Consider the following 56,064-nt stretch of genomic DNA (forward strand, 5'->3'; position numbering starts at 1 on the left):
GCTCCTAAAACTTGGGCAACAGCAACTCTATCTTCGTTACGCTTACGAACTGATCCAACAGTCGTCGCAACTGTTAGCGTTAAGGCTGAGACGGTAATCGGAGGCATTGCATCCCAGGATGCCCGTCCAATCTCAGAATAAAGCTCTCTACCTATCAAGGTATTAAAGGTCTTTGTAAAATCGGGTGATAAAGAATTCATGTGTTCACTGACTTAGGCGTAATTGGCCTTGAGGCGGGAATTTCAAATGCAAGGCTATGAGGATGGCCAGCTTCTTTAGAGCTACGGCGCTGGCACAAGTGAAGCCTTCTCCGTTGATTACTGCGGGGCACGAAGTTGCCTATTTTGGACAGCGTGTGGGGGCGATGCGCCCCCTGCCAATCTCGTACCTTTAAGCTCACATCCTGCATGCTCTGTGCCTCGCCGCATCCTGCGCTGATGAACTGATGATAAATCTTTACTAAAAGCAATTTCGCTCCAGTGTCAAGTCCGAGGAGCTCGGATGCGCCCTTTGACGTAGAAACTGAGAAATGGCAATGCAGATTATCAAACTCCTAAGGAATAGCCTTGCGGTTTGTAACTGTCTGATAGTAAAGATAATTAGTTATTTCCTCAGGCGGAGATTGCACATTTCACTCCATTTCCCTCCTAGCGCATTTTAGATCTTGCAGCTCATGGGGGAGTGTGACAAGCGCAATTTGTATCGTGGCGTCATCAGAGTGGCTCTAGCGATGCATGTTCAGTTACGATCCATGCCAGATGGAGCAAATTGAATGATTCTAGGCACCACGTCGAACGCGTGTGATGGGGGGATAGGTGGGGGGCAAATAAAGCTTTGTCGCGTCGAGGCCAGCAAGTGCGGGACTTTTAGTTAATAAAAAGCCGGCTTGTGGCCGGCTTTCGTAAGGCAGGTCGGGCTTACTTTTGATAAGCCGCAGCCGCCTTGGTGATCTCGGCGCGGGCCGCTTCGGCGTTGCCCCAACCTTCGACCTTGACCCATTTGCCTTTCTCGAGATCCTTGTAGTTCTCGAAGAAGTGCTTGATCTGCTCGATCAGCAGCGGGGGCAGGTCGGTGTATTCCTGGACGTCCTTGTAGATGGTGGTCAGCTTGTCGTGCGGGACGGCGATCAGTTTGGCGTCGCCACCGGCTTCGTCGGTCATGTGCAGGACGCCGACCGGGCGAGCGCGGATCACCGAGCCTGGCGCTACCGGATACGGGGTCACGACCAGCACGTCGAGGGGGTCACCGTCGTCGGCCAGGGTGTGCGGGATAAAACCGTAGTTGGCCGGGTAGAACATCGGGGTGGCCATGAAACGGTCGACGAACAGGCAGTCGGTGTCGTGATCGATTTCGTATTTGATCGGCGCGTGGTTGGCCGGGATTTCGATAGCGACGTAGATGTCATTCGGCAGGTCTTTACCGGCCGGAACCTTGCTGTAGCTCATGGGTGACTCCCTGATGTGGGCCAAAAAAGTGGCCGAATTATAGGGGGATTCCCACCTTGTTGCCATTCTGCCATTCCAGCCATTGGTCTTATTCGCCTAGGCAGAGTGAAGTGGCGTTCTTGCGCCAAGTCTAGCTCTATCGTGCTTCCATCCACGCTTGGTGCAGGCGCTCTATTAGTAGTGGGCGCTGCGGTCAACCAAACCGAGCATCGGTTCGCCACGCTGATGCCTGCGCAGGTTGGCGAGCAGCACTGCGAAGGCACTGTGTGGCGAGGTCATTGCGCCTATATGGGGGGTTAGCCAGATACGCGGATGCTGCCAGAAGGCGTGGGAGTGTTCTGGCGGCTCGCTATCGAGCACATCGATGATGGCATGCGCCAGCTGTCCGCTGTCCAGTGCTGCGAGTAGGTGATCTTCCTGAAGGTGTGCGCCACGGCCAAGGTTGATCAACTGTGCACCGCGCGGCAATGCGGCAAAGGTCTGGGCGTTGAGAATGCCTTGGGTTTCGCTGGTCAGCGGTAGCAGACAGACGAGGATGTCGCATTGGGCGAGAAATTCCGGCAACTGTTGTATGCCGTGATAGCTCTGCACACCCTCGAGTTGCTTGGGCGAGCGTGACCAGCCGCTGAGCGGGAAACCGAAGGGGCGCAGGCTGTCGAGCGCAGCGCTGCCCAGATTGCCCAACCCCATGATGCCGATACGCCGTTGCGCCGCGGGCAGCAGAGCGTGTGCTTGCCACTGTTGTTGCTTCTGCTGGTCGAGGTAGAGGGGGATCTGGCGATGCAGAGCCATGACGGCAAAGCACAGATATTCGGTTATACCCTGGGTGATGCCCGGGTCGAGCATGCGCACCAGGTCGATGGAATCGGGCAGCTGCGCCGGGTCGAACTGGTCAACGCCGGCCGAGGTGGCGAACACCACGCTCAGGTTGGGGAAGCGCGTCGCGAGGTCTGCGGGTGGCTGCCAGGCGGCGAAGTAGCGGATGTCACGCGCATCACCTACAGCCGGCCAGAGGCGTACCTCAATGTCGGGGGCGTACTGCTCGAAGAGCGCCTGCCATTGCCGGGCGCGCTCATCATCGGTTTTGAACAGCAGGGCCATGAGTCGTCTCGTTGCAGTCGTGAAGATGTTGTAACCATGCCTGAGCGGCGCGCAACAATCCTCTGAATCCTGCTGCTGAAACAGAAGATTGCGCGCTATTCCGAGTTGTCAGCAGGCTGCTGCGATGGCCTTGCCGAGCGCCTCGGTGTTGCCGGTGCCACCAATATCACGGGTCAGCGGGGCGCGCTCCGGCCCCATGGCCAGGACGTTTTCGATGGCCGCCAGCACGGCAGCACCGGCCTCCGGGTGACCGAGGTGGTCGAGCATCATGGCGCCGCACCAGATCTGTCCGATGGGGTTGGCGATGCCTTTGCCGGCAATGTCCGGTGCCGAACCGTGCACCGGTTCGAACAGGCTCGGGAAGTTGCGCTCGGGGTTGATGTTGGCCGACGGTGCGATGCCTATGGTGCCGGTACAGGCCGGGCCCAGGTCGGAAAGAATGTCGCCGAACAGGTTACTCGCAACGACTACATCGAACCAATCGGGGTGCAGGACGAAGTTCGCGGTGAGGATATCGATGTGGTACTTGTCGACCTTCACCTCGGGGTATTTCTTGCCCATTTCGGCGACACGTTCATCCCAATACGGCATGGTGATGGCGATTCCGTTGGATTTGGTGGCGGAGGTCAGGTGCCTCTTCGGCCGGCTCTGCGCCAGGTTGTAGGCGAACTTGAGAATGCGGTCGACGCCCACCCGGGTCATCACCGTTTCCTGCAGGACGATTTCCCGCTCGGTACCCGGGAACATCTTGCCTCCGACGCTGGAATACTCGCCTTCGGTGTTCTCGCGTACTACCCAGAAATCGATGTCGCCGGGCTTGCGATTGGCCAGGGGCGCTTTCACGCCAGGCATCAGGCGGCAGGGCCGCAGGTTGACGTACTGATCGAACTCGCGGCGGAACTGCAGCAGCGAATCCCAGAGAGAGATGTGATCCGGCACCACGTCTGGCCAGCCGACTGCGCCGAAGTAGATGGCATCGTACTCCTTGAGCAGCTCGAACCAGTTGTCGGGCATCATCTTGCCGTGAGCCAGGTAGTAATCGGCGCTGGCGAAGTCGAACCAGTCCCACTGCAGTTCGATGTTGTGCTTGGCCGTTACCGCGTCGAGTACACGCACGCCCTCTGGCATGACTTCCTTGCCAATGCCGTCGCCGGGGATCACTGCGATCTTGTAATGGGCTTTGCTCATGATGCGACTCCTGGGATTGAAGGTAGACGCCGGCCAGTGTATGCAGTGTTCATGGATTAATAATTGGTCTGCGGCGAAAGCCATTATTAGATTTAGAGAAAGAATCCGTGAGTGCGATCGATGATCTGAGTTTTTTCCAGCAAGTGGCCACCCGCGGCAGCCTCACCGAAGTGGCGCGCCACCTGGGCCTTTCATTGCCAGCCGTGAGCAAGCGTCTGAGTCAGCTAGAGGCGCGACTGGGTGTGCAATTGCTGCAACGCACCACGCGGCGGCTTTCGCTGACTCCCGAGGGGGCGCAGTATCTGGAAGGCGGGCGGCCGATCCTGCGGCAGCTCGAGGAGCTGGAGAGCGCGCTCGACAGTCGCCAGGCGACATTACGCGGTCGGCTGCGGATCAACGCTACCCTGGGATTCGGTAGGCGCCATCTGGCTCCCGTGGTTTCGGAGTTCGCTCGTCTGCATCCCGAGCTGGAAATATTCCTGGAGCTCACCAGTCAGCCCTTGAGCCTGCTGGATGATCAGTTCGACGTCGGCTTGTGCATGGGCGAACCGCCGGATTCGCGCCTGATCGGCGTCAGGCTATTGGAGAATCCGCGCATTCTATGTGCATCACCACGATACCTTGAAGCTATGCCTGAGCCGGCCTGCGTGGCTGATCTGGCGGCGCACAACTGTATCGTTTTACGCCAGTTCGGTAGCGACTATGCAATCTGGCGTTTCCGCAAGAACGGCCAGGAGTTCTCTCACAAGGTCAATGGCACATTATCCAGCAACGACGGTGAGGTGGCCGTCAGCCTGGCGCTGGAAGGTCACGGGCTGATCCTGCGCTCACGCTGGGATGTGCAGGAGCACCTTGAGACCAGACGCCTGCAGGCGCTACTGACAGATCATCAGGCCCCCCATGGCGATATCTACGCGGTCTACCAGCATCGCCGCCATATTCCCCAGCGTATTTCGATATTCGTTCGCTACCTGGCTCATGCGCTAAGCCAGCGACTACCGTTTGCCGCGCTCAGGTGACGGTTTCGAGGCGATCATTCAGAGGTGTTTTGTGCATGATTTGAGGTTATGGGGTTGGTAACTATTCGTGCATTGCCCTGGTGCGTCATGCTCTTGTAACGTCCAGCTGTCCCGCTCGGATAAACAAAAAAAGCAAACCTGGGCAGAGCACGCGGGTGCCGGGTGTCAGTCGAGGGTTTTTGCGCTGCCGAATTAATCTACTTCCAGGATGATTTGCCATGAAAACCTTGTCTGTTGCTGCAGCTTTTGGTTCCGTCCTATCCCTGTTGAGTCTTTCGGTGGCGTGTGCGACATCCGCCATGGCCGACCAGATCACCTTTGTCTCCCAAGGCGGTAGCTATCAGGAGGCGCAGACCAAGGCCATTCTCGACCCTGCCGCGAAAAAGCTGGGCCTGACCATCAAACAGGACAGTGCGCCGGACGCCTGGCCAATGGTCAAGGCCCAGGGCGACGCGAAGAAACCGGTATGGGATGTGATCGATACGCCACCATCAAACTGCTTGCGTGGTGGCAACGAAGGACTGATCGAGCCGCTGGATCTGAGCAAGATGCCCAACGTGAAAAGCATGCCGGAGTCATACCGCACGCCGTACTCGGTGGCCTACGAGTTCTATTCATCGGTGATCGGCTACAACCGGAAAAACCTGAAAAAGATCCCCCAGACCTGGGCCGAATTCTGGGATGTGGAAAACTTCCCCGGCACCCGCGCCCTGCGTAACGATCCCATGAGTACCCTCGAAGCAGCGCTGCTTTCCGACGGTGTACCGCGTGACGAACTCTATCCCCTGGATGTCGATCGCGCCTACAAGCGGCTGGAGCAGATCAAGCCGGACATCGCCGTGTGGTGGAGTTCGGGTGGGCAGTCGGCGCAGTTGCTGGCCGATGGCGAGGTCGACATGCTGATGATCTGGAACGGTCGCGCCAGCGCCGTTCAGCAGAGCAACCCGGATGTCGCCTTCACCTATAACGACGGCCTGCTGCAGAACACGCAGCTGTGTATCCTCAAGAATGCGCCGAACTACGATGCCGCGGTCAGGTTCATCAACGAAGCGCTGTCGCCTGAATTGCAGGCCAACCTGCCGCTGTATATCGACTACGGCCCAGGTAACCCGGCGGCCTTCGAGACTGGCAAGATCACCGAGCAGCGTGCCAAGGAGCTGCCAAGTTCGCCGGATAACGCTGCCAGGCAAGCGTTGATGTCGGAAGAGTGGTGGGCCTCGGCAGCCGGTATCGCGGCCAAGGATCGCTGGCTGAAATTCATTCAGTAAGCGCAGGGCACCTGCATGATCGATTACCTGATCCTAGGTGGCGGCTCGGCGGGTTGTGTGCTCGCTGCCCGCCTTTCCGAAGACCCGGATAAACAGGTCTGTCTGATCGAGGCCGGGCGGGATATTTCCCTGAGCACGATGCCGCCAGCGATTCGCAGTCGTTATCCGGGCCGTGCCTACCTGGACGTCAGCAATATCTGGCAGCGGCTCGGCGCCTGGATGGGGAACCGGGCCGAGGCCGAGCGGCGTTATGAGCAGGGGCGAATTCTTGGTGGCGGCTCGGCGATCAATGCGCTGATGACCAACCGCGGAGCGCCGGCGGACTATGACGAATGGCAGCAACTGGGCGCTGAGGGCTGGAGCTGGGAGAGCTGTCTGCCGTACTTTCGCAAGCTGGAAAACGATCAGGACTTCACCGGGGCCGAGCATGCCGGGCTGCATGGGCATGGCGGCCCGGTGCGTATCCGGCGCACGCCCGACGAACGCCTGTCGCCTTTTGTCCGAGCGGTGATCGACACCCTTGGTCGCCAGGGGCTGGCGCACAAGCCAGACCAGAATGGCCGCTGGGAAGAGGGCGTGTTCGTGGGGGCGATTGGCGTCAGCGAGCAGGGCGAGCGTATTCCAACCTCGGTATGTTATCTGACCGATGAGGTGCGCAAGCGCAGCAATCTGACCATTCGCACGCGCTGCCTGGTGGATCGAGTGTTGTTCGAGTCGGCAAAGGCCATCGGGGCGCGCATTGTGCCTCGGGGCGGCGAAAGCGAATCGCTGATGGCGCGCGAGGTGATCGTCTGTGCTGGCGCCCTGCACAGCCCCGCCGTGTTGATGCGCAGCGGTATCGGCCCGGCTGACGAGCTCATGTCGCTTGGCATTGCGGTGGTGGCCGACAGGCCGGGAGTCGGTGGCAACCTGATGGAGCACCCGTCGATTGCCGTCTCGGCCTTGCTCACCCGGCGGGGCCGCACGCCGTTTCCGGAGGAGCACCACGAGCAGGCGATAGTGCGTTTTTCCTCCGAGATGGCCGGTACGGTGATGGGCGATATGCACGGGGCGATTCTATCGCGTTCCGGGTGGCACTCCATCGGTTACCGGTTGGGGACGATGTTTTTCTGGGTCAACAAGTCCTATTCCCGCGGTCGCCTGCGTCTCGCCTCGAAAGACCCGCAGGTTGAACCGCAGGTGCGCTTCGATATGCTTTCCGACCCCCGTGATCTGCAGCGCCTCAAGCAGGCTTTGCGGTTCGGCGCGACAATTCTCTCGGACGAGCAGATGGCCGCGCAGCGTAGCGTGGTGTTTCCATCCAGCTATTCGCCACGGGTGGCCAGGGTAGCGATGCCGGGTCTTTTCAACGCCTTGCAGCGTGGCGCCCTGAGCCTGTTGCTGGATATTGCCGGGCCGCTGCGCAAGACGCTGGTGCACGGGCTGGTCACCCGGGGCGTGACCCTGGACGAGCTGCTGGCCGACGATGCGGCGTTGACCGACTTCGTGCAGCGCAATGTCGGTGGTACCTGGCATCCATCCGGTACCTGCCGCATGGGGCGTGCAGACGATCCGCTGGCGGTGACCGGGGGTGATGGTCGGGTGATCGATGTCGAAGGTTTGCGGGTCTGCGATGCGTCGCTGATGCCATCGATTCCCTGCGCCAACACCAACGTGCCGACCATTATGATCGCCGAGCGCATCGCTGACTTGATCAGGGCAGAGGTGCCCGTGACGAAGCTTGAGTCAGAAATGCTCGGCGCTTAGAGCCTGTTCATGATCTTTGTGTACTTGGGAACCCGTATCCTTATGGGTCGACGGTAATAAGGCGGAAGCGGCCAGTCGATAACTTGCGTAAAACGGAGGATCAGGCCTTCGGCCCCGGATTACGCCGGGGGCTAATCCAGGCTACGTTCGGGGCACGGCACCCGGTAGGTTGGATCGGGGCGCGTAGCCTAGCCGCAGGCGTAATCCGACATTTGGCCTGACCAGCTGACTCCCGGAACGCTCAGTTTCCCCAGCCAACGATGCCCTTGGTTTCCAGAAATGCTTCAAGCCCCCATTCGGCGTACTCGCGGCCATTGCCCGATTGCTTGTAGCCGCCGAACGGAGCGGCGGCATCCCAGTCGGGATAGTTGATGTAGACGCTGCCGGCGCGCATCTGCAGGGCAACGCTGCGGGCTCGCTGCAGGTCGGACGATTGCACGTAGGCGGCCAGGCCAAAGACGCTGTCATTGGCCATGCTCACTGCCTGCTCCTGATCCTCGTACGGTTGAATCACCAGCACCGGGCCAAAGATTTCTTCACGGGCGATGGTCATGTCCTGCGTGACATCGGCGAAGATCGTCGGCTGCACGTAATAGCCCTCGGGCAGATGCGCGGGGCGACCCAGGCCGCCGCATACCAGTTGTGCGCCTTCGTCGATGCCGGTGGCGATCATCCGTTGAATCGAGTCGAACTGCCGCTGGCTGATCACCGGGCCCAGGGTGGTACCCGCCTCGTCGGGCACGCCGAGGCGATGGTCAAGGGCAGCGCGGCGGGCGATCTCCACGGCCTGCTCGTGCAGGGCGGCGGGCACCAGCATGCGGGTCGGAGCGTTGCATGACTGGCCGCTGTTGCTGAAGCAACTGTTCACGCCCGCGGAGACGGCACTTTGCAGATCCACATCGTCAAGCAGGATGTTCGCTGACTTGCCGCCCAGTTCCTGGTGCACCCTTTTTACCGTGGGCGCCGCCAGCCGGGCGATTTCAATGCCCGCACGGGTCGAGCCGGTGAACGACACCATGTCGACTTGCGGGTGCGCGCAAAGGGTAGCGCCCACGGTCGGGCCATCGCCATTGATCAGGTTGAAGACCCCGGCAGGTACGCCGGCATCGTGCATTACCTCGGCGAACAGCAGGGCATTGAGCGGCGCGATTTCGCTGGGTTTCAATACCATGGTGCAGCCCGCGGCTAGCGCCGGGGCGACCTTGCAGACTACCTGGTTGATCGGCCAGTTCCATGGGGTGATCAGAGCGACTACGCCCACCGGCTCCTGGCTGATCAGCGTGTTGCCGCGAGCTTTCTGGAACTCGAAGCTGTCGAGGGTACGCAGTAGTTGCTCGAGATGGCGCTTGCCGATACCAGCCTGCCAGGCATGGGACAGCGCTTCAGGGGCACCTACCTCGCGGGTGATGATCTTGGCGATCTCGTCGTAGCGCTCCATGAAGGCCAGCAGAACCCGTTGCAACAGTTGCTTGCGTTGTGCCGGCGAACTGCTGGCGAACCCTGGGAAGGCGCGGCGGGCTGCCATGACCGCCGCTTCGACGTCGGTCTCGTTGCCCATGGCGATCTCGGCAAAAGGCTGTTCGGTGGCGGGGTCGATCACCGCCAGCCGTTCGCGGCCAGAGGGCTCCACCCAGTGACCATCGATATAAAACTTCAGGGCGTTTTCCATATAAAGAGCGGCCTCGCGGGGTCGAGTGTCGGTATCAGGTGCGGTGTGATCGAGGCCGTTGGCTTCGCGCGCAGTCGCTGGCAAGAATAGGCAGGCCGGTTTGTCTCGGACAATTTACTAATAGTTGGATTAAGCATAATCTCAAGTCATGTCAAATTTACGCCGAAAACTTCCCAGTTCCAGTTCGCTGTTCGTCTTTGAAGCCGCTGCTCGTTGTGGCAGCTTCACCCGCGCGGCGGACGAACTGTGCGTCAGCCAGCCGGCAGTCAGCCGCATGCTGTCGCGCCTGGAAGAACATCTCGGCGTGCAACTGTTCGAGCGGGTTCGGGGTGGTGCCAGGCTGACCGAAAGCGGCAGCATTCTGTATCGTCGGGTGCAGGAAGGGTTCGGCACCATCGAGTCGGCGATCAGTGAAATCGAAGCCCGTGCCACTGGCATCGAAACCGTTACCCTGTCGGTTTCCACGGCATTCACCACGCACTGGCTGATGCCGAGAATGAGCCGTTTCAATCAGCGATTCCCCATGGTCGACATGCGTTATCAGCTGATGTACGGGAAGATCGGCGGGCCTCTGGTGGATGTCGATCTGGGCATGCGCTACCTCGAGCAAGGGAGCCTTAAGCCCTCTGATACAAGGGTTTTGCCGGAAATTACCCTGCCGGTCTGTAACCCTCACTACCTGAAGGAAATGCGGCCTGCACGGGGTAAAAAACAGCAGCCGACGCTGATCAGCATGGACTCGCAGGATCGTGGTTGGGCGGCGGCTTTTGCGAGCGCCAGTACCCTGGTGTTCTCCGACTACGCGGTGGTGGTACAGGCTGCGCTGCTCGGGCAGGGGATTGCCCTTGGCTGGTTGAACGTGGTGTCCAACGCGCTGTGCAAGGGGGAACTGGTACCCGCGACGGATACCATGCGGGTCGCGTCGAGGCGCTGTTGCCTGGTGGTGCCGAGCAATCGACCGGTGCGCCCGGTGGTGGAAGAAGTACGTGACTGGATCGTCGAGGAAATGCGCGATGACCTGTTGAAGATCGATGCGTTGTATCCCCATCTGGGCTTGGCAGCGACCCTCGAATCGACCCTCTGAGCATAGCTGCTGCTTGGCGAGTAGAAAAACAGTAGGTTATGCCTCAGGTGGGAAGCAAAACAGAATATTTCGTGAGAGGGTGGGTCGATAATGAACCGACCAGACAGTTTCACCTCACGATCTTTCTTGCGGAGCGCCCTATGTCTTTCAAGCAGTTCAAAGCCCTGACGTTCGACGTCGTCGGTACCCTGATCGATTTTGAAGCCGGCATCCTTGCCCATATCCGCGAAGTGTCGGGCGAAGCGGGCAAGGCCCACAGCGACGACGATATTCTCAAAGCCTACCGCGAGGCACGCGCCAAGGATGATTCGGGCTGGTTCCCGGATGACCTGGAGCGCTGCTACTACCTGATGGCGCAGGTGCTGGGGCTGCCGGATAACGATGATTATGCGAAAGGTCTCGCCGCGTCGGTGAAGAACTGGCCGGCATTCCCGGATTCCGTTGAAGCGCTCAAGCGTCTGCGCAAGCACTACAAGCTGGTGGCGATGACCAACGCCCAGCGCTGGGCCCTGGACTGCATGGCCAAGACCCTCGACCAGCCGTTCGACTTCGAATTCACCATCGACGACTCGCGCTACGAGAAGCCCGATCCGCAGTATTTCGCCTTCGTGCGTGGCGCCCTCGCGACCCAGGGCATCCTCTTCGAGGATATCCTGCACACCGCGCAGAGCCAGTACCACGACATCGGCGTGGCCATGCGCCTGGGTTACCAGACCTGCTGGATCGAGCGCCGCCATGCCCAGAAGGGCAGCGGAGGAACGCTGGAGTCCGTGCGCACCGAGCCGCACTACCACTTCACTTCGCTGGCGCAGCTGGCTGACGCTGTCGAGAAAGAGTTGGGCTGAGCGGTCGCGCCGCGAGCAAAGACCGCTATTTCGCCAAGAGGCCGGCATGACTGTTCAGAGCTTATGGGCGGCCACCGCCCAACCTGCACCTGCGCTGCAATCGCTTCAGGGGGATCGGCAGTGCGACGTGGTGATCATCGGTGCCGGCTATACCGGTCTCTCGGCTGCCAGGCACATTGCCCAGAGCGGCCGCGAGCCGCTGATCGTCGAAGCCAACACCCTGGCCTGGGGCGCCAGCGGGCGCAACGGTGGCGTGGTTTCGCCGAAGTTTCGCGTCGGCTTTCCCACCCTGATGGCGCGCTTCGGCCGTGACACGGCCCTGCACCTGTACCGTACCGGTTACGCGGCGGTAGACAGCGTGGCGGAGACGGTGGAAGCCCTTGGCCTGATCCACGCCCAACTCAAGCTGGGTGGGCATATTGCCGCGGCGCACAACGTTCATGCCCTGGGCGGCCTGGAGTCGACCGCCAACTGGATCAAGCACGAAACCGGGGGTGAGTCCTCGGTCATGATTTCTGCCGAGCAGGTGCGCGAACTGACCGGTTCGACGATCTTTGCCGGCGGCCTGCTGACCCCGAAAGCAGGCGGCATTCATCCCATGAACTACGCCCGCGGGATCGCCCAGCACCTGGTCGATTCCAGCGTGAAGATCTTCATCAACACGCCTGCCGAAAAGGTGCAGCGCGAGGGCGACCGGGTCATCGTGCAGACGCCGCAAGGGCGGGTCAGCGCCCGCCAGGTGATCTACGCCACCAACGGCTATTCGGATCAGACCCGCGCGACCGATGCCCTGCATCGTCGGCTGATTCCATTTCGCAGTGCGATCATCGCCTCCGAACCCTTGCCGGCGAACGTGCTGGCGAGCCTCATGCCAGGCGGGCAGGTCTGCGGCGATACCAAACGCATGCTGCGCTGGTTCCGGGTGGTCGGTGATCGGCTGATCTTCGGTGGCCGTGGCGCATTCGGCAAGCACGACTCACGCAGCGCCTTCGATGACCTGCAGCGCAGCATGGGCGTGGTCTTCCCGCTGTTGCGCGATTACCGGGTCGATTATCGCTGGTCCGGCCTGGTTGCCATGACGCTCGACTATCTGCCCCATGCCGGCCAGCTCGACGAGCGCAGCTTCTACGCCATCGGCTACAACGGCGGCGGCGTGGCGATGTCGACCTGGATGGGCAAGCAACTGGCGGCGATGACGGCCGGTGAAAAGGTCGAGCTCGCCCTGCTTGCCGGTCAGGGGTTCAACCCGATCCCGCTGCATGCCTTTCGCGCCCCCGGTGTGCGCCTGGCCGCTGGCTGGCAGCAGTTTCTCGATGTGCTCGGCCGCTAGGCCGACTCCCTTTGCCGAATGAAGTGATGCCATGAGCCCGATCGTGCATTTCACCCAGCCCGAATCCGAGCGTCGTCTGCTCACCGAGACACCTGTTCCCCTGCACGACGATCCGTTCGCCGCGGGGCGCCGGGTGCATTTCCACGAGCCGCGGCAGGGCTATGTCGCTGGCGTGGCGAGCGACCGCGATGCCGAGCGGAGGATCGAGGATTACCCCTGGGTCGAACTGTGCATCGTCGAGGCCGGCACCCTGCATATCGAGGGTGACGGCTATGCGCTGTCGGTATCGGCCGGCGAAGCGCTGGTGATACCGCGCGGCGCGAATCTGGGCTGGACTCACCAGGGTGAGTTGCGGCGAATCTTCGTCGTCTTTACCGGCGCCGCCAGCAGCGGCGACATGCCGGCCCGGGCGGTGAAGATCGATCCGCATGCCGATCTGCAGCCTTGCAACCCGCCCTCCGCCTCGGTGTTGCTGACGCCGGAGCCTGTGGCGCACAGCCATACCCAGTTCGAAAGTGGCGGCTGCCTGCGTATCGGTATCTGGCGTTGCAGCCCTTATGCGCGCCAGCAGGTCGAGCCGGGATACAGCGAACTGATGTACTTCTACCAGGGCCGTGTGCGCTTCGACACGCCCACCGGGGAGCGCTACCGTGTGCATGCCGGTGAAGCCATCCTCATTCCTGCCGGTGCCGCCAATGCCTGGCGCAACGATGTCGCGGTGAAAAAGCTGTTCTGCATCCTGAGCTGAAAAAGGCGCCAGCCGCCGCGGCTGGCGCCTGTCCTTCATACGCCGCCGTCGGTGATGCGGTACCAGGCGATCACGGCCGCGATATACAGACGGCGCATGCCATAGAGCGGAAAGGCCTTGATGCTCGATGGCTGCACCGGCAGCGCCCGGGCATCGCCACTGACCAGATAGCTGGCCAGCGCCTGCCCCATGCGGGTCTGCAGGCCGACGCCGCGTCCCTGGCAACCGATATCGATCAGCAGGCCAGGGGCCGGCTCATGCAGGTGCGGCAGGTAGTCACGCGTGACGGCGACGTGGCCGCACCAGCGGTAGTCGAACGGGATACCGGCGACCTGCGGGAACAGCTTGGCCACCGCCGCCTCGAGATGCGACCAGTGATCCTGGCGGGCAGGGTCGGGCTCCTGGAAGGTGCCACGGCCACCCATCAGCAGGCGCCCGGTATGGTCGAGCCGATAGTAGAGCAGCAGGTTGCGTGCATCGGAACTCACATGGCCCTGCGGCAGTATGCTTTGCCGCAGGGCTTGCGGCAGCGGTTGCGTGGCGACCTGAAAGGAGTTGGCATCGATGATGGTCTTGCGCAGCGCTGGCCAGAGGTCATCGGTATAGCCATTGGTGCAGAGCAGCACCCGCTCGGCGCTGACCTCGCCACCCCCTGCCACCGCGGCCGTCCACTGCGCGCCATGGCGTTTCAGGCCGCTGACGCGCGACTGGGTGAACAGGCGCACGCCGGCGCCGATGGCCACCCGCGCCAGCTCGCGTGCATAGCTCAGCGGCTGGATGCCGCCGCCCCGTGGATCGACCCAGCCGCCCAGGTACTTGCTGGTGCCCAGCAGGCGTTCGGCCTGGCTTCGGTCGAGCAGTTCGGTCGCCACGCCCTGGGCTGCCCAGTCATCGGCACGGCGCTGCGCCAGCCGCATGGCCTGCGCATTGTGTGCGCCCTGGATCCAGCCCTGGCGCACGCGCGGCACGTCCAGCGCGTGCCTGTCGATCAGCGAGAACACCGCATCCGCCGTGCTGCCGGCGAAATCGAGCAACTTCTGCCCTGCTTTTTCGCCGAAGCGGCTCAGCAGTTCGCCGGGGTCGTACTTCAGGCCCGGAATGACCTGGCCGCCATTGCGTCCGGAGCCACCGAAACCTACCTCCTGCGCTTCCAGCAGCACCACGTCGACCCCTTGCTCGGCCAGGTGCAACGCTGTGCTCAGGCCGCAGTAGCCCGCGCCGATGACGATCACATCGGCCTTCAGTGACTCGCTCAGCGGCCGGGTTCGTGGTGCGGCAACCGCAGTCGCGGCCCAGAGCGAATGCTGCAGTGGGTAATATTCTCGGGTCATGGCCAGTGCCTCACAGCGGATTCAGGACGCGACGCAGAAAGTCCTGCGTACGCGGGCTCTGAGGGTTGTTCAGCACCTCGTTGGCGCTGCCTTGTTCGACGATGCGTCCACCGTCGATGAACAGGATGCGGTCGGCCACTTCACGGGCGAATTGCATCTCGTGGGTCACCACGACCATGGTCATGCCTGACTCGGCGAGCTGGCGCATGACCTTGAGCACGTCGCCGACCAGTTCCGGGTCGAGCGCCGACGTCGGTTCGTCGAACAGGATCGCCTTCGGTCGCATGGCCAGCGCCCGGGCAATGGCCACGCGCTGTTGCTGGCCACCGGAAAGCTGGGCCGGATGGGCTTCGGCCTTTTCCGCGAGGCCGACACTGGCCAGCAGTTCGCGGGCATGGGCGATGGCCTGCCCGCGGTTCTCGCCTTTCACGTAGACCGGGCCTTCGATGACATTTTCCAGCACGCTGCGATGGGGAAACAGGTTGAAGCGCTGGAAGACCATGGCCACTTCGCTGCGGATCGCCTTGATGCTGCGCGAGCCACGCTCGACCCGCTGGCCGTCGATGGTGATGCTGCCGTCCTGGTAGCTTTCCAGGCCGTTGATGCAGCGCAGAATGGTGGACTTGCCCGAGCCGGACGGGCCAATGATGCACACCACCTCGCCCTTGGCGACGCTGGCGTCCACCCCCTTGATGACGTCCAGGTTGCCGTAGGACTTTTTCAGCCCGCTGATCTCGATCATTTCTGCCCCCGTTTTTCAAAGTGGCGCACCAGCAGGATCAAGGGTACGCACATGATCAGGTAGAGCAGCGCGACCAGGGTGAACACCGTGGCGTTCTGGAAGGTGGATGTGGCGATCAGCTTGCCCTGCAGGGCGAGTTCGGCAACGGTGATGGTGGACGCCTGCGAAGAGTCCTTGAGCATCATGATCATGGTGTTTCCATAGGGCGGTAGCACGATGCGAAAGGCCTGCGGCAGCACCACTCGACGCATCATCAGCCACCAGCTCATGCCCATCGACTCGGCGGCTTCCAGCTGGCCCCGGTCGATGGCCTCGATGCCGGCGCGAAAGTTCTCCGCCTGGTAGGCCGAATAGGCGATGCCAAGGCCGATGATGCCGGCCTGCAGGGCGCTCAGCGACAGGCCGAAATCCGGCATCACGAAGTAGATGTAGAACAGCAGCACGATGATCGGGATGCCGCGCAGCAGGTTGATTATCGAGCTGCTGAGCCAGGCGAGAACGGCGACTCCCGAGACCCGCATGGTCGCCCAGACCAGGCCGAGCAACGTGGATAGCAGCAACGAGCCTATGGTCACCTGAATGGTCAGCCAGGCACCTTGCAGGAGAATCGGCAGGTATTCGGCAGAGCGTTGCAGAAATTCGGACATGAATAGACTCTCGGGTCGGCACGGCGGCGGTTGGCCGCCGCCGTGGAGTACACGGACGATGGGCGATCGGGCGAGGCGCTCGATTCAGGCTCACAAGCCCCATTTGCCGATGATGGCGTCGATGCTGCCATCGGCCTGCAGCTTTTCCAGGGCGGTGTTGATCCTGGCCATCAGTTGCGGGTCGTCCTTGCGCGCGGCGATGCCGATGCTGTTGACCATGGTCGGTTCGTAGCTGGTGACCAGGCGCAGATTGGGGAAGTTGTCTTGGGCAATGGCATAGGCGGCGATCGGGTAGTCCAGCACGGCCACGTCGATGCGCCCGGCATTGGCATCGCGCAGCATGTCGGCGGTGGTGTCGTACAGCTTCACATCGCTGAACAGGCCGCTGCTCTGCAGCGGCGTGACGAATGCCGTGCCGACCTGGACGCCGACGCGCTTGCCCTTCAACTGGGCCAGCTCGGTGTACTCGGTGGTGTCCTTGCTCGGCACCACCACGCCTTCGCCATAGCTGTAGACCGGAATGGAGAAGTCGACCACCTGCTTGCGTTCGTCGGTGATGAACATGGCGGCCGAGATCAGGTCGACTCGCCTGGAGGTCAGCGAGCCGATCAGCGCGGAGAACTGCATGGGTTCGATCTGCACGTCGAATCCCGCTTGCTCGCCGACGGCGCTGACGATGTCGACCATCACGCCTTGGATGCTGTTGCTCTTGGTGTCGAGGAAGGTGAACGGGCTGCCGGTTGGCGTCGAGGCGACCTTCAGCGTTTCGGCCTGGCTGAAGCCACTCGCCAGTGTCAGCGTCGAGAACAGGGTGGCGATCATCAAACGATTTTTCATGCGGCGTTACCTCATGTGAAGGACGGTAGCGGTTCAGGAAGTCTTGCGGGCAATGGCCCAGATGACCGTTGTGACGCTCTGGCCGGGATTGCGCCAGCGGCGCGGGGTGGCGCCGTCGTAGCAGAAGCTGTCGCCCGTCTGCAGGCACAGCAGGCGATCCTCGATCACCAGTTCCAGCTGGCCCTCGACGATGTAGCCGACCTGCTCGCTCTGCTGGGTGGTGAACAGGCCGTCGCCGGTCGAGCCTTGCGGCTCGATCACCACCCGGTACAGTTCAACGGCCCCCGGCGACCCCGGAGGCGTGAGGTTTTCCTTGTGGATGCGCTTTTTCTGCACATCGATCAGCGGGTGCTGGCCGGCCCGAACCACAGTGTTGCCGGCACCGCTGTCGTGGTGCTGGGTGTTGCGGATGAGCTGCTCCAAGGGTAGATCCAGCTCCTCTGACAGTGCGCTGAGCGTACGCAGGGACAACGAGCGCAAGCCGCGTTCGGCCTGGCTCAACAGGCTGACCGAGATGCCCGTGGCGTCGGCGACCGCTTTCAGGGACTTGCCCGATTGCCTGCGGCGATGACGAAGCTGCTCGCCGAGCCAGATATCGATGAAGGTATTGATACGCTGCGGTACCGGGGCCTGTGGCTCGTGATCGCAGCCGGCGTCATCTGCTTCGTGTTTCATGCGTACTCTGTGAATTTTTCAAAACTGTGTAATTTTCACAAAGCAAGTCTCGCGCCATGTACTTGGGAGCGCTGAAAAACGGGCTGTCCTGGCGGTCGGTCGCTGGAGCACGCCAGCTGCGCGCACGATGCTGGAGCGCGTCTGCTCGATATGGGGCAAGCGTAATGGGGGATGGCAGCCATAAGGCGGGAGCGGACGGCCGATAAAAGCGCTAGAGGCTGGAGGCTGAACGACAAGCAACCCCCATGGGCTCTTTCGTCCAGCTTTCCAGCCCGTAGGATGGGTGAAACCCATCAATTGCCGATGGGTTGCACCCATCCTACGACCTTTGAACGACCACTCAGCCCGTTCGCTCGGTTGGATCTGTGATGTGGCGTTTGGGTCGCGTAGTGCGCGTGCAGGGCGTCAGGAGGGGCGTAGGGTGGATGACGCTTTTTTCATCCACCATTGCGATCGCGGAGCGGTGGACGGATCGGGCCGCGTAGGCAAGCGTCGTCCACCCTATGATGGGTCGCTTGCGCCTTTGAGCAACCACTCAGCCCGTTCGCCCGCGATGTGGCGTTCAGGTCGCGCACCGCGCGTGCAGAGCATCAGACAGCGCGAACCAGGCTGCGCAGTGGCACGGTACTCTTGACCACCGGCGACTTGATGACGATGTAGCTGAAGTACTTTTCGATGCCGATGTTCCTGTCGAGGATCGACTCCATCAGTTCCTGGTAGTGTTGGATGCTGCTGCACAGGAAGCGCACCAGATAGTCGTAGCCACCACTGATCAGATGGCATTCGAGCACCTCGTCGATACCACGAATGCTCGACTCGAATTTCACGAAGTCGGCGCGCTTGTGATCCGAGAGAGTCATCTCGGTGAATACGGTGACCGAATTGGCGAACTTGGCCAGGTTGACATGCGCTTCATAACCGCTGATGTAGCCCGCCGCCTCCAGGCGTTTGACGCGCTGCAGGCAAGGGCTGGGTGACAATCCCACCGCCTCGGCAAGGCTGACGTTGGTCATGCGACCGTCTTTCTGCAGTTGGACCAGGATGTTGATATCGATACGGTCGAGCTTGGTTGCAGCGTCCATGGTTCAATCCTCGCAATGTCGAAACGGATCCGTTGTCAGGTGAGCAGTGCCTTCTGATGGGCATGAGCCAGGTCGGCGAGGCTGGCATATTCACAGCGCTTGCCATCCATGGCCTGAGGCGAATGGTTCCATGGCTGGTTATGGCCGCGGCGCAGTGTGCAGACCGGAAAGTCCACCCGGTCGATCCACGGGTCGTCGCTTTCCGTACTGCGCACCGGTAACAGCTCTGAGCGCTCCAGGCCCAAGCGACGCAATTGGTGTTCCAGGCCTGCGTGCCAGTCGTCATGGTCGGGCTCGATGATTGCGTCGAACTCGATGGGCAAGCGTTTGGCCAGCGCCTGTGGATCGATGCCGTAGGGCGGGGCGATCAGTAGCAAACGGTAAAATTTGCTCAGGTACTGAAGGGCACCTGGAGCGTCTTCGAATATGGGCCATTGGGAGGAAGAGCTACTGAATGCCACACTTTCATCCCAGCCGGGAATAATCTGCAAATGTTGCGCCAGACGCTGGTAAAGCTGTCCGTGAAAAGCCGTCGCGCTGAGCGCTGTCGTGCTGCTGGCCAGTGCCTGGGCGACGTCCCGGTAACCACTCAGCAACTGGGCATCGCTGGTGGCGATAGCCGCTTGCACCGCCAGCGGTCGGAGACCCTCGAGAATGCCCCGTTCGCGGTCAACCAGGGTGCCGAAGGATAGCCCCAGCGCTTTGTATTGGGTGACTCTCATGACGTGCTCCTGAGTAATGCCATGCCACTTCCATCTTGATCGGGGCTGACCCTACGCTGCCAGGCAAGTCGGGCCAAGTGTTCCCCCTGTTGTACTCAGCAGGCTGCTGCCAACGCTTTGTCGAGCATCTGCAGGGCTTCAGCCAGTTGCTCTCGAGTGGTCACCAGTGGTGCCAGGAAGCGCACCACGTTGCGGTGCACGCCGCATTTGATGACCAGCAGGCCGGCATTGCGCGCTTCGTCGATGACTTTCTGGGCGAGCACCGCATCGGGGCTTTGTCGAGCATCGTCGGCAACCATTTCAATGGCCTGCATGAAGCCCAGGCCACGCACTTCACCAATGCGTGGGTAGCGCTTCTGCAAGGCCAGTAAGCCTTCCCTGAGTTGCGCCGCCAGTGTCTCGCCCTGTTGCAGCAGATCCTGCTCTTCGAACAGGTCGAGTACCGCCAGAGCCGCCGCACAAGCCACTGCATTACCGCCGTAAGTACCCCCGAGGCCGCCCGGTGTCGGGGCGTCCATGATTTCGGCACGACCGACCACGCCGGACAGCGGCATGCCGCCGGCCAGGCTCTTGGCCACGGTGACCAGATCCGGCTGGATACCGGCGTGCTGAAAGCCGAACATGTTGCCGGTACGGCCGAAGCCAGCCTGGATTTCGTCGAGGATCAGCACGATGCCGTACTCGGTGCAGCGGGCGCGCAGGGCTTGCAGAAACTCCTTGGGCGCTGCCAGGAAGCCGCCGTCGCCCTGCACCGGCTCGATGATGATGGCCGCGACGCGATCCGGGGCTACGTCGGTGGCGAATAGTTCGTCGAGTTCGGCCAGGGCATCCTCACTGCTGATACCGCGATAGGCGTTCGGATAGGTGGCGTGGTAAATCTCGGCGGGGAAGGGGCCGAAGTTCTGCTTGTATGGCTGGCTCATGCCGGTCAGGGTCACGCCCAGCAGGGTTCGGCCATGGAAGCCGCCGCGGAAGGAAATCACCGCGCTGCGGTTGGTGTAGCCACGGGCGATCTTGACGGCGTTTTCCACGGCCTCGGCGCCGGAGGTGAACAGCACGCTTTTGTAGTGTTCGGCGCCGCCGACCAGCTTGTTCAGACGAGCTGCAAGTTCGATGTAGTTTTCGTACGCCACGACCTGAAAGCTGGCGTGGGAAATCTCGCCAGCCTGGCGACGTACCGCTTCGATGATTTTCGGATGGCTATGGCCGGTGTTCAGTACGCCGATACCGCCTACGAAATCCAGGTATCGCTTGCCGTCGACATCCCACAGTTCGGCGCCCAGGGCGCGCGCCGCGACGACCGGGTGAGCGGTGGCGATGCCGCGTGGCACATGTTGTTCGCGCAGGGCCAGCAGGCGTTGGTTTTCAGTCAGTGCAGAATTCATCTCGATCTCCATGAGCGTCAGGGGTGTCGGGTGACGTGATCAGGATAAGGATTGCCCGGAACCACAAGCGCTGAAGTTCGGCTGGGGAGTGGGGGGATCGGTTGTTTTGCAGCGCCGTTGCGGAATATTTCGCTGCAGGGGCCTGGGTTTGCCGGAGGGCTGGAGGGTGAGCTTGTCGACGGTCGCGGATCGTCCGCTCGCTACCGTCGACAAGTCGGCTGTGGAGCCCGAGTCATGTACCGGCGCGCGGTACGACGATGGTGTCTTCCGGGTGCAGGCGCATCCGCATGGGCGAGCCAATCGGTGGCAGGCTGAGGTTGCCTTCATGATGGCTCGCCTGACGCAGGCTGACGGTCGGGCCGTCTTCCAGGTCGACGAATACCTTGAGGCTTTCGCCCTGGAACACGATGTCGGAAACCCGGCCCCGTAGGCGATTCCACTCCGCACCGGCGCTGTCGTTGTCCAGTAGCAGCTTTTCCGATTGCAGGGCCAGAAACACGTCGCCGGATGCCGGAACCGGTCGGCTGGTGCGTAGCGGCGTGCTGCCAAGGATCAGGCCATTGCTGGCATCGCGCTGCAGCGGAACCAGCGTGCTTTCGCCGATGAAACTGGCGACGAAGTCATTGGCAGGATGGTCATGCAGACGACGCGGCGTATCGACCTGCACCAGCTCTCCGCCACGCATGATGGCGATGCGGTCGCTCATGGTCAGCGCTTCACGCTGATCGTGGGTCACGTAGATCATGGTGGCACCCAGGCGCTTGTGCAGAGCACGCAGTTCGATCTGCATGATCTCGCGCAACTGTTTGTCGAGTGCCGACAGTGGTTCGTCCATGAGAATCAGCTTGGGCTCGAAGACGATGGCGCGGGCCAGGGCCACTCGCTGGCGCTGCCCGCCGGACAGGGCCGCGATGTTGCGGTCTTCATAGCCGCTCAGTTCTACAGTGGCCAGCGCGTTCTTGACCCGCTCGCGGCTCTTGCTGGCACTTTCGCCCCGGGCGCGCAGCGGGAACGCCACGTTCTCGCCAACGGTCATGTGCGGAAACAGCGCATAGTTCTGGAACACCACGCCGATTTCTCGCTTGTGCGGCGGCATCAGGGTGACATCGCGATCGCCGAAGAAAATGCTCCCGGAGCTGACCCGGATGAAGCCGCCGAGAATGCTCAGCAGTGTGGTCTTGCCGGAGCCGGACGGGCCCAGCAGCGACATGAACTCGCCGGCTTCGACCTTCAGGTCGACATTGTGCAGGGCCTTGAGATTGCCGTATTGCTTGCATACCTGGTTAACGCTGACCGATTCGAAACCTTCAGTGAAATTCATGGAGTGCCCTCTGCGCAGAACGGGGTTGCCCGAGCTATCTGCATGTCATCTGAACACAGGCACGGGCCCGGTTCGTGCCGTTTTGAGCCGCCGGAAAACAGGATCTGCTGCCCGGCGGCGTCTGCAAGCGGAACGCCTAGTCGAGGCCGCCGATGTGCCAGGCTTTAACTTCGAGGAACTCGTCCAGACCGTACTTGGAACCTTCACGGCCAGTGCCGGACTGCTTCATGCCACCAAATGGTGCTACCTCCATGGAGATCACCCCGGTGTTCAGGCCGACCATGCCGAACTCCAGGCGTTCGCCCACGCGCCAGGCGCGGCGCATGTCCTGGGTGAAATAATAGGCGCCCAGGCCGTAAGGTGTGGCATTGGCCAGCGCCAGGGCTTCGGCTTCATCCTTGAAGCGGAACAGCGGGGCGACCGGACCGAAGGTTTCTTCGTTGGCCAGCAGCATGTCGGCATTGGCATCGCGCAGCACAGTGGGTTGTACATACAGGCCTTCGCCCTCTGGCGCGCCACCGATGGTGATGCTGGCACCTTTTTCCAGCGCGTCGCCGATATGCCGTGCCACCTTGTCCACTGCCGCGGCATTGATCAGCGGGCCGATGGTGACGCCGCTCTGCAAGCCGTCACCAACCTTGAGCTGAGCCACCGTCGCACTCAGGCGTTCGGAGAAACGCTCGTAGATACCATCCTGCACCAGGATGCGATTGGCACACACGCAGGTCTGCCCGGCGTTGCGGAATTTGCTCTGCATGACGCCAGCAATCGCCAGGTCGAGGTCGGCATCGTCGAATACGATGAAGGGGGCATTGCCGCCCAGCTCCAGGCTCAGGCGTTTGATGGTGGCGGCGCACTGGCTCATCAGCAACTGGCCAACGCGTGTGGAGCCGGTGAACGACAGTTTGCGTACTGCCGGGTTGGCGGTCATCTCTGCGCCCACGCCCGCTGGCAGGCCGGTCAGCACGTTGAAGACGCCGGCAGGAATGCCCGCGCGTTCGGCCAGTACGGCCAGTGCTAGGGCCGACAGCGGTGTCATCTCCGAAGGCTTGACCAGCACCGGGCAGCCGGCTGCTAATGCCGGGGCGCACTTGCGGGTGATCATCGCATTGGGGAAGTTCCAGGGTGTGATGGCGGCTACCACACCGATCGGCTGCTTGAGTACCAGAATGCGCCGGTCTGCTGTTGGCGAAGGGATGGTGTCGCCATAGATACGCCGCGCTTCTTCCGCAAACCATTTGACGAAGCTGGCACCGTAGGCGATCTCGCCGCGCGCCTCGGCCAATGGCTTGCCCTGTTCGGCGGTCATGATCAGCGCCAGGTCTTCCTGGTTGTCCGTGATCAGTTGAAACCAGCTTTCCAGGTAGCGTGCCCGTTCGGCAGCCGGCACTTCACGCCAAGTGGAGAAGCGCGCTTCGGCTGCTTCGATGGCGCGGCGGGTTTCCGTTGCCTGCAGTGCTGGTACGCGGGCGATGACGCTGCCGTTGGCCGGATTGATCACGTCGATGGTGCCGCCGTCATCGGCTTCGATCCAGGCACCGTTGGCATAGGCACGTTCGACGAGCAGGGAAGGGTCACGCAATTGGCTTTTCAACATGATCAGAACCTTGAGGCTATGAAGGATGGGCTCATTGTAAAAATCACCGCCCAGCGGGCGATGCCGAGATAGAGCGGTACACGGCTGGTAGATGCTGAATTGCGACGATTGACGGCAGGCTGTGCTGGCACTCGAAGGGCCGGGTAGAGCGCTGGAGGCTGAATGAAAGAGCGGGCAGGCCGTGCCCGCTTTCTCGTTCAGCTTTTCTGTCAGTCAAAGGTCTCGGGCCGCCTGCATTACCCCTGCTTGTTGCGTCCGGCAATGATTACCAGGATCAACGAGGCGAGAATCAGGATCGAACTGATCGCCGCGATGGTCGGGTCGATTTCGTCACGCAGGGCGGTGAACATGCGTTTGGTCAGGGTCTGGTTGTCGCCGCCGGAGACGAACAACGCCACCACGGTCTCATCCAGTGAGGTGATGAAGGCGAACAGCGTCGCCGATACGACGCTTGGCTTGATCTGCGGCAGGGTCACCGCCATGAACGCCCGAAAACGGTTCATGCCGAGGCTGCGGGCCACCATTTCCTGGGACATGTCGAAGTTACGCAGGCCGGCGAGCAGGGCGATGATCACGTATGGCAAGGCCAGCATGATATGCGCCAGTACCAGGCCGGTCAGCGTACTGATGAGGCCGATGCGCGCGTAGACGAAGAACACCCCGGCGGCGATCAGAATGATCGGCACCATCATCGGCAGCAGCAGAATGATCTGCAGCGTGCGGACGACCTTCAGGGTCGAGTTATTGATCGCGTAAGCCGCCGCCATGCCGATCGGCAGGCTGATCAGCATGGTGAAGCAAGCGGTGATCAGGCTGACCTTGGCTGCCGACATCCATTCGCGGCTATTGAAGAACGCCTCGTACCAGGTGGTCGACCACTGCTTGGGCGGGAACTGCAGAAAGCGCGCTTCGGAAAACGACATTGGCACCACGATCAGTACCGGGATGATCAGGTACAGCAGGATCGCTGCAACCACGATGGTGAACAACACGTGGGAGAGTCGCAGATAACGCAGGCTGGCGAACAGGTTCATTAGCGTGCTCCCAGAATTCGTTCGATGGGAATGAAGCGGTTGATGCCCCAGAAAATCAGGAACACCACGAGCAGCAGCACCAGGCCGACCGCGCTTGCCGCGCCCCAGGCGTGATACAGCTCAACGTTACGTTGCACCAGCATCGACACCAGGATGGTGCGGCCACCGCCCAGCAACTCGGGGGTGATGAAGAAACCCAGGCAGATCACGAATACCAGAATGGAGCCGGCCATGATCCCCGGCGCGGCCATTGGCAGGAATACCCGGCGGAAGGTGTAGAAAGGCTTGGCGCCCAGGCTGTCGGAAGCCTGCAGCAAGTCCTGTGGGATCTTCTTCATTACCGCGTACAGCGGCAGCACCATGAATGGCAGCATCACATGCAGGGTGCCGATCACCGTGCCGGTAGTGTTGTGCATCAGATTCAGTGGCTGGTCGATGATGCCCATGTCAATCAGCGTCTGGTTGACCAGCCCGCGGCGTTGCAGCAGCACCAGCCAGGCGTAGGAGCGTACCAGTACGCTGGTCCAGAACGGCAGGATCACGCAGATCAGCACCAGATTGGCCCAGAAGCCATGCAGGCGCGACGCCGCGTAGGCGATCGGGAAGCCCATGATGATCGACAGGATGGTCACCAGGAAGCTGATCTTGAAGGTCAGTGCGAAGGTGTCCCAGTAGATCGGCTCCCTGAATATCCGCAGGTAGTTGGCCAGGGTGAATCCTTCCTCACTCTGCACCGACTGGAAGGCCAGCCAGCACAGAGGCAGTATCAGCAGCACGGCCACCATGAGCAGCGCGGGGGCGAGCAGCAACAGCATCGCGGTGTGCTCCTTGCGCTCCTCGCGAGCCAGGGCGGTTTCGTTGACCCGCGGCGGGCGCTGGTCACTGGAGTCGGGCAAGGATTTGACCAGATAGGCGTTGGACATGGGGCCTCCGATTACTTCTTCTGAACGAAGGAGAGCCAGCGTTCTTCAGCCTTGATGCCTTCTTCGGATGCCCACCATTTCGCGGACAGCAAGGCCTGGCGAGAAATGTTTTCAGGCGAGGACGGCAGCTTCGCGGCGCGCTCGGCGGGGATCACGCCAGTCTTGAACGCCTCGGGGTTGAGTGGGCCGTAGTCGATGATCATCGGCAGTGCGGCCTGTAGCTTGGCGTCGATGGCCTCGTTAACGAACTTCATCGCCGCAGCTTTGTGCGGGGTGCCTTTGAGCACGCACAGTGAGTTGGTTTCCAGGATGCCTTGGTTGTAATCGAATACCACCGGTGCGCCGGCTTCCTGTACCGCGCTGATGCGACCGTTCCAGGCCTGGATCATGTCGACTTCGCCATCGCTGATCAACTGCGCCGACTGCCCGCCAGACGTCCACCAGGTGGCGATATTCGGCTTGATTTCCTCCAGTTTTCTGAAGGCGCGATCAACATCCATGGGGTACAGCTCGTCGGCCGGCACACCGTCGGCGAGCAGGGCGATCTCCAGCGTTGGGCGCGGCAGGTTGCGCAGCGCACGTTGTCCTGGGTACTTCTTGGTATTCCAGAAGTCCGCCCAGGTTTTGGGCGCGGAGTCTTCATCGAAGGCATCGGTGCGGTAGGCCAGTACTGTGGAGTAGCTGATGTAGCCAACGCTGTAGTCATCTTTCAACTCGGCTGGGAGTTGCGCGGCATTGGGGATCAGCGCCAGGTCGAGCTTCTCGAACAAGCCTTCCTGTACGCCGCGAATGCAATCGCCTGTGGGCAGGTCGACCACATCCCAGGTGACCTTGCCACTTTCGACCTGGGTCTTGATGATCGGATAGGCCTTGGGCGAGCTGTCCTGTTTCAGCGTCAGACCAAGCTTCTTGGCCGCCGGATCGAGAATCGCCTTGGTCTGGGCCTCCTGATAGGCGCCGCCCTGAGAGACGAAGGTGATTTGTTCTGCGAGGGCCTGGTTGCTCATGCCGATCAACAGGGCCAGGGTTGCGCCGCTGATTGCGTTGCTGGGAAATTGGCTCATAGGGGCTCCGAATGATTGGCAGATTTAATAGGCGAATTAGAGGTTTTATTCGGGTCGCTCTGCGGGAGCATGCAGTCCCTAATGTACTGGTAAGTACCAGACCAAAATGCATACAAATCGAAGGCGCCGGAGCTGTTTATTGCGAAATGAAGGCAGGCGGCAGCATGTCCTGCGCTGTACTTGCGCAGTCGTCCTTATGGCCTGTATGGCGGATGTGCTGAAGGGCTCAAGCGTGAGCTTTCTTGAGGAGGGAAAGGCTTAAGTCAGTGCGGGCGTTTCACATCTTGATCGGCAAGGCATTCGCCTTCGCCATCTGTTGGTGACGCGTTCGTCTCCTGATAATCCGGATGCTCGACCTGCAGGCGGCGCAAACGTGCCAGCGGATCCTGTCGATAGAACAGGCGCAACTGGGCGTAGACCTCGGGGAAGGTCTCGTCGAGCAGATCGGGGGCGTTGAAGAAGTATTCGCTGGTCACTGCAAAGAACTCGGCAGGGTTTTCCGCTGCGTAGGGATCGAGAGCGGTTTGCGCCTCGGGATCGGCATCCAGTGCGGCGTTCATGCTGTCGAACGCCTGCTGCATGGCTGCCGCCCAGTCCTGGATAGACATGCCGTGGTGCAGTGGCGGCAGGCCGTTGGCATCGCCGCCGAGCATGTCCAGCTTGTGTGCCAGTTCGTGGATCACCAGGTTGTAGCCTTCCCAGCCGCCGCTGGCCTGTACGCCGGGCCAGGCGAGAATTACCGGGCCCTGCTGCCAGGCTTCGCCGCTGTGCTCGCCATCCCATTCGTGTTCGATACCGCCGGAGTCACGATGCCGTTGCGGGCTGACGAAGTCGTCCGGGTAGAGGATGACTTCGTGGAAACCCTGGTACCAGTTCAGGTCGGTCAGACCGAGCAGTGGCAATTCGGCCAGCGTCGCCAGGGCCAGGCGATCTTCGTTATCCAGTTCGAGGCCGGGCAGGGTGGTCAGGTGTTTGCTGTGCAGAAACAGCACGGCGCGCTCGCGCAGGCGGCGTTCGTCGTCTTCGCTGAGCCCGTCGAGAATCGGCAGACGCTGGCGCACGATGGCCCAACTGTCGTCGCTGACGGGATGGCGGGAGAGGATGCGCCGACGGCGCCAGGCGCTAAACGACCACATGACAAAGGCTCGGTTGCAGGGTGGCGTCACCTTAACAGGCTGTTGAAAAACTACCTACGTTGCCGCTGCGTCGTTAAAAACAGGCTCAAAATGCTCATGTACAACTCGTACACTCCGCTTTCTCGCCTGCTTTTGCCTCGCATCGGCTGCCTCGGCTACGTTCTTCAACGGCCTGTTAAGCAGGCCATCCGCTTACCGCAAGCGCGCAGGCGTTACTCGCTGTTGATCGGCAGCACGTAGTTCTTGAACTGCTCGTCTTCGACGAAGCCGATCGACTCATAGACCTTCTGCGCTACGTCGTTATCGCGGCTGGTGGCCACGCGCATGCGCACGGCATGGGTCTGTTTGGCCATCTTCTTCGCGGTTTGCAGCAGGCGGTCGGCGACCAGTTGTCGGCGGGCATCTTCGGCCACATAGATGTCATTGAGAATCCACACGCGTTTGAGCGATAGCGACGAGAAGCTCGGGTAGAGCTGGCAGAAGCCCAGCAGCTTGTCATCGTCGTCGGGCAGGGCCAGGTAGATCACCGATTCCTGGCGCTTGAGGCGGGTCTCGAGGAACTTGCGCGACGAGTCGGGGAAGGGCAGCTCGCCATAGAATTCGCGGTATTTGACGAACAGCGGGGTAAGTAGATCCAGATGCTCCAGAGTGGCTTGCACGATGCGCATGGGTGGGGCCTCGTTGGCTGTCGGATGGAGACGGCAGGCGTTTCGATTAAAGAGCAGTTTTCGCGCTAAAGCCAGCGGCGCAGAGCCTTTACACCATGGCCAGGCGGTTTTCTCTGGCCGCGTGAGGTCGCCATTTTGGCTCGTGCGAGCAGGCAGGCTGCGAGGCGCCGCTGTGCTAATCTGCGGCAATGTTTTCATTCGGCTCGCCCGCTATTCGGCGCGCCTGTTTTCGAGGTTTTCATGCATATCCACATTCTCGGCATCTGCGGCACGTTCATGGGCTCGCTGGCGGTGCTGGCCAAGGAGCTGGGCCATCGCGTCACCGGCTCCGACGCCAACGTCTATCCGCCCATGAGCACCCAGCTCGAGGCTCAGGGCATCGAGCTGATGCAGGGCTACGATCCAGCCCACTTGCAGCCAGCCCCTGATCTGGTGGTGGTAGGCAATGCCATGAGCCGCGGCAACCCGGCGGTGGAATATGTGTTGAACAAGGGGCTGCCCTATGTATCCGGGCCACAGTGGCTGGCGGATCATGTGCTGCAGGGCCGCTGGGTGTTGGCAGTGGCTGGTACCCACGGCAAGACCAGCAGTTCGAGCATGCTCGCCTGGGTGCTGGAACATGCCGGCATGGCGCCGGGGTTCCTGATTGGTGGCGTGCCGCAGAACTTCGGCATTTCCGCGCGCCTGGGCGATACGCCGTTTTTCGTGGTCGAGGCCGATGAATACGACAGCGCGTTCTTCGACAAACGCAGCAAGTTCGTCCATTACCGTCCGCGTACGGCGATCCTCAATAACCTCGAGTTCGACCACGCGGACATCTTCCCGGATCTGGCGGCCATCGAACGGCAGTTCCATCATCTGGTGCGGATCATCCCCGGTGAAGGCCTGGTCATCCATCCGGCCAGTGAAACCGCGCTGGCGCGGGTGATCGGCATGGGTTGCTGGACGCCGGTGCAGACCACTGGCGAAGGCGGTCAGTGGCAGGCACGTCTGCTCGCCGCAGACGGGTCGCGTTTCGAGGTGAGTTTCGAAGGCAAGGTCGAGGGCGTGGTGGAGTGGGGCCTGACCGGCCAGCACAACGTCGCCAATGCCCTGGCGGTACTGGCCGCGGCGCGTCATGTCGGTGTGGTGCCGGCGCTGGGCATCGAGGCCCTGGGGCGTTTTATCAATGCCAAGCGGCGCATGGAAAAGGTCGCCGAGGTGAAGGGGGTGACCGTCTATGACGACTTCGCCCACCACCCGACGGCCATTGCCACCACGCTCGACGGCTTGCGCAAGCGTGTCGGCGATGAGCAGATCATCGCGGTCATCGAGCCGCGCTCCAACTCCATGAAGCTCGGCGCCCATCGCGACGGCCTGGCCGAATCCGCCGAGCAGGCCGATGCGGTGTTCTGGTACGCGCCGCCGAACCTCGGTTGGGATCTGGCCGCCACCGTCGCGGGTGCGCGTACGCCGACCCAGGTGTGCGATTCGCTGGAGACCATCATCGAGGGGGTCAAGGCGCTGGTGCGCCCCGGTACTCAGGTGGTGATCATGAGCAATGGCGGTTTCGGTGGCTTGCACGGCAAGCTGGCCGCGGCGTTAGCAGGTGATAAATCTGAGGCGCATTCGGATCAGGAGAAGCTCCGTAGTCCGGATAGCGGCAATGTAATCCCTGGCCCATGGGGCGCTGGAAATTAAATGAACGGTTCCGAGAGAGTTACCCTGGCCATGACCGGCGCCTCCGGCGCGCAGTATGGTTTGCGCCTGCTCGACTGCCTGGTGCGCGAGGATCGGGAAGTGCACTTCCTGATCTCCAAGGCCGCGCAGTTGGTGATGGCCACCGAGACGGACGTCAGTTTGCCGGCCAAACCCCAGGCCATGCAGGCGTTTCTCACCGAATACACCGGCGCGACCGACGGGCAGATCCGCGTGTACGGCAAGGAAGACTGGATGGCGCCGGTGGCCTCCGGTTCCGGCGCGCCCTCTGCCATGGTGGTGGTGCCGTGCAGCACCGGCACCCTGTCGGCCATCGCCACTGGCGCCTGCAACAACCTGATCGAGCGTGCCGCCGATGTGGCCCTCAAGGAGCGCCGCCAGCTGATTCTGGTACCGCGCGAGGCGCCGTACTCGAGCATTCATCTGGAGCACATGCTCAAGCTCTCCAACCTGGGCGTGACCATCCTGCCGGCCTCGCCAGGTTTCTATCACCAGCCGCAGACCCTGGATGACCTGATCGACTTCGTCGTCGCGCGCATTCTCAACTGCCTGAATATCCCTCAGGACATGCTGCCGCGCTGGGGCGAGCATCACCTCAACAGTGGCGATGAGTAAGCACGCGCTCTGCGCTGTGTTGCTGGCTTGCCTGCAAATGGGCGGCTGCGCCACCGCGCGCACCCTGGACGCCGCCAAGCCCGGAGCGCCGGTGGTTTACGCCGGTACCCGGTTGGACTGGTATGCGCTGCAGGGCGGTTGCTGCCCCGTCGAGCGTTTCGGTGCCGAGGCGCCGACCTACGCCGCCGTCGACCTGCCGGCCAGCGCCCTGCTCGATACCCTGCTGTTGCCGCTGTCGCTGGCGAAAGCCCTGGGCATTGGTCTTCTGGTCAGAGGCGGTGGATAAGCTCGCGAGCAGGCGGAGATAGACAGTGGCTTGATCCTTGGCATGCAAGCGTCGGTTGGGCGTCAGATTGTTCACCTTTGGCAGCCATCATCGCCCTCGGGATGATGCGATGGCGGATACCTCACAAAACGTAGTGTGCCCACCAATCGCCGGCAAGCCGGCTCCTACCGGGGCGCGTGACCTCTATGCATTATGTAAGAGCAGCGGGGGCGCCTAGCCTTGCGGGCGATGCTTGCAGACATTCAGCCGGACTCGTGGTCTGGCCGCCAATCGTCGTAGGAGCGCGACTCCTACGATCCGTTTCAGGCACCCGTTGCGTTCGCTTTCCTCACATCCTGATCAGATCGGCGTCAGCAGCGGCTCGCCGCGAAAGTGTCGGTCGATGTTGTCGAGGAACTGCGACAGGGATCGTTCCAGCGCCTGGGGCGAGTTGCCGCCGACATGGGGGGTGACGATCAGGTTGTCGAGGTCGAGTAGTTCGGCAGGGGGCAGTGGCTCGCTTTCATAAACGTCCAGCGCCGCTGCACGGATGTGCTTCTCGCGCAGTGCGGCACCGAGAGCGGCGGTATCCACCACGCTACCGCGTGCCACGTTGACCAGATAACCCTGAGGCCCCAGTGCATCGAGTACCTCGGCGTTGACCAGGTGGTAGGTCGATGCGCCGCCGGGAATGGCTATCACCAGGCAGTCGCTCCAGCGCGCCAGTTCCAGGGCGCTGGCGAAGTAGCGGTGCGGGCTGTCGGGTTTGGCCGAGCGGTTGTGGTAGCCCACCGGCATGTCGAAGGCGGCGGCGCGGCGGGCGAGTTTTTCGCCGATGGCGCCGAGGCCGAGAATGCCCAGGCGCTTGCCGTAAACGCCGTCGGTCATCGGCAATGCATCGCGCCAGATGCCCGCACGGCAGGCGATGTCCAGGCGGCGCACATCGCGAATAGCGGCCAGCAGCAGGGCCATGGCGTGATCGGCGACGCAGTCGGCATTGCTGCCGGCGCCGTTGCTCATGGCGATGCCACGGGCACGGGCTGCTTCCAGGTCGACCTTTTCATAGCCCACGCCTAGGGTGGCGACGAAGCTCAGTTTCGGCAGACGGGCGATTTCCTCGCCGGTCAGGCCGATGGTGCCGATGGTCAGTACCGCCTGCACGCTATCGGCGTGCTCGGCGATGGCCGCTTCCCGCGCCGCGACGTTGGGCGCATGGGTCACCTCGAAGCGTTCGGCGATACGCGCCAGGCTGGCGTCGCTGAGCGGGTTGAGAATCAGCAGATGCGGTTTCATCGAATCTCCAATGTCAGTGCAATCAGGGCGCAGCAGGCTTTGAACAGATTATCAGGGGCTTTCGACGGGTAGCGCCTGACACACATCCACCCACTCGGCATCGACCAGTTCCGCCATGCGTGCGGGGGAAATGCGTACTGCGCTATGGATCGAGCCAGCAGCCGGCACCACTTCCTCGAAGGCACGCAGGGATACATCGCAATACACCGGCAACGCCGTGGCGAGGCCGAACGGGCAGACGCCGCCGACCGGATGGCTGGTCAGTGCGAGTACGGTATCGGCATCGAGCATCTTGGCCTTGCTGCCGAAGGTTTCCTTGATCTTGCGGTTGTCGATGCGGGCATCGCCGCGGGCGACGATCAGCAGGTTGCGCTCGCCGGTGCGGAAGGCCAGGGTCTTGGCGATCTGCCCTGGCTCCACGCCGTGGGCTTCGGCGGCCAGGGCTACGGTGGCAGTACTGGTAGCAAGTTCGATGACGTGCAGGTCGGGGGCTTTCTCGGCGAAGAAGGCGCGAACGGATTGCAGGCTCATGCAGCGGTTCCCTGTGCAAAGCCGCCACCATGTCGCGTCGGGAGCTGGGAGGTCAAGCCTCAGTCAGGCAATTGCAGACGGCTGCGCCCGCGGCTGATGTCCGCCAGCAGGCGTTGCAGGGCTTCGATGTGCATCTGCGGCACGGCCAGTTGCAGTTCGGCGCCGTGGGCGTCGAAGGTCTCCTGTTCCAGCACGGCGTCGAATTCCCCGAGACGCGATTTGAGCAACGCCAACTCGGCGAAGCCGCAATGGCAGGAGCAGGGCATGCGCGGGATCTGTTCCTGGCGCTCGGCGTTCTGCAGACATTTGTTGGCGCTGCCGCCATAGGCGCGGGCCAGGCCGCCGGTGCCGAGCTGGATGCCGCCGTACCAGCGCGTCACCACCACCGCCACTTCATCGAAACCCTGACCTTCGATGGCGGCGAGGATCGGCCGGCCTGCGGTACCACCGGGCTCGCCGTCGTCGCTGAAGCGATATTGCTGGCCGATCTTCCAGGCCCAGCAGTTGTGCGAGGCGCTTGGGTCGCTGATCTGATCGATAAAGGCCTGGGCGTCCGCCGCAGTGGATATGGCACGGGCCTGGGCGAGAAAGCGGCTTTTGCGGATTTCCTCGCGGTAGTCGCAAGGGGCGAGTAACAGGAACGGCATCAGAGGCTCGGCTTCAGGCCGCAACCCTTGAGGATGATGCGTACCAGATTATCGGCGGCGGCCTGGTAATCCTGCTTGGTCAGGCGCGAGCGACCACTGACACGGCTGATCTCTGAGGCAAAGTCGGCGTAGTACTGGGTGCTGCCCCAGAGCAGGAAAATCAGGTGCATGGGGTCGAGCGAATCCATCTTGCCGGCGGCGATCCAGCTTTCGAACACCGCCGCTCGCTCGCGGAACCAGGTCTGGTGATCCTTGCCGAAATGCTGCGACAGGCAGGCACCGCCGCTGATCACTTCCATGGCGAAGATGCGTGAGGCCTTGGGGTAACGGCGCGAATATTCCATCTTGGCGCGGATGTAGCGCTCCAGGGCCTCGGCCGGGTCATCCTCGACACGCAGGTTGTTGAAGGCTCTGTCCCACAACGTGAGGATGTTGTTCAGCACCGCCAGGTACAGGCCCTGCTTGCTGCTGAAGTAATAGTGCAGGTTGGCTTTGGGCAGCCCGACCGCCAGGGCGATGGTGTTCATGCTGGTGCCCTTGAACCCGTGACGGGCGAATTCGTCCTCGGCGGCGGCTATGATCGCTTCTTCGTTCTTCTGCCGGATCCGGCCTGTCGGCTTGCCGGAGGTGGCGCTGTGGGCGAGGGCGTCGAGGGACATCGGAGGCTTCCGTTCTGATCAGAGGGCGCAACGGGTGAACAGATACTCCAGACCCGCCGACGTGACAAGCGCTTGCCTCTGAAAAATATCGTCGCCGCCGTCCGCTGTCGGCGGGTGTGAGGGGTTAGCTGAACGCCTGGACGATACGCTCACGCAGCTCGGCGTCGGGCAGGCGGCCCTGGCCGGCCTTGAGATTGTCGACCACGTAACGTGGGTTCGACGTGGCTGGAATCACCGCGGTAACCGCCTCGTTGGCGATGATGAACTTGAGCAGCAACTGCGCCCAGGACGTCGCATCGATCTCGTTGGCCCACTCCGGCAGTGGCTTGCCCTTGACCCGGCCGAGCAGTTGCGAGCGCTGGAACGGGCGGTTGATCAGCGTTGCGATGCCATTGTCGGCACAGTAGGGCAACAGGGTCTTCTCGGCATTGCGCTCGCCCACCGAATAGTTGAACTGGACGAAGTCGACCTTCTCCTTGGCCAGTACGGCAAGCAGGTCGTCGTGGGCCGATTCGATGTAATGGGTGATGCCGATGTAACGCACCTTGCCCTGTTCGCGCAGCTCTCGGGCCAGGGCCAGTTGGGTGGTGGTGTCCTGCAGGTTGTGCACTTGCAGCAGATCCATCTTGTCGGTCTGCAGCGCCTCCAGGCTGGCCTGGAATTGCGCCAGGCCGCGTTCGCGACCGGTACTCGACAGCTTGGAGGCGAGAAAAGCCTTGCCCTGGGTTCTGGTGCGCTTGAGCAGTTCGCCGGTCACCGCCTCGGCGGCGCCGTAACTGGGCGCGGTATCGATCAGCGTGGCGCCGCCATTGATGAAGGTGCGCACCACCTCATCCAGCGGTTTCAGGCTGGCGTTGTCGAGGCTCACATTGAAGGTCTGCGAGGTGCCCAGGCCGATCACCGGCAGCGACTCGCCGCTCGATGGAATCGTCCGCTGCAGCAGTGGCGCCGGGTTGGCGGCGAAGGCGAAGCCGGGCAGCAACTGGCTGCCGGCGGCGAGGGTCATCAGGGCTGCGCTGCCCTGCAGGAAATGGCGACGACTGGGCATGGCGTCCTCCGTTCGAGGGAAAGGGGCGGAAGTGATCAGAACAGACTAGCCGCCCAGCCCTGTTCATCGATGGTATCGCCGTCGTTACTTGTTACCTGGTGTGTCGTTGCAGGGTAGGTGATGCCCATTCCTGGTGGGATATGCAGGGGCTGGGTAATGGTGCAGCGGCGGAGCGTGATCCACTTGGTAGCCGGCGATATGGGCGATGCCTCCTGTCGACCTGGCAGCGGTGTACCGGTGGGTCGATGAAACGTGACCCACCCTACGGCTACGGCCTCGCTTCGAAACGTAGGGTGGATCGGGGCGCGTAGCCGACGCTCTTTTCGTCCACCGGGTAGTGGTGCTGCAACGGAGCATGATCCACTTGGTAGCCGGCGGTATGGGCGATGCCTCCTGTCGATCTGGCAGCGGTGTACCGGTGGGTCGATGAAGCGTGACCCACCCTACGGTCGGCCTCGAGACCGTAGGGGGAGCGGCGCTTCTTTCGTCCACGCGGCGGCAGCGCATCGGTGGGTCAGGCGCTCGCGGCGAGTTCCTCGAGAAAGGTCTCCAGCACCAGGTGTGGGCGGCGGCCTTTGCGCGTTACCGAGGCGAGGTTGAGATCGTAGAAGCGCGTGTCCGCTTTCAATGCGCGCAGGCGGCCTTCCTGGATCCAGGCGGCAGCGTAGTGATCCGGCAGATAGCCGATATAACGCCCGGTCAGGATCAGAAAGGCCATGCCTTCGCGATCCGACGCGCTGGCCGTGCAGTTCAGGGCCTGGTAGTGGTTCTGGATTTCCGGCGGTAGGCGGAAGGTCGGGGCGATGGCGTCCTGGGCGTTGAGGCGTTCGTCCGGCAGTTCCTTGTCCTCGACATAGAACAGCGGGTGGCCGACCGCGCAGTAGAGCAGCGAACGCTCGTCGTACAGCGGTTGGTAATCGAGGCCGGAGAGGCTGCCGACCATCGGCACCACGCCCACGTGCAGGCGGCCGTCGAGCACGCCCTGTTCGACCTCGCTGGGCGGCGTCATGCGGATATGCACGCGCACATCCGGCCCACGATCCTTGAGGCGAGCGAGGGCACCGGTGATGCGCATGTGCGGCACCGTCACCAGGTTGTCGGTAAGACCGATGTTCAGCTCGCCGCGCAGGTGCTGGTGCAGGCCGTTGACCTCGGTGCGAAAGCTCTCCAGCGCCGCCAGCAACTGCTGGGTCGACTGGTACACTTCGCGACCTTCTTCGGTCAGGGCGAAGCCGGCGCGGCCACGTTGGCACAGGCGCAGGCCGAGGCGTTGCTCCAGGTCGCTCATCTGCTGGCTGATCGCCGAGCGGCCGATGCCCAGCACGCTTTCCGCAGCGGAAAAACCGCCGCACTCGACCACGCTGCGAAACAGCTTGAGCAGGCGGATATCGAAATCGCTGACCTGGGCCAGCGGCTCCGGGCGTCGGGCGCTCATTGTTTAGTCACCAGTGAACTGAGGATAAGAAGAGTCAGGTTTGAGTGACTTTATGCCTGTGGCACCTTCGCTGACAACCGATACGCTTCTGGTAGACGCCGTGCACCATTGCCTGACCGTCCACCTCGCCCGTCACCGGATATCCGCCACTCACGAGGCCATCACCATGAACATGCCGCAGACCGCCACGCCGCCCCTGGCCAGCCAGCTCAAGCTGGATGCTCACTGGATGCCGTTTTCCGCCAACCGCAGCTTTCAGCGCGACCCGCGAATCATCGTCGGTGCCGAAGGCGCCTGGCTGACCGACGATTCCGGTCGCAAGGTCTACGACAGCCTGTCCGGTCTGTGGACCTGCGGTGCCGGTCACTGCCGCAAGGAGATTCAGGAGGCCGTGGCCAAGCAGCTCGGCACTCTCGATTACTCGCCGGGCTTCCAGTACGGCCACCCGCTGTCGTTCAAGCTGGCCGAGGAAGTCGCCGACCTGATGCCGGGCGACCTCAATCATGTGTTCTTCACCGGCTCCGGCTCCGAGTGTGCCGACACCGCGGTGAAGATGGCCAAGGCCTACTGGCGCCTCAAGGGCCAGGCCAGCAAGACCAGGATGATCGGCCGCGCCCGCGGTTACCACGGTGTCAACATCGCCGGCACCGCCCTTGGCGGCATCGGCGGCAACCGCAAGATGTATGGCCAGTTGATGGACGTCGACCACCTGCCGCACACCCTGCAGCCGGGCATGGCTTTCACCAAAGGGGCGGCCGAGACCGGCGGTGTCGAGCTGGCCAACGAGCTGCTCAAATTGATCGAACTGCACGACGCCTCCAACATCGCCGCGGTGATCGTCGAGCCGATGTCCGGCTCGGCCGGGGTCATCGTGCCGCCTGCCGGCTACCTGCAGCGCCTGCGCGAGATCTGCACCCAGCACAACATCCTGCTGATCTTCGACGAAGTGATCACCGCCTTCGGGCGCATGGGCAAATGGACGGGCGCCGAGTACTTCGGCGTAACGCCGGACATCGTCAACGTCGCCAAGCAGATCACCAACGGCGCCGTGCCCATGGGCGCGGTGATCGCCTCGCGGGAGATCTACCAGACCTTCATGGGCCAGCCGACGCCCGAGCACATGATCGAATTCACCCACGGCTACACCTACTCCGCACACCCGGTAGCCTGCGCCGCCGGCCTGGCTTCGTTGGAACTGCTCAAGCGCGAAAACCTGGTGCAGCAGGCCTTTGATCTGGCGCCCAAATTCGAGAACGCCATTCATGGCCTCAAGGGCGCCAAGCACATCGTCGACATCCGCAACTGCGGCCTGGCCGGCGCGATCCAGCTGGCACCGCGTGACGGCGACCCGTCGATCCGCCCGTACGAAGCCGGTGTGGCGTTGTGGAAGGCGGGCTTCTATGTGCGCTTCGGCGGCGACGGCCTGCAGTTCGGGCCGATGTTCAACGCCAAGGTCGAAGACCTCGACCGCGTGTTCAGCGCCGTCGGCGACGTGCTGCAAAGGATCGACTGATGGCTGTCCGGCAGCAGGCGGTAGCCACCGTGCAGGTGGATAACGACGAGGTGATCGTCACCGAGTGGCGGTTCGCGCCGGGGACGGAAACCGGTAGCCACCGGCATGGTTACGATTACGTGGTGGTGCCCATGACCAGCGGCACGCTGCTGCTGGAAACCCCGGAGGGCGACAAGCACGCCCCTCTGGTGGCCGGGCAGAGCTACTTCCGCAAGGCGGGGGTGGAACACAACGTGATCAATGCCAGCGACCATGAAGTGGTCTTCGTCGAAACTGAAATCAAAGCGCATTGAAACCATTCATGCAGGAGCTAGCCGGCAGGCATCGCCGGCGAAGCCAGGTGTCACGCCGCTCCTGCAAAGACACTCATATCGAGGATTTTTCATGACCACCATCCAACACCTGATCCACGGCGAGCTCACCGACGGCCAGGGTGGCCGCAGCGCAGACGTGTTCAACCCGGCCACCGGTGAAGCGGTACGCCGCGTCGCCCTGGCCGACGTCGCCACCGTGCAGCAGGCCATCGACTCGGCCAGGCAGGCGTTCCCGGTCTGGCGCAACACGCCGCCGGCCAAGCGCGCCCAGGTCATGTTCCGCTTCAAGCAACTGCTCGAGCAGCACGAAGAGGCGATCGCCAAGCTGATCAGCGAAGAGCACGGCAAAACCGTGGAAGACGCCGCCGGCGAACTCAAGCGTGGTATCGAGAACGTCGAGTACGCCTGCTCCGCGCCGGAAATCCTCAAGGGTGAATACACCCGCAACGTCGGCCCCAACATCGACGCCTGGAGCGACTTCCAGCCGGTGGGCGTGGTCGCCGGTATCACTCCGTTCAACTTCCCGGCCATGGTGCCGCTGTGGATGTACCCGTTGGCCATCGTCTGCGGCAACTGCTTCATCCTCAAACCATCCGAGCGCGACCCCAGCTCCACCCTGTACATCGCCCAGTTGCTGCACGAAGCCGGCCTGCCCAAGGGCGTGCTCAACGTGGTACATGGCGACAAGACTGCGGTGGATGCGCTGATCCAGGCGCCCGAGGTCAAGGCCCTGAGCTTCGTCGGCTCCACGCCGATCGCCGAATACATCTACGCCGAAGGCAGCAAACGCGGCAAACGCGTGCAAGCCCTGGGCGGCGCCAAGAACCACGCGGTGCTGATGCCCGATGCCGATCTGGACAACGCCGTCAGCGCCCTGATGGGCGCGGCCTACGGCTCCTGCGGCGAGCGCTGCATGGCCATCTCCGTGGCCGTATGCGTGGGCGACCAGATCGCCGATGCCCTGGTCGACAAGATCGTCCCGCAGATCAAGGCCCTGAAAATCGGCGCCGGCACCCAGTGTGGCCTCGACATGGGCCCGCTGGTCACCGCCGCGGCGAAAGACAAGGTCACCGGCTACATCGACGCTGGCGTACAAGCGGGCGCCGAACTGGTGGTAGACGGCCGAGGCCTGAGCGTGTCCGGTAACGAAAACGGCTTCTTCCTCGGCGGCACCCTGTTCGACCGGGTGACGGCGGACATGACCATCTACACCGACGAGATCTTCGGCCCGGTGCTGTGCATCGTCCGCGTCGACAGCCTGGAAGCGGCCATGCAACTGATCAACGATCACGAGTACGGCAACGGCACCTGCATCTTCACCCGTGACGGCGAAGCGGCGCGGCTGTTCTGCGACGAGATCGAAGTGGGCATGGTCGGCGTCAACGTACCGCTGCCGGTACCGGTGGCCTACCACAGCTTCGGCGGCTGGAAGCGCTCGCTGTTCGGCGACCTGCACGCCTACGGCCCCGACGGCGTGCGTTTCTACACCCGCCGCAAATCCATCACCCAGCGCTGGCCGCAGCGCAAGGGCCATGAGGCCGCGCAGTTCGCGTTTCCGAGTAATAGCTGAGTTGGGTTGAGGTGGTAAAACGGAAGGCCGGTCGAGAGACCGGCCTCTTTCGTTATATCTGCGCGAATGCGAGTTTGTATACGGGGCTTGAGCTGAGAAAATAATGACCCTAATCAGCTGTGTTCATGGTGGACAAGCTTCGCGTTGTCCACCCTACTTGTTGCGGGCTGTGTGTCCTGGTGCGCGATAGAACGCCATGTGAGCTCTATTTATGGTTACGCACATAAAGCGCTTCACCACCTGAAGCGCTGCTAGCCCGCATCTTCAACTCAAAGCGTTTTGGATGGCCCTTGATCAAATCGCTTAGCTTCTTGAACCCATAAAGCCGCGCATCGAACGCTGGTTTCAGCTTGCTGATATTCGAACCCAGTAGGCCTAGCTGAACCCATCCATCCTCGTCATCGATGTCGTCGATGACCTTGGCGATAAAGTCCACCGGCACTTTCTGCTTCTTCGTCTGGGTATCGGGTTTAGTCGCTCCTGGCTCCCCGCCGATATTGGCGACGGGTACAGGTTTGTCGCCATGTTCCGTCGCTGTTTCGACGGCATCGGCACGCAGAATTTCGGTGTAGATGAATTTGTCGCAGGCGGCGACGAAGGGCTTGGGTGTTTTCTCTTCGCCGAAACCATAGACGGTCAGGCCTTCCTCGCGGATGCGCGCGGCGAGTCGGGTGAAGTCGCTGTCGCTGGAAACCAGGCAGAAACCGTCGAAACGCCGGGTGTAGAGCAGATCCATGGCGTCGATGATCAACGAGCTGTCGGTGGCGTTCTTGCCGCGGGTGTAGGCGAACTGCTGGATCGGCTGGATGGAGTGGTCGAGCAGAACCTTCTTCCAGCTGCCCAGGTTGGGCAGTGTCCAGTCGCCGTAGATGCGTTTGACGCTGGCGACGCCATATTTGGCGATTTCCTCGAACAGGCCTTCGACGATGGCGGCGGGGGCGTTGTCGGCATCGATCAGTACGGCGAGGTGTTTCTGGTGTGTGGCGGTCGAGTTCTTGCTGGCCATGGTCCCTCCTTGAATAAGTTCATGGCCGACCTTACTGCTAATGCCTTATGGCGCGCCACCGGCCGCTTATGGCTTTTGGTCGCGGAGCACCCAGGTCATCGAGGGCGAGGTGACGTGGCCGCACTGAGTTGGTCTGAACCGCGATGGAATCTCCCTGCGCCCGGCAACGGTGCAGGGGGTTTTGCGTTGTTACCGGTTACAAAATACGACTTTCCCCTGTCGCAGCCTGCTCAGGCAGCGCGAGCGCTCTGGAATCGACCCCTGGTGCCGGTTGGTGATGCCGATCAGCGTCTTCACATAGTGCGCAGGTTTTTGCAGTGTTTCGGTTGGTTGCACCAGCATGGACGACCGCTTGCTCGGTCGAGGTGCGTAGTTGGCAGCGGTTTGCAGCGATCGTGGCGCCTTTTCAATCGAAATTGACGCATTCACCGAGACTGCTCACGTTACATCGGGCGTTACGCCCACTTTTGTCTCTCAGTGCAGGATCGGACGTGAGGATGGCACAGCGCTTGCTCCAGCAGGCGAGCCAATCCAAATACTCCTCAGGAGCACGTCCATGCCTCACACGTCTTTTCAGAAAGGTTTCTTGGCGCTCGCAATCACTGGCGCACTGGGTTTTTCCTCCCTCGCTCACGCTGACATCGTCATCGGTATCGGTGCGCCCATGACCGGCGGCAACGCGGCATTCGGCGATCAACTGTGGCGCGGCGCCGAGCAGGCAGCAGCGGATATCAACGCTGCGGGCGGCATCAACGGTGAGCAGATCAGGCTGGTGAAGGGCGATGACGCCTGCGAGCCCAAGCAGGCCGTGTCGGTGGCCAACCGTATGGTCGATTCGGACAAAGTGGTCGCGGTGATCGGCCACTTCTGTTCGTCGTCCACCATGCCGGCTTCCGAGGTGTATGACGAGGCGGGCATCCTGGCGGTAACGCCGGCGTCGACCAACCCGCAGGTGACCGAGCGCGGGCTTTCGGCGATGTTCCGCATGTGCGGCCGTGACGACCAGCAGGGCATCGTCGCTGGCGATTACATCGTCGATACGCTCAAGGCCACCAAGATCGCCGTGGTGCACGACAAGGACACCTACGGCCAGGGCCTGGCCGACGCCACCCGTTCGCAGCTCAACAAGCGCGGTGTGAAAGAGGTGATGTACGAAGGCCTGACCCGCGGCGAGAAGGACTTCAACGCACTGGTCACCAAGATCCGCGCCAGCGGCGCCGAGGTTGTCTATTTCGGTGGCCTGCACGCCGAGGCCGGCCCGCTGGTACGGCAGATGCGCGAGCAGGGCGTGACCGCCAAGTTCGTCTCCGGCGACGGCATCGTGACCGATGAGCTGGTCGGCACCGCCGGTGGCCCGCAGTACACCGACGGCGTGCTGATGACTTTCGGCGCCGACCCTCGCCTGATCGCCGATGGCAAGGCGGTGATCGACAAGTTCCGCGCCAATGGCTACGAGCCCGAGGGCTACACGCTCTATTCCTACGCCTCCCTGCAGGTGGTCGCCGCGGCCTTCACCGGCATCAACGGCACCGATGGCACCGAAGCCGCTGAGTGGTTGAAAGCCAATCCGGTGCAGACGGTGATGGGCAAGAAGGAGTTCGACGAGAAGGGTGACCTGAAGGTCTCCGACTACGTGATGTACCAATGGGGCACTGACGGCAAATACAAGCAGCTTTAAGAGAGCCTATTCACGATCTGTCGGGCAGAACCAGGCGGGTGAGCAAGGCGGAAGCGGCCTTTCGTAGGGTGGATCGGGGCGCGTAGCTGACGCTTCACCTGCGCGGCCCGATCCGTCCACCGTTCTGCAATCGCAATGGTGGATGAAAAAAGCGTCATCCACCCTACGGGGTCAGCTGAAAACGGGAATCGGATGGCAGGTCGTAGGATGGGTGCAACCCATCGGCAATTGATGGGTTGCACCCATCCTACGGGCTGAACCGCTTTTAACTTGCCGCTTATGTTTGCTCCTGTCTTTTTACGGCCATGCAGATCGTGAACAAAACTCCAAACCCGGTGGGCCCATGGCCTGCCGGGGCTGCTGCGGTCGCCTGGCGGCTGCGTGCTTCTTTCTCCGTCACTGACTCAGAGATTTCTCAATGGACGGCATCTTCCTGCAACAGATGATCAATGGCCTGACCCTCGGTTCGGTCTATGGCCTGATCGCCATTGGCTACACCATGGTTTACGGCATTATCGGCATGATCAACTTCGCCCACGGCGAGGTGTACATGGTCTCCGCCTACCTGGCCGCCATCGCCATCGCCCTGCTGGGCTTCTTCGGCATTCATTCCTTCCCGCTGGTGATCCTCGGTACGCTGATCTTCACCATCGTGGTCACCGGGGTATACGGCTTCGCCATCGAACGCATCGCCTACAAACCCCTGCGCAACTCGACGCGACTGGCGCCGCTGATCAGCGCCATCGGCATGTCGCTGATCCTGCAGAACTACGTGCAGCTCAGCCAGGGCGCGCGGCAGCAGGGCATCCCGACCATGCTCGAAGGCGCTCTGCGCCTGCATGTGGGCGACGGTTTCGTGATGATCACCTACACCAAGCTGTTCATCATCGCCGCGGCCATCATCGGCATGCTGGCGCTGACCTTCATCATCCAGAACACCCGCCTGGGGCGCATGTGCCGCGCCACCCAGCAGGATCGCAAGATGGCGCAGATCCTCGGTATCAACACCGATCGGGTGATTTCCTACGTGTTCGTCATCGGCGCTTCCATGGGCGCACTGGCCGGGGTGCTGATCACCCTCAACTACGGCACCTTCGATTTCTACGCCGGCTTCATCATCGGCATCAAGGCTTTCACCGCGGCGGTGCTCGGCGGCATCGGTTCGCTGCCCGGGGCGATGCTCGGCGGGCTGATTCTCGGCGTCGCCGAGGCACAGTTCTCCGGGATGGTGAATTCCGATTACAAGGACGTGTTCAGTTTCTCACTGCTGGTGCTGATCCTGATCTTCCGTCCCCAGGGCCTGCTGGGCCGTCCTCAGGTAACCAAGGTGTAAACCGTGAGTACGACTTCTTCTATCGATGTGAAAAAGAGCCTGATCGACAGCCTGATGGCCGGCCTGATCGCGCTCATCGTGTTTGGCCCCGTGGTCGGTGTGGTACTGCAGGGTTATGACTTCAATATGCGTTTCGACCGCGTGGCGTGGATGGTCGGCACGGTGATGGTCGGCCGCCTGCTGCTCAGTCTGTTCCTGCAGACGGGCAAAGGGCGCGTGGTGCTGGAGGGCTTCGAGCGCTCCGGCGGTGGCGTCGGCGTGCAGCCTCCGGGCTACGTGTCGCGCATGCGCTGGATCATTCCGGGGCTGATCGTGCTGGCGATCATCTTCCCGTTCTTCGCCAACAAGTACCTGCTGACGGTGATCATCCTCGGCCTGATCTACGTGCTGCTCGGCCTGGGTCTGAACATCGTGGTCGGCCTGGCCGGGCTGCTCGATCTGGGCTTCGTCGGTTTCTACGCCATCGGCGCCTACGGCCTGACCATGGGCTACCAATACCTCGGCCTGGGCTTCTGGAGCATGTTGCCGCTGGCGGCGCTGATGGCGGCCTTCGCCGGGACGATCCTGGGCTTTCCGGTGTTGAGGATGCACGGCGACTACCTGGCCATCGTGACCCTGGGCTTTGGCGAGATCATCCGCCTGGTGCTGACCAACTGGCTGGCGGTCACCGGCGGTCCCAATGGGATGAGCGCCCCGTCGCCGACCTTCTTCGGCCTGGAGTTCGCCCGTCGCGCGAGGGACGGCGGTGTGCCGTATCACGAGTTCTTCGGCGTGACCTACAACCCCAACATGAAGTTCCTGTTCATCTATGCGGTGCTGGTGCTGGTCGTGCTGCTGGTGCTCTACGTCAAGCATCGCCTCACGCGCATGCCGGTCGGCCGCGCCTGGGAGGCGCTGCGCGAGGATGAAATCGCCTGTCGCTCCATGGGCCTGAACCACGTGCTGGTCAAGCTCTCGGCTTTTACCCTGGGTGCTTCCACGGCCGGTATCGCCGGGGTGTTCTTCGCCACCTATCAGGGCTTCGTCAATCCGACCTCGTTCACTTTCTTCGAGTCGGCGCTGATCCTCGCCATCGTGGTGCTCGGCGGCATGGGTTCGACCGTCGGCGTGGTGATCGCTGCCTTCGTGCTGACCATCGCCCCGGAGCTGCTGCGCAGCTTCGCCGACTATCGAGTGCTGCTGTTCGGCATTCTCATGGTGGTGATGATGATCTGGCGGCCACGCGGGCTGATTCGCATCAACCGCATCGGCATCGCCCCGCGTAAAGGAGTCGCACCATGAGCGACAATATCCTTTCGGTCGACAGCCTGATGATGCATTTCGGTGGTATCAAGGCGCTCAACGACGTCAACTTTTCCATCAGGCGCAATTCCATTTCGGCGCTGATCGGCCCCAATGGCGCCGGCAAGACCACGGTGTTCAACTGCCTGACCGGCTTCTACTCGGCCACCGGCGGCAAGATCCTGCTCAATGCCCAGGGCAAGCAGACCGACGTGATCCAGATCCTCGGCGAGCCCTTCGCCGTCGACGATTTCATCAAGCCGCGGCAGTTCGGCTCGCGGCTCTGGTACAAGATGTTCGGCGGCACCCACCTGGTCAATCGCGCCGGGCTGGCGCGCACCTTCCAGAACATTCGCCTGTTCAAGGAAATGACCGTGCTGGAGAACCTGCTGGTGGCCCAGCACATGCTCGCCCAGCGCAGCCTGGTCAAAGGCATCCTCAACACGCCGGGTTATCGGCGCGCCGAGGAGAAGCTGCTGGACACGGCGTTCTACTGGCTGGAGGTGGTCAACCTGGTCGAGCATGCCAATCACCTGGCCGGCGAGCTGTCCTACGGCCAGCAGCGGCGCCTGGAAATCGCCCGGGCCATGTGTACCGGCCCCGAGCTGATCTGCCTGGACGAGCCGGCCGCCGGCCTCAACCCGGTGGAAACCCATGCGCTGAGCAAGATCATCCGCCTGCTGCGCGACGAGCACGGCCTGACCGTGCTGTTGATCGAGCACGACATGGGTATGGTGATGAGCATCTCCGACCATATCATCGTGCTCGACCACGGCCTGGTCATTGCCCAGGGCGGCCCGGACGCCATCAAGAACGACCCGAAAGTGATCGCCGCCTACCTCGGCGCGGACGAGGAGGAAGTGGCATGAATGATATGAGTGCTGCACCGATCCTGGCGTTCAAGGACGTCGACGTGCATTACGGGCAGATCCAGGCGCTGAAGAAGGTCAACCTGCATATCGATCCAGGCGAGACGGTAAGCCTGATCGGCGCCAACGGTGCGGGCAAGTCGACGCTGCTGATGTCGATCTTCGGCCAGCCGCGGGCGAGTGGCGGACAGATCCTCTATCAAGGCCAGGACATCACCCGCAAGAGCACCCACTTCGTCGCGTCCAACGGCATCGCCCAGTCCCCGGAAGGGCGCCGGGTGTTTCCGGATATGAGCGTGGAGGAGAACCTGCTGATGGGCACCATCCCCATCGGCATGAAGCACGCCGAGGAAGACAAACAGCGCATGTTCGAGCTGTTTCCGCGGCTCAGGGAGCGGCGTAACCAGCGGGCGATGACCATGTCCGGTGGTGAACAGCAGATGCTGGCCATCGCCCGGGCGCTGATGAGCCGACCCAAGCTGCTACTGCTCGATGAGCCGTCGCTGGGGCTGGCGCCCATCGTGGTCAAGCAGATCTTCGCCACCCTGCGTGAGCTGGCGCAGACCGGCATGACCATCTTCCTGGTCGAGCAGAACGCCAACCACGCGCTCAGGCTCAGCGACCGCGCCTATGTGATGGTCACCGGGGAAATCCGCATGACCGGCACGGGGCAGGAGTTGTTGGGCAATCAGGACGTGCGCAACGCCTACCTGGGCGGGCACTGACCGCCTGTACCTTTATCGCCCGCAAGCGGGCTCCTACCCATCGAGACTGACCTCGTTCCTGTAGGAGCTGGCTTGCCGGCGATTCGATTTCTCCCGCGACGCGATCTCACTCGTCGCTCAGGTACCCGTGGCGCCCTGTGCATAAACGGCGAACCACTGCTGCAGGCTATCCAGGGTCATGGCGCTTCTCTTCTCGAACATGGCCCCAGCGTAGGCCTGCGTCCGCGTTCTGGCCGCTTGTTTGTCTGGATCGCCTCGATAGGTTTTCTGGATGACCCTGCGGTCTGTTGCCTCAGGTCATGGGAAACGGCCGCTCGATAGGGCACGCTGCACGCAGCAATCGCCTTTTACTGCCAAGGAGACTCCCATGATTCGCAAGTTTGTCGTCGCTTCTGTGCTGGTTCTCGCCAGTTCTCCGTTGTGGGCTGCCGAGTGCTCGGTGGAAGTGCATTCCACCGACCAGATGACCTTCGATACCAAGGAGATCAAGGTAAGCAAGAGCTGCAAGACCTTCACCATCGACCTCAAGCACGTCGGCAATCTGCCCAAGCAAGTGATGGGACATAACCTGGTGCTGGCTAAAACCGCTGACGTTCAGGCCGTCAGCACCGATGGCATCGCCGCCGGTGTCGACCAGGGTTACCTGAAGGAAGGCGACGAGCGGGTGATCGCCCATACCAAGTTGATTGGCGGTGGCGAATCCGACTCGGTGACCTTCGACGTGAGCAAGCTGGACTCGGCAGAAAGCTACCAGTTCTTCTGCTCCTTCCCAGGCCATGCGGCACTGATGAAAGGTGCGCTGACTCTGGTCGACTAAGCACTCCGCGTCATCCCAAAGGCCGCTGCAGCGTCAGCGGCCTTTTTGCATCTGTGTAAAAAGCTCGTATTTTCAGAGTTACACACAAAGGCTGTTGATAAACCTGTTCCGAAGGTGTGCACAGATGTGCGTAGCGCCTTTCCTGCGCTGCTTTCAGCCGATAGCGCTTTTTTTGATCAGCAATTTTTTTCTTTAAAAACAGGATCTTGAGCTTGCCGATTGGGTGCGCGCCAGATTGTCCACGACTCCTGTGGGCAGGGTTGTGGATAAGTTGGGTGTGTCTGTCTGCAAGCCACGCCCTACTTGATCTACAGCGTGGTGATCGTTCTTTGACCAGTTTCACCAAGGCGAAAAAATACCAGCCGGAAACGTGCTTGAGTCAAGAAATAATTCAATTATTTCAGCAGGTTGTGGGTGGCGCCTGTGACCGCACAAGGGCTTTATCCACGATACCTGTGGGGCACGCTGTGGATAAGTTGGGAATAGCTTGGCGCAGGCCAATCGGCGTAAGCCCTGCCGCATGCTGATGTTTTTTCACTCAGATGCTGGCTGGCAATGATTTCAGCCTTCCGCAGAGTCGCTCAGGCCCAGCCCACGCCAGCGTTTGGCGCCGATCAGGATAAAACGCAACTGCTCGATCATCTTGGTTTCCGGGCGGCGGTGCGGGGGCAGGGAAGCCGACTGGGGATCGATCAGTTCAGGGAGGGTGGCGAATACGGTTTTCACCACCAGATCTGCCAGCATGCTGCGCGCCGCCTCATCGAGGTGCTGCAGCTTGGGCATCAGGCTCAGGTCACTGGCCAGGTCGGCGGCGATGTCTTCGCGAAAGGTCGCCAAGGCCAAGCGTACGGGCAGGGAGCCACCAAACTGTTCGCGGGCGAGAAACAGGAACTGGCCGCGGTTCTGTTCCACGGCGCTGAGAAAGATCTGCACCGAGGCGTCGATGATGCCGCCCAGCTCGAATTCGTTGCGGCGCACCTGCCGCAAGGTGATGCGAAAGGTTTCACCTACTTCCGCTACCAGGGCGAGGCCCAGGGCATCCATGTCCTTGAAGTGCCGGTAGAAGCCTGTTGGCACGATACCGGCGACGCGTGCTACCTCACGCAAGCTCAGGCTGCTGAACGCACGGCCGCTGTCCAGCAACTGGCGTGCTGCATCCATCAGCGCCTGCCGGGTAGGGTGGTGTGATATCTGTGCTGGCATCGAATCGCTTCCCTGTTCTGCCCGATTCGGAATCGTAAAGCAAAACCCCGCCATGCGGCGGGGTTCGGAGTGCTCAAGCCGCTACTTAGTGGCGGTTTTTCAGACCGTAGCCCTCGTCGAGCATGCCGGGAACGTCGGCACCCTTGGGTGCGTAGTCCTTGGGGATTTCCATGTCGCGCGGCGGCGTCAGGCGTTCACGCTTTTCGCTGCTCGGTTCGGCGTGCAGGGTGGCGAGCAGGCGCTGGCGGGTCACTTCGTCAAGGGCCAGGCGATCGGCACCGTGGGACAGGTGCTCCTGAACGTCGTGATAGCTCTGGGTCAGTTTCTTGACCAGATTGGCGGTGGTGTTGAAGTGGGTGACCACTTCGCTCTGGTAGGCCTCGAAACGTTCCTGCATGTCGTCCAGTTGGCGCTGGGTGCGGCTAGGCGCGGCATTGGGCGCAAGGCGGGCGATCAGGAAACCGATGGCGATGCCAGCGACCAGGGTAAGTGCCGGTAGCAACCAGGCGGTGAGCGTCTGTTCCACGAGTCCTTCCTCTCTAAACGGCTTTGCTTTACGTTAACGGCTGGAACCTGCGCTGTACACCGCTATGTTGAGGTGTGCCGACGCAGGCTGTCAGCTAGACGAGTCGACCCTGTTCGAGGTCACGGAGTTCACTGTTGCTCATCCGCGAAACCCCCGTAATGATCGATGGCCCGAGCGGCCAGCTTGAGGCCCTTTCCCTGGAGGCGGCCGAGGCGCGCGGCGTCGCGCTGATCTGCCACCCCAACCCGGTGCAGGGCGGCACCATGCTCAACAAAGTGGTGTCGACCCTGCAGCGCACGGCCCGCGATGCCGGCTATCACACCCTGCGCTTCAACTACCGCGGCGTGGGCGCCAGTGCCGGCAGCCATGACATGGGCAGTGGCGAAGTGGATGACGCCGAAGCCGTTGCCCACTGGCTGCGCGAGCGTTATCCCGAGTTGCCACTGACCCTGCTGGGGTTTTCCTTCGGCGGTTTCGTGGCGGCCAGCCTCGGTGCACGCCTGGAACGGCAGGGGATCGAGCCTGCGCAACTGTTCATGATCGCCCCGGCCGTCATGCGCCTGAGCGGTGACAATCCGCCTGCCGAGCGCTGCCCGATGGTGGTGATCCAGCCGGATGCCGACGAGGTGGTCGAGCCCCAGCTCGTCTACGACTGGTCAGCCCACCTTGGGCGTGCCCACGAGCTGCTGAAAGTGGCAGAATGCGGGCACTTTTTCCACGGCAAACTGACCGACCTGAAAGACTTGCTGCTACCCCGACTGTGAGGGTGCATCCGTCAGCCGCCTTCCTCCTGTTTAAGCGATCGTCATGACCACTCGTATTCTTACCGGCATCACCACCACCGGCACACCGCACCTCGGCAACTACGCTGGCGCAATTCGCCCGGCCATCGTCGCCAGCCGCAGCCCCGACGCGGATTCCTTCTACTTCCTTGCCGATTATCATGCGCTGATCAAGTGCGACGACCCGCTGCGCATCCAGCGTTCGCGCCTGGAAATCGCGGCCACCTGGCTGGCGCTGGGTCTGGATACCGACAGGGCGACTTTCTATCGCCAGTCCGATATCCCGGAAATTCCCGAGCTGTGCTGGCTGCTGACCTGCGTGGCCGGCAAGGGCCTGCTCAACCGTGCCCACGCCTACAAGGCCTCGGTCGACAAGAACGTCGAAGCCGGTGAAGACCCGGATGCCGGCGTGACCATGGGGCTGTTCAGCTACCCGGTGCTGATGGCGGCGGACATCCTGATGTTCAACGCCCAGAAGGTGCCGGTCGGTCGCGACCAGATCCAGCACGTGGAAATGGCCCGTGACATCGGCCAGCGTTTCAACCACCTGTTCGGCCAGGGCAAGGATCTGTTCAAGCTGCCCGAAGCGGTGATCGAGGAAGACGTCGCCACTCTGCCGGGGCTCGACGGGCGCAAGATGTCGAAGAGCTACGACAACACCATTCCGCTGTTCTCCAGCTCCAAGCAGTTGAAGGACGCCGTGGCGCGCATCGTCACCGACTCCAGGCTGCCCGGCGAGGCAAAGGATCCGGACAACTCGCACCTGTTCACCCTCTATCAGGCCTTTGCCGCACCGACCCAGCAGGCCGATTTCCGCGCCGCGCTACTTGGCGGGCTGGCCTGGGGCGAAGCCAAGCAGGCGCTTTATGAACTGCTGGAAGCCGAACTGGGCGAGGCGCGTGAGCGCTATCACGCATTGATCGCCCGCCCGGCCGATCTCGAAGACATCCTGCAGGCTGGCGCGGCCAAGGCCCGTCGTATCGCCACCCCGTTCCTCGGTGAGTTGCGCGAGGCGGTTGGCCTGCGCTCGTTCCGCAGCCAGGCTGCCAGCAGTGAAGGCGTGAAGAAGAAGGCCGTCAAGCGCGCCCGTTTCGTCAGTTTCCGCGACGATGACGGCAGCTTCCGCTTCCGTCTGCTGGATGCCGACGGCGAACAACTGTTGCTGTCGCCATCCTTCGCCGACGGCAAGGCGGCGGGGCAGGTGAGTAAACGCCTGCAGGCCGGCGAGCCGCTGGATATCCGCATTCAGGGCGACGCCTTTGGCGTGTGGCTGGATGAACAATTGGTCGGTGAAAGCCCGGCGTTCGCCGATGCAACCGCCACCGAGGCCGCTGTCGCCCGCCTGCGCGAAGCGCTGGCGCCGGAAGAAGCCTGACACCTATATGCGGTGGGGCGGTCTGAGACCCTAGTTTTGTAGGGTGGATCGGGACACGTAGCCGACGCTTCACCTACGCGGCCCGATCCGTCTACCATTCGATGAGTGCAGTGGTGGATCGGTGAAGCGTGATCCACCCTACGGCCTCGCTCATGGCTCCGCTGCCCCCAGGGCTCATTGAACTCTTCCCGTTTCAGCGGCGTGGCTTGCGCTGAGGCGGGAACAGCCCCTAAAGTGTCGCCCCCGCTTTATTTGCCCGGTTTACGCACTATGACCCCGCTCGAACGCTACCAGGCCGACCTCAAACGTCCGGACTTCTTTCACGATGCCGCCCAGGAACAGGCCGTGCGCCACCTGCAGCGCCTGTACGACGATCTGGTCGCTGATGATCGAAGCAAGCCCGGCGTGCTCGGCAAGCTGTTCGGCAAGAAGACCATCACGCCGGTCAAGGGCCTGTACTTCTGGGGCGGCGTCGGCCGCGGCAAGACCTATCTGGTCGATACCTTCTTCGACGCCCTGCCGTTCAAGGAAAAGGAGCGTACCCACTTCCATCGTTTCATGAAGCGCGTGCACGAAGAGATGCGCACCCTCAAGGACGTCAAGAACCCGTTGACCGTGATCGGCAAGCGCTTCTCCGAACAGTTCCGGGTGATCTGTTTCGACGAATTCTTCGTCTCCGATATCACCGACGCGATGATCCTGGCGACCCTGCTGGAAGAATTGTTCAAGAACGGCGTGACGCTGGTGGCGACGTCCAACATCGTGCCCGACGGTTTGTACAAGGATGGTCTGCAGCGTGCCCGCTTCCTGCCGGCGATCGAACTGCTCAAGGTGCACACGGACATCGTCAACGTCGACAGCGGTATCGATTACCGCCTGCGTGCCCTGGAGCAGGCCGAGCTGTTTCACTTTCCTCTGGGCGAGGCTGCCGAGCAGAGTCTGGAGAAGAGCTTCAAGAGCCTGCTGCACGAGCAGGCCAGCGTTCAGGAAAACGAAGCGCTGACTATCGAGAACCGCGCCATTACCGCTCGCCGTGTCGGTGGCGACGTGGGCTGGTTCGATTTCCGCGAACTGTGCGACGGCCCGCGTAGCCAGAACGATTACATCGAGCTGGGCAAGATCTTCCACTCGGTGATCCTCGCCAACGTCGAGCAGATGAGCGTGTCCAAGGAAGATATGGCGCGCCGTTTCATCAATCTGGTGGACGAGTTCTACGACCGCAACGTCAAACTGATCATTTCCGCCGAGGTGGAGCTCAAGGATCTGTATACCGGTGGTCGCCTGAGCTTCGAATTCCAGCGCACCCTCAGCCGCCTGCTGGAAATGCAGTCCCACGAATTCCTCTCGCGCCCGCACAAGCCCTAGAGCAGCCTCAAGCTGCAAGCCGCAAGTGAGCGTCCGGCGTTAGTCGGGCTGTGCCTTTGCTTGCAGCTTGTGGCTTGCAGCTTGCCGCTGTCTGTATTGGTTCGGCGACAGGCCGGTGTGCTGGCGGAACAGCCGGGCGAAGAAGCTCGCATCGTCGTAACCGATCTCGTAGCTGACGGTCTTGATGCTTTTCGGAGAGGATGACAACAGCCCCTTGGCCGTTTCGATGCGCAGCCGCTGCAGGTAATACAGCGGTTTGTCGCCGGTGGCGGCATGGAAGCGGCGCATGAAGTTGCGAATGCTCATGCCGTGCTCGCGGGCCACGTCTTCGAAACGAAAGCGCTCGGCGAAGTGATCCTCGAGCCATTGCTGGATCTGCAGGATCTTCGGATCCTGATGCTGCTTCTGGCCGCCGAAGCCGATACGCCCCGGTGTGTAGTTGCGGCGCACTTCATAGAGGATGTCGCGGGCTACGCTCTGGGCCACGCTGGTGCCGCAGAAGCGTTCGATCAGGTAAATGTACAGGTCACAGGCCGAGGTCGGGCCGGCCACGCAGTAGAGGTTGTCGGCGTCGGTGAGGTGCTTGTCCTGATTGAGGATGACCGCCGGGAAGCGCTTGGCGAACTCGCCGAAGAACCGCCAGCAGGTGGTCGCCTCCTTGCCATCGAGGAGCCCGCTGGCGGCCATCCAGAACACTCCGTTGGCTTCCCCGCACAGGCTGGCGCCTGCTGCGTGGCGCTCGCGCAGCCAGTCGAACACGTGCGGGTAGCGGTTGCACAACGCGTCGTAATCGTCCCAGAACGCCGGCAGGATGATCAGCTCCGACTCATTGTCGAGCGGGCCGTCCACGGGGAGCTGAACGTCGCTGAAACTGCGCACCGGCAAGCCGTCCGGGCTGACCAGGCGAACCTCGAAGGTCGGCACCAGACCCAGGCCCTGCTGCTTGCCGTGACGCAGGCCGGCCATATGAAAGAAATCTCTGGCTTGCATGAGGGTCGAAGCGAATACGCCGGGCGTGGCGAGGATGCTCACGCGAGTGAGCGAGGATGGCAGGCTGGGCATGGCTGTTGTTCTTATTCGAGTGATTGGGTCAGCCTGATGGTAAAGCCGTCAGGCTATGGCTGAATCGTCTTCTTTTATCCTGGCTGCGTCCAGTCCGGTCTTGTAACCTTTGCCTTGGGAGCCGTCGCCATGATCGCCTTTTCCGAACTCGCCGCCTCGCCGTTTGCCGACTGGGATGGCACTCCGGCCGCAGCGAGAATCCTGCAGAAGCAACTGGCCGAGCAGGTACGTCTGGAGGATGACTATCCTCCACTGCGGCTGTTGGCGGGCGTCGATGTCGGCTTCGAGGAGGGCGGCGACATCACCCGCGCTGCGGCGATATTGCTCGATGCCGAGACCTTGCAGCCGATAGCCGAGTGCGTGGCACGAATTCCCACCAGCATGCCGTATGTGCCAGGTCTGTTGTCGTTTCGCGAGTTGCCGGCCTTGATCGACGCGCTGGCGGGGTTGCCACAGGAGCCGGATCTGATCGTGGTCGATGGCCACGGCATTGCGCACCCGCGGGGACTGGGTATCGCTGCGCATCTCGGTGTGGTCAGCGGTCGGCCGACCATCGGTGTGGCGAAGAAGATTCTTACCGGTCATCACGCCGAACTGGGGGAAGAGCGGGGCGACAAGGTCGAGTTGTTCGATCGTCAGGGGCGGCAGATTGGCTGGGTGCTGCGCAGCAAGCGCAAGGTGCGACCGCTGATCGTGTCGCCGGGCCACAGGGTGAGCATGGATCGTGCGGCAGAGCTGGTGTTGAGTTGGGGGAACGGCTATCGGCTACCGGAGCCGACGCGGCTGGCCGACCGACTGGCATCACGGCGTGATACCAAGGGGGCGAAGCTTCTTTAGGCAGGTTTGTATGGCGTGCGGATTTGGTGGGCTGAGGCCCGCCCTACAGCGTGTGAGGTTGTAGATACCGTCTTGCCCGTTACCTCGCAAGCGCCAATTCGGCATCAAAAGGCATTCTCGATTTCATTGAGTAGGGTGGACGACGCTTGCCTGCGCGGCCCGATCCGTAACCGTGGTGGTGGATGAAAACAGCGTCAGCTACGCGCCCCGATCCACCCTACATGACTGAAGGGGGAGCTTCAGACCACCGCTAACCCCGAAAAGTCAGGGCGCCGGATTTGGCTGCGCCTTGTGAATCGCTTCGATACCTTCCAGCACCGCGTCGCTGAGCTTCAGTTCGCTGCTCGCCAGGTTGGATTCCAACTGCTGCAGCGAGGTGGCGCCGATGATGTTACTGGTCACGAACGGACGGCTGGTGACGAACGCCAGGGCCATCTGTGCCGGATCCAACCCATGCTCGCGCGCCAATGCCACGTAGCGCGAGCAGGCCGCCTCGGCCTCCGGATTGCTGTAACGGGCGAAGCGGCTGAACAGGCTCAGGCGAGCGTTTTCCGGGCGGGCGCCGCCTTCGTACTTGCCGGAGAGCATGCCGAACGCCAGGGGCGAGTAGGCCAGCAGGCCGCACTGCTCGCGAATCGCCACTTCCGCCAGACCCACCTCGAAGCTGCGGTTGAGCAGGTTGTAGGGGTTCTGGATGGAAACCACGCGGGACATGCCGCGGCTTTCGGCCAGTTGCAGAAACTTCATGGCACCCCACGGGGTTTCGTTGGACAGGCCGATATGGCGGATCTTGCCGGCTTTGACCTGCTCATCCAGCGCGTCGAGGATTTCTTCCACGGGCGTGAAGTCGCTGTCCTGATGGTTGTAGCCGAGTTGGCCGAAGAAATTGGTCGGCCGCTCCGGCCAGTGCAGCTGGTAGAGGTCGATCCAGTCGGTCTGCAGGCGCTCGAGGCTGGCGTCCAGGGCGGCCACGATGTGCTGGCGGTTGTGCTTGAGCTGGCTGTCGCGGA

53 protein-coding genes and 1 pseudogene (2 of these 54 running past the window's edge) are annotated in these 56,064 nt (G+C 62.1%); 23 read left to right on the plus strand and 31 right to left on the minus strand.

Going from position 1 to position 56,064, the window contains the following annotated elements:
- The 4 genes from DNK06_RS11515 to DNK06_RS11530 form a co-directional block, all read right to left on the minus strand.
- A protein-coding gene (locus tag DNK06_RS11515; protein ID WP_131180164.1) for a PP2C family protein-serine/threonine phosphatase crosses the window boundary here: on the minus strand, positions 1 to 200 show its beginning. 1,045 nt of this gene lie to the left of the window's left edge; the window shows 200 of its 1,245 coding nt (coding positions 1-200); it begins with the start codon at positions 198 to 200; its stop codon lies off the left edge, out of view.
- A gap of 717 nt (positions 201 to 917) precedes the next feature.
- The gene (ppa, locus tag DNK06_RS11520) at positions 918 to 1,445 is read right to left on the minus strand and encodes an inorganic diphosphatase (RefSeq protein WP_042556316.1); all 528 of its coding nucleotides are present in this window, start codon (positions 1,443 to 1,445) and stop codon (positions 918 to 920) included.
- Between the two features lie 174 nt (positions 1,446 to 1,619).
- Positions 1,620 to 2,546 carry a 2-hydroxyacid dehydrogenase gene (locus DNK06_RS11525; RefSeq protein WP_131180165.1) on the minus strand — a complete coding sequence of 309 codons (927 nt, stop codon included), beginning with the start codon at positions 2,544 to 2,546 and terminating at the stop codon, positions 1,620 to 1,622.
- Positions 2,547 to 2,654: 108 nt separating this feature from the next.
- Positions 2,655 to 3,734, minus strand: a complete 1,080-nt coding sequence (locus tag DNK06_RS11530) for a tartrate dehydrogenase (RefSeq protein WP_131180166.1) — start codon at positions 3,732 to 3,734, stop codon at positions 2,655 to 2,657.
- Positions 3,735 to 3,841: 107 nt separating this feature from the next.
- On the opposite strand from DNK06_RS11530, the gene DNK06_RS11535 reads away from it, so the two are divergent.
- The 3 genes from DNK06_RS11535 to DNK06_RS11545 all read left to right on the plus strand — a co-directional run bounded on the left by DNK06_RS11535 (position 3,842) and on the right by DNK06_RS11545 (position 7,767).
- Positions 3,842 to 4,753: a LysR substrate-binding domain-containing protein gene (locus DNK06_RS11535; RefSeq protein ID WP_131180167.1), complete on the plus strand. Its 912-nt coding sequence runs from the start codon at positions 3,842 to 3,844 to the stop codon at positions 4,751 to 4,753.
- Positions 4,754 to 5,052: 299 nt separating this feature from the next.
- A complete protein-coding gene (locus tag DNK06_RS11540; RefSeq protein ID WP_242674657.1) occupies positions 5,053 to 6,021 on the plus strand; it encodes an ABC transporter substrate-binding protein in 969 nt (322 codons plus the stop codon).
- A 15-nt stretch (positions 6,022 to 6,036) separates the two neighbouring features.
- On the plus strand, positions 6,037 to 7,767 hold the full coding sequence (locus DNK06_RS11545; RefSeq protein ID WP_131180169.1) for a GMC family oxidoreductase: 1,731 nt from the start codon (positions 6,037 to 6,039) through the stop codon (positions 7,765 to 7,767).
- A gap of 241 nt (positions 7,768 to 8,008) precedes the next feature.
- Here the strand turns inward: DNK06_RS11545 and DNK06_RS11550 are convergent, their stop codons facing one another.
- Positions 8,009 to 9,436, minus strand: a complete 1,428-nt coding sequence (locus DNK06_RS11550; RefSeq protein WP_131180170.1) for an aldehyde dehydrogenase family protein — start codon at positions 9,434 to 9,436, stop codon at positions 8,009 to 8,011.
- A gap of 148 nt (positions 9,437 to 9,584) precedes the next feature.
- Between DNK06_RS11550 and DNK06_RS11555 the strand changes: the two genes are divergently transcribed.
- The 4 genes from DNK06_RS11555 to DNK06_RS11570 all read left to right on the plus strand — a co-directional run bounded on the left by DNK06_RS11555 (position 9,585) and on the right by DNK06_RS11570 (position 13,443).
- Positions 9,585 to 10,520, plus strand: a complete 936-nt coding sequence (locus DNK06_RS11555; protein ID WP_131180171.1) for a LysR family transcriptional regulator — start codon at positions 9,585 to 9,587, stop codon at positions 10,518 to 10,520.
- A gap of 140 nt (positions 10,521 to 10,660) precedes the next feature.
- Entirely contained in the window at positions 10,661 to 11,365 is a 705-nt protein-coding gene (locus tag DNK06_RS11560; RefSeq protein ID WP_131180172.1) for an HAD family hydrolase, read from the plus strand.
- 46 nt (positions 11,366 to 11,411) lie between these two features.
- The gene (locus DNK06_RS11565; RefSeq protein WP_165493621.1) at positions 11,412 to 12,695 is read left to right on the plus strand and encodes an NAD(P)/FAD-dependent oxidoreductase; all 1,284 of its coding nucleotides are present in this window, start codon (positions 11,412 to 11,414) and stop codon (positions 12,693 to 12,695) included.
- 31 nt (positions 12,696 to 12,726) lie between these two features.
- Positions 12,727 to 13,443, plus strand: a complete 717-nt coding sequence (locus DNK06_RS11570; RefSeq protein WP_131180173.1) for a cupin domain-containing protein — start codon at positions 12,727 to 12,729, stop codon at positions 13,441 to 13,443.
- A 35-nt stretch (positions 13,444 to 13,478) separates the two neighbouring features.
- On the opposite strand, the gene DNK06_RS11575 is transcribed toward DNK06_RS11570, so the two are convergent.
- The 15 genes from DNK06_RS11575 to DNK06_RS11645 form a co-directional block, all read right to left on the minus strand.
- Positions 13,479 to 14,774 carry an NAD(P)/FAD-dependent oxidoreductase gene (locus DNK06_RS11575; protein WP_131180174.1) on the minus strand — a complete coding sequence of 432 codons (1,296 nt, stop codon included), beginning with the start codon at positions 14,772 to 14,774 and terminating at the stop codon, positions 13,479 to 13,481.
- A gap of 10 nt (positions 14,775 to 14,784) precedes the next feature.
- Positions 14,785 to 15,516 carry an amino acid ABC transporter ATP-binding protein gene (locus DNK06_RS11580; protein WP_131174985.1) on the minus strand — a complete coding sequence of 244 codons (732 nt, stop codon included), beginning with the start codon at positions 15,514 to 15,516 and terminating at the stop codon, positions 14,785 to 14,787.
- Positions 15,513 to 16,163: an amino acid ABC transporter permease gene (locus DNK06_RS11585; protein ID WP_131174984.1), complete on the minus strand. Its 651-nt coding sequence runs from the start codon at positions 16,161 to 16,163 to the stop codon at positions 15,513 to 15,515. The genes DNK06_RS11580 and DNK06_RS11585 overlap by 4 nt, the downstream gene beginning before the upstream one ends.
- A gap of 90 nt (positions 16,164 to 16,253) precedes the next feature.
- The gene (locus tag DNK06_RS11590; protein WP_131174983.1) at positions 16,254 to 17,000 is read right to left on the minus strand and encodes an ABC transporter substrate-binding protein; all 747 of its coding nucleotides are present in this window, start codon (positions 16,998 to 17,000) and stop codon (positions 16,254 to 16,256) included.
- Between the two features lie 33 nt (positions 17,001 to 17,033).
- The gene (locus DNK06_RS11595) at positions 17,034 to 17,675 is read right to left on the minus strand and encodes a helix-turn-helix domain-containing protein (RefSeq protein ID WP_131180175.1); all 642 of its coding nucleotides are present in this window, start codon (positions 17,673 to 17,675) and stop codon (positions 17,034 to 17,036) included.
- A gap of 590 nt (positions 17,676 to 18,265) precedes the next feature.
- Positions 18,266 to 18,757: an Lrp/AsnC family transcriptional regulator gene (locus DNK06_RS11600; RefSeq protein WP_131180176.1), complete on the minus strand. Its 492-nt coding sequence runs from the start codon at positions 18,755 to 18,757 to the stop codon at positions 18,266 to 18,268.
- Between the two features lie 35 nt (positions 18,758 to 18,792).
- Positions 18,793 to 19,479: an HAD family hydrolase gene (locus DNK06_RS11605; RefSeq protein ID WP_131180177.1), complete on the minus strand. Its 687-nt coding sequence runs from the start codon at positions 19,477 to 19,479 to the stop codon at positions 18,793 to 18,795.
- Positions 19,480 to 19,574: 95 nt separating this feature from the next.
- Entirely contained in the window at positions 19,575 to 20,864 is a 1,290-nt protein-coding gene (gene gabT, locus DNK06_RS11610) for a 4-aminobutyrate--2-oxoglutarate transaminase (RefSeq protein WP_131180178.1), read from the minus strand.
- A gap of 232 nt (positions 20,865 to 21,096) precedes the next feature.
- A complete protein-coding gene (locus DNK06_RS11615; protein WP_131180179.1) occupies positions 21,097 to 22,185 on the minus strand; it encodes an ABC transporter ATP-binding protein in 1,089 nt (362 codons plus the stop codon).
- A gap of 136 nt (positions 22,186 to 22,321) precedes the next feature.
- Positions 22,322 to 23,782 (minus strand): NAD-dependent succinate-semialdehyde dehydrogenase, encoded by a 1,461-nt coding sequence (locus DNK06_RS11620; RefSeq protein WP_131180180.1) that lies wholly within the window; start codon positions 23,780 to 23,782, stop codon positions 22,322 to 22,324.
- 236 nt (positions 23,783 to 24,018) lie between these two features.
- Positions 24,019 to 24,816 (minus strand): ABC transporter permease, encoded by a 798-nt coding sequence (locus DNK06_RS11625; protein ID WP_131180181.1) that lies wholly within the window; start codon positions 24,814 to 24,816, stop codon positions 24,019 to 24,021.
- Positions 24,816 to 25,739 (minus strand): ABC transporter permease, encoded by a 924-nt coding sequence (locus DNK06_RS11630; RefSeq protein WP_131180182.1) that lies wholly within the window; start codon positions 25,737 to 25,739, stop codon positions 24,816 to 24,818. Before DNK06_RS11630 ends, DNK06_RS11625 begins: the two co-directional genes overlap by 1 nt.
- 11 nt (positions 25,740 to 25,750) lie before the next feature.
- On the minus strand, positions 25,751 to 26,803 hold the full coding sequence (locus DNK06_RS11635; RefSeq protein WP_131180183.1) for an ABC transporter substrate-binding protein: 1,053 nt from the start codon (positions 26,801 to 26,803) through the stop codon (positions 25,751 to 25,753).
- Between the two features lie 263 nt (positions 26,804 to 27,066).
- Positions 27,067 to 27,939 (minus strand): M90 family metallopeptidase, encoded by an 873-nt coding sequence (locus DNK06_RS11640; protein ID WP_131180184.1) that lies wholly within the window; start codon positions 27,937 to 27,939, stop codon positions 27,067 to 27,069.
- A 212-nt stretch (positions 27,940 to 28,151) separates the two neighbouring features.
- Positions 28,152 to 28,607, minus strand: coding sequence for a GNAT family N-acetyltransferase (locus DNK06_RS11645; protein WP_131180185.1), 456 nt, complete (start codon positions 28,605 to 28,607; stop codon positions 28,152 to 28,154).
- 240 nt (positions 28,608 to 28,847) lie between these two features.
- Here DNK06_RS11645 and mpl point away from each other — a divergent pair.
- The 3 genes and pseudogenes from mpl to DNK06_RS11660 form a co-directional block, all read left to right on the plus strand.
- Positions 28,848 to 30,191: pseudogene (mpl, locus tag DNK06_RS11650) on the plus strand (UDP-N-acetylmuramate:L-alanyl-gamma-D-glutamyl-meso-diaminopimelate ligase); the annotation flags it as partial.
- A gap of 96 nt (positions 30,192 to 30,287) precedes the next feature.
- On the plus strand, positions 30,288 to 30,920 hold the full coding sequence (ubiX, locus tag DNK06_RS11655; protein WP_131180186.1) for a flavin prenyltransferase UbiX: 633 nt from the start codon (positions 30,288 to 30,290) through the stop codon (positions 30,918 to 30,920).
- Entirely contained in the window at positions 30,913 to 31,206 is a 294-nt protein-coding gene (locus tag DNK06_RS11660) for a YceK/YidQ family lipoprotein (RefSeq protein ID WP_131180187.1), read from the plus strand. The genes ubiX and DNK06_RS11660 overlap by 8 nt, the downstream gene beginning before the upstream one ends.
- A 339-nt stretch (positions 31,207 to 31,545) precedes the next feature.
- Here DNK06_RS11660 and DNK06_RS11665 read toward each other — a convergent pair whose 3' ends face one another.
- From DNK06_RS11665 to DNK06_RS11690, 6 genes are all read right to left on the minus strand, one after another.
- Positions 31,546 to 32,478, minus strand: coding sequence for a 2-hydroxyacid dehydrogenase (locus DNK06_RS11665; RefSeq protein WP_131180188.1), 933 nt, complete (start codon positions 32,476 to 32,478; stop codon positions 31,546 to 31,548).
- A gap of 51 nt (positions 32,479 to 32,529) precedes the next feature.
- A complete protein-coding gene (locus DNK06_RS11670; protein WP_131180189.1) occupies positions 32,530 to 33,009 on the minus strand; it encodes a YbaK/EbsC family protein in 480 nt (159 codons plus the stop codon).
- Positions 33,010 to 33,068: 59 nt separating this feature from the next.
- Complete coding sequence (locus DNK06_RS11675) at positions 33,069 to 33,656, minus strand: IMPACT family protein (protein WP_131180190.1); 588 nt, start codon at positions 33,654 to 33,656, stop codon at positions 33,069 to 33,071.
- Entirely contained in the window at positions 33,656 to 34,315 is a 660-nt protein-coding gene (locus DNK06_RS11680; RefSeq protein WP_131180191.1) for a TetR/AcrR family transcriptional regulator, read from the minus strand. The genes DNK06_RS11675 and DNK06_RS11680 overlap by 1 nt, the downstream gene beginning before the upstream one ends.
- A gap of 124 nt (positions 34,316 to 34,439) precedes the next feature.
- The gene (locus tag DNK06_RS11685; RefSeq protein ID WP_131180192.1) at positions 34,440 to 35,363 is read right to left on the minus strand and encodes an aldo/keto reductase; all 924 of its coding nucleotides are present in this window, start codon (positions 35,361 to 35,363) and stop codon (positions 34,440 to 34,442) included.
- Positions 35,364 to 35,877: 514 nt separating this feature from the next.
- Complete coding sequence (locus tag DNK06_RS11690; protein ID WP_131180193.1) at positions 35,878 to 36,798, minus strand: LysR family transcriptional regulator; 921 nt, start codon at positions 36,796 to 36,798, stop codon at positions 35,878 to 35,880.
- 166 nt (positions 36,799 to 36,964) lie between these two features.
- Between DNK06_RS11690 and aptA the strand changes: the two genes are divergently transcribed.
- The 3 genes from aptA to DNK06_RS11705 all read left to right on the plus strand — a co-directional run bounded on the left by aptA (position 36,965) and on the right by DNK06_RS11705 (position 40,195).
- Positions 36,965 to 38,311, plus strand: coding sequence for an omega-aminotransferase AptA (gene aptA / locus DNK06_RS11695; protein ID WP_131180333.1), 1,347 nt, complete (start codon positions 36,965 to 36,967; stop codon positions 38,309 to 38,311).
- Positions 38,311 to 38,604 carry a cupin domain-containing protein gene (locus tag DNK06_RS11700; RefSeq protein ID WP_131180194.1) on the plus strand — a complete coding sequence of 98 codons (294 nt, stop codon included), beginning with the start codon at positions 38,311 to 38,313 and terminating at the stop codon, positions 38,602 to 38,604. Before aptA ends, DNK06_RS11700 begins: the two co-directional genes overlap by 1 nt.
- Positions 38,605 to 38,695: 91 nt before the next feature.
- Entirely contained in the window at positions 38,696 to 40,195 is a 1,500-nt protein-coding gene (locus DNK06_RS11705) for a CoA-acylating methylmalonate-semialdehyde dehydrogenase (RefSeq protein WP_131180195.1), read from the plus strand.
- 205 nt (positions 40,196 to 40,400) lie between these two features.
- Here DNK06_RS11705 and DNK06_RS11710 read toward each other — a convergent pair whose 3' ends face one another.
- Entirely contained in the window at positions 40,401 to 41,201 is an 801-nt protein-coding gene (locus DNK06_RS11710; RefSeq protein WP_131180196.1) for an NYN domain-containing protein, read from the minus strand.
- A gap of 556 nt (positions 41,202 to 41,757) precedes the next feature.
- On the opposite strand from DNK06_RS11710, the gene DNK06_RS11715 reads away from it, so the two are divergent.
- The 6 genes from DNK06_RS11715 to azu all read left to right on the plus strand — a co-directional run bounded on the left by DNK06_RS11715 (position 41,758) and on the right by azu (position 47,904).
- Positions 41,758 to 42,879 carry a branched-chain amino acid ABC transporter substrate-binding protein gene (locus DNK06_RS11715; protein ID WP_131180197.1) on the plus strand — a complete coding sequence of 374 codons (1,122 nt, stop codon included), beginning with the start codon at positions 41,758 to 41,760 and terminating at the stop codon, positions 42,877 to 42,879.
- A 418-nt stretch (positions 42,880 to 43,297) separates the two neighbouring features.
- Positions 43,298 to 44,212, plus strand: coding sequence for an ABC transporter permease subunit (locus tag DNK06_RS11720; RefSeq protein ID WP_131180198.1), 915 nt, complete (start codon positions 43,298 to 43,300; stop codon positions 44,210 to 44,212).
- Positions 44,213 to 44,215: 3 nt separating this feature from the next.
- Positions 44,216 to 45,493: a high-affinity branched-chain amino acid ABC transporter permease LivM gene (gene livM, locus DNK06_RS11725; protein WP_131180199.1), complete on the plus strand. Its 1,278-nt coding sequence runs from the start codon at positions 44,216 to 44,218 to the stop codon at positions 45,491 to 45,493.
- Positions 45,490 to 46,362: an ABC transporter ATP-binding protein gene (locus DNK06_RS11730; protein WP_131180200.1), complete on the plus strand. Its 873-nt coding sequence runs from the start codon at positions 45,490 to 45,492 to the stop codon at positions 46,360 to 46,362. Before livM ends, DNK06_RS11730 begins: the two co-directional genes overlap by 4 nt.
- Positions 46,363 to 46,367: 5 nt before the next feature.
- Positions 46,368 to 47,087 (plus strand): ABC transporter ATP-binding protein, encoded by a 720-nt coding sequence (locus tag DNK06_RS11735; RefSeq protein ID WP_131180334.1) that lies wholly within the window; start codon positions 46,368 to 46,370, stop codon positions 47,085 to 47,087.
- A 367-nt stretch (positions 47,088 to 47,454) separates the two neighbouring features.
- Complete coding sequence (gene azu, locus DNK06_RS11740) at positions 47,455 to 47,904, plus strand: azurin (RefSeq protein WP_131180201.1); 450 nt, start codon at positions 47,455 to 47,457, stop codon at positions 47,902 to 47,904.
- A gap of 561 nt (positions 47,905 to 48,465) precedes the next feature.
- Here azu and DNK06_RS11745 read toward each other — a convergent pair.
- On the minus strand, positions 48,466 to 49,107 hold the full coding sequence (locus tag DNK06_RS11745; protein ID WP_131180202.1) for a TetR family transcriptional regulator: 642 nt from the start codon (positions 49,105 to 49,107) through the stop codon (positions 48,466 to 48,468).
- 85 nt (positions 49,108 to 49,192) lie between these two features.
- Positions 49,193 to 49,633, minus strand: a complete 441-nt coding sequence (locus DNK06_RS11750) for a Z-ring associated ZapG family protein (RefSeq protein WP_131180203.1) — start codon at positions 49,631 to 49,633, stop codon at positions 49,193 to 49,195.
- A 134-nt stretch (positions 49,634 to 49,767) separates the two neighbouring features.
- Here DNK06_RS11750 and DNK06_RS11755 point away from each other — a divergent pair, with 134 nt between their 5' ends.
- The 3 genes from DNK06_RS11755 to zapE all read left to right on the plus strand — a co-directional run bounded on the left by DNK06_RS11755 (position 49,768) and on the right by zapE (position 53,155).
- Positions 49,768 to 50,397 (plus strand): alpha/beta hydrolase, encoded by a 630-nt coding sequence (locus DNK06_RS11755; protein WP_131180204.1) that lies wholly within the window; start codon positions 49,768 to 49,770, stop codon positions 50,395 to 50,397.
- A gap of 43 nt (positions 50,398 to 50,440) precedes the next feature.
- Positions 50,441 to 51,790 carry a tryptophan--tRNA ligase gene (locus DNK06_RS11760; RefSeq protein ID WP_131180205.1) on the plus strand — a complete coding sequence of 450 codons (1,350 nt, stop codon included), beginning with the start codon at positions 50,441 to 50,443 and terminating at the stop codon, positions 51,788 to 51,790.
- Between the two features lie 270 nt (positions 51,791 to 52,060).
- Positions 52,061 to 53,155 carry a cell division protein ZapE gene (gene zapE / locus DNK06_RS11765; protein ID WP_131180206.1) on the plus strand — a complete coding sequence of 365 codons (1,095 nt, stop codon included), beginning with the start codon at positions 52,061 to 52,063 and terminating at the stop codon, positions 53,153 to 53,155.
- Between the two features lie 39 nt (positions 53,156 to 53,194).
- On the opposite strand, the gene DNK06_RS11770 is transcribed toward zapE, so the two are convergent.
- A complete protein-coding gene (locus DNK06_RS11770; RefSeq protein WP_131180207.1) occupies positions 53,195 to 54,217 on the minus strand; it encodes a GlxA family transcriptional regulator in 1,023 nt (340 codons plus the stop codon).
- Between the two features lie 129 nt (positions 54,218 to 54,346).
- On the opposite strand from DNK06_RS11770, the gene nfi reads away from it, so the two are divergent.
- The gene (nfi, locus tag DNK06_RS11775; protein WP_131180208.1) at positions 54,347 to 55,054 is read left to right on the plus strand and encodes a deoxyribonuclease V; all 708 of its coding nucleotides are present in this window, start codon (positions 54,347 to 54,349) and stop codon (positions 55,052 to 55,054) included.
- Between the two features lie 264 nt (positions 55,055 to 55,318).
- On the opposite strand, the gene DNK06_RS11780 is transcribed toward nfi, so the two are convergent.
- Positions 55,319 to 56,064 carry the 3' portion of an NADP(H)-dependent aldo-keto reductase gene (locus DNK06_RS11780; protein ID WP_131180209.1) on the minus strand. Its footprint extends 292 nt past the window's final position, so only the last 746 of its 1,038 coding nucleotides appear in the window; the start codon falls outside the window, past its right edge; its stop codon occupies positions 55,319 to 55,321.

Origin of the sequence: Phytopseudomonas daroniae, assembly GCF_004327285.1 — a bacterium.
GTDB classification, from domain to species: domain Bacteria; phylum Pseudomonadota; class Gammaproteobacteria; order Pseudomonadales; family Pseudomonadaceae; genus Aquipseudomonas; species Aquipseudomonas daroniae.

Bases quoted from the DNA above. Each gene is read 5' to 3' on its own strand.
- ppa (WP_042556316.1), bottom strand. From the start codon at position 1,445: ATGAGCTACAGCAAGGTTCCGGCCGGTAAAGACCTGCCGAATGACATC.
- DNK06_RS11525 (WP_131180165.1), bottom strand. From the start codon at position 2,546: ATGGCCCTGCTGTTCAAAACCGATGATGAGCGCGCCCGGCAATGGCAG.
- DNK06_RS11530 (WP_131180166.1), bottom strand. From the start codon at position 3,734: ATGAGCAAAGCCCATTACAAGATCGCAGTGATCCCCGGCGACGGCATT.
- DNK06_RS11540 (WP_242674657.1), top strand. From the start codon at position 5,053: ATGGCCGACCAGATCACCTTTGTCTCCCAAGGCGGTAGCTATCAGGAG.
- DNK06_RS11545 (WP_131180169.1), top strand. From the start codon at position 6,037: ATGATCGATTACCTGATCCTAGGTGGCGGCTCGGCGGGTTGTGTGCTC.
- DNK06_RS11550 (WP_131180170.1), bottom strand. From the start codon at position 9,436: ATGGAAAACGCCCTGAAGTTTTATATCGATGGTCACTGGGTGGAGCCC.
- DNK06_RS11555 (WP_131180171.1), top strand. From the start codon at position 9,585: ATGTCAAATTTACGCCGAAAACTTCCCAGTTCCAGTTCGCTGTTCGTC.
- DNK06_RS11560 (WP_131180172.1), top strand. From the start codon at position 10,661: ATGTCTTTCAAGCAGTTCAAAGCCCTGACGTTCGACGTCGTCGGTACC.
- DNK06_RS11565 (WP_165493621.1), top strand. From the start codon at position 11,412: ATGACTGTTCAGAGCTTATGGGCGGCCACCGCCCAACCTGCACCTGCG.
- DNK06_RS11570 (WP_131180173.1), top strand. From the start codon at position 12,727: ATGAGCCCGATCGTGCATTTCACCCAGCCCGAATCCGAGCGTCGTCTG.
- DNK06_RS11575 (WP_131180174.1), bottom strand. From the start codon at position 14,774: ATGACCCGAGAATATTACCCACTGCAGCATTCGCTCTGGGCCGCGACT.
- DNK06_RS11580 (WP_131174985.1), bottom strand. From the start codon at position 15,516: ATGATCGAGATCAGCGGGCTGAAAAAGTCCTACGGCAACCTGGACGTC.
- DNK06_RS11585 (WP_131174984.1), bottom strand. From the start codon at position 16,163: ATGTCCGAATTTCTGCAACGCTCTGCCGAATACCTGCCGATTCTCCTG.
- DNK06_RS11590 (WP_131174983.1), bottom strand. From the start codon at position 17,000: ATGAAAAATCGTTTGATGATCGCCACCCTGTTCTCGACGCTGACACTG.
- DNK06_RS11595 (WP_131180175.1), bottom strand. From the start codon at position 17,675: ATGAAACACGAAGCAGATGACGCCGGCTGCGATCACGAGCCACAGGCC.
- DNK06_RS11600 (WP_131180176.1), bottom strand. From the start codon at position 18,757: ATGGACGCTGCAACCAAGCTCGACCGTATCGATATCAACATCCTGGTC.
- DNK06_RS11605 (WP_131180177.1), bottom strand. From the start codon at position 19,479: ATGAGAGTCACCCAATACAAAGCGCTGGGGCTATCCTTCGGCACCCTG.
- gabT (WP_131180178.1), bottom strand. From the start codon at position 20,864: ATGAATTCTGCACTGACTGAAAACCAACGCCTGCTGGCCCTGCGCGAA.
- DNK06_RS11615 (WP_131180179.1), bottom strand. From the start codon at position 22,185: ATGAATTTCACTGAAGGTTTCGAATCGGTCAGCGTTAACCAGGTATGC.
- DNK06_RS11620 (WP_131180180.1), bottom strand. From the start codon at position 23,782: ATGTTGAAAAGCCAATTGCGTGACCCTTCCCTGCTCGTCGAACGTGCC.
- DNK06_RS11625 (WP_131180181.1), bottom strand. From the start codon at position 24,816: ATGAACCTGTTCGCCAGCCTGCGTTATCTGCGACTCTCCCACGTGTTG.
- DNK06_RS11630 (WP_131180182.1), bottom strand. From the start codon at position 25,739: ATGTCCAACGCCTATCTGGTCAAATCCTTGCCCGACTCCAGTGACCAG.
- DNK06_RS11635 (WP_131180183.1), bottom strand. From the start codon at position 26,803: ATGAGCCAATTTCCCAGCAACGCAATCAGCGGCGCAACCCTGGCCCTG.
- DNK06_RS11640 (WP_131180184.1), bottom strand. From the start codon at position 27,939: ATGTGGTCGTTTAGCGCCTGGCGCCGTCGGCGCATCCTCTCCCGCCAT.
- DNK06_RS11645 (WP_131180185.1), bottom strand. From the start codon at position 28,607: ATGCGCATCGTGCAAGCCACTCTGGAGCATCTGGATCTACTTACCCCG.
- ubiX (WP_131180186.1), top strand. From the start codon at position 30,288: ATGAACGGTTCCGAGAGAGTTACCCTGGCCATGACCGGCGCCTCCGGC.
- DNK06_RS11660 (WP_131180187.1), top strand. From the start codon at position 30,913: ATGAGTAAGCACGCGCTCTGCGCTGTGTTGCTGGCTTGCCTGCAAATG.
- DNK06_RS11665 (WP_131180188.1), bottom strand. From the start codon at position 32,478: ATGAAACCGCATCTGCTGATTCTCAACCCGCTCAGCGACGCCAGCCTG.
- DNK06_RS11670 (WP_131180189.1), bottom strand. From the start codon at position 33,009: ATGAGCCTGCAATCCGTTCGCGCCTTCTTCGCCGAGAAAGCCCCCGAC.
- DNK06_RS11675 (WP_131180190.1), bottom strand. From the start codon at position 33,656: ATGCCGTTCCTGTTACTCGCCCCTTGCGACTACCGCGAGGAAATCCGC.
- DNK06_RS11680 (WP_131180191.1), bottom strand. From the start codon at position 34,315: ATGTCCCTCGACGCCCTCGCCCACAGCGCCACCTCCGGCAAGCCGACA.
- DNK06_RS11685 (WP_131180192.1), bottom strand. From the start codon at position 35,363: ATGCCCAGTCGTCGCCATTTCCTGCAGGGCAGCGCAGCCCTGATGACC.
- DNK06_RS11690 (WP_131180193.1), bottom strand. From the start codon at position 36,798: ATGAGCGCCCGACGCCCGGAGCCGCTGGCCCAGGTCAGCGATTTCGAT.
- aptA (WP_131180333.1), top strand. From the start codon at position 36,965: ATGAACATGCCGCAGACCGCCACGCCGCCCCTGGCCAGCCAGCTCAAG.
- DNK06_RS11700 (WP_131180194.1), top strand. From the start codon at position 38,311: ATGGCTGTCCGGCAGCAGGCGGTAGCCACCGTGCAGGTGGATAACGAC.
- DNK06_RS11705 (WP_131180195.1), top strand. From the start codon at position 38,696: ATGACCACCATCCAACACCTGATCCACGGCGAGCTCACCGACGGCCAG.
- DNK06_RS11710 (WP_131180196.1), bottom strand. From the start codon at position 41,201: ATGGCCAGCAAGAACTCGACCGCCACACACCAGAAACACCTCGCCGTA.
- DNK06_RS11715 (WP_131180197.1), top strand. From the start codon at position 41,758: ATGCCTCACACGTCTTTTCAGAAAGGTTTCTTGGCGCTCGCAATCACT.
- DNK06_RS11720 (WP_131180198.1), top strand. From the start codon at position 43,298: ATGGACGGCATCTTCCTGCAACAGATGATCAATGGCCTGACCCTCGGT.
- DNK06_RS11730 (WP_131180200.1), top strand. From the start codon at position 45,490: ATGAGCGACAATATCCTTTCGGTCGACAGCCTGATGATGCATTTCGGT.
- DNK06_RS11735 (WP_131180334.1), top strand. From the start codon at position 46,368: ATGAGTGCTGCACCGATCCTGGCGTTCAAGGACGTCGACGTGCATTAC.
- azu (WP_131180201.1), top strand. From the start codon at position 47,455: ATGATTCGCAAGTTTGTCGTCGCTTCTGTGCTGGTTCTCGCCAGTTCT.
- DNK06_RS11745 (WP_131180202.1), bottom strand. From the start codon at position 49,107: ATGCCAGCACAGATATCACACCACCCTACCCGGCAGGCGCTGATGGAT.
- DNK06_RS11760 (WP_131180205.1), top strand. From the start codon at position 50,441: ATGACCACTCGTATTCTTACCGGCATCACCACCACCGGCACACCGCAC.
- zapE (WP_131180206.1), top strand. From the start codon at position 52,061: ATGACCCCGCTCGAACGCTACCAGGCCGACCTCAAACGTCCGGACTTC.
- DNK06_RS11770 (WP_131180207.1), bottom strand. From the start codon at position 54,217: ATGCCCAGCCTGCCATCCTCGCTCACTCGCGTGAGCATCCTCGCCACG.
- nfi (WP_131180208.1), top strand. From the start codon at position 54,347: ATGATCGCCTTTTCCGAACTCGCCGCCTCGCCGTTTGCCGACTGGGAT.